Annotated in this window: 58 protein-coding genes, 1 tRNA gene, 1 pseudogene and 2 riboswitches (2 of these 62 cut by a window edge); of the genes and pseudogenes, 33 read left to right on the top strand and 27 right to left on the bottom strand. The window is 69.0% G+C overall.

Annotated elements, in window-relative coordinates:
* Positions 1–865: the 5' portion of a universal stress protein gene (locus ACYVHG_RS14515; RefSeq protein WP_461168178.1), read on the bottom strand. It extends 29 nt beyond the left edge of the window; only the first 865 of its 894 coding nucleotides appear in the window; it begins with the start codon at positions 863–865; its stop codon lies off the left edge, out of view.
* Between the two features lie 292 nt (positions 866–1,157).
* On the opposite strand from ACYVHG_RS14515, the gene ppk2 reads away from it, so the two are divergent.
* The 15 genes from ppk2 to ACYVHG_RS14440 all read left to right on the top strand — a co-directional run bounded on the left by ppk2 (position 1,158) and on the right by ACYVHG_RS14440 (position 15,401).
* Positions 1,158–2,042: a polyphosphate kinase 2 gene (gene ppk2 / locus ACYVHG_RS14510; RefSeq protein ID WP_461168177.1), complete on the top strand. Its 885-nt coding sequence runs from the start codon at positions 1,158–1,160 to the stop codon at positions 2,040–2,042.
* 146 nt (positions 2,043–2,188) lie between these two features.
* Complete coding sequence (gene steA / locus ACYVHG_RS14505; protein ID WP_461168176.1) at positions 2,189–3,379, top strand: putative cytokinetic ring protein SteA; 1,191 nt, start codon at positions 2,189–2,191, stop codon at positions 3,377–3,379.
* The gene (locus ACYVHG_RS14500) at positions 3,380–4,291 is read left to right on the top strand and encodes a copper transporter (RefSeq protein WP_461168175.1); all 912 of its coding nucleotides are present in this window, start codon (positions 3,380–3,382) and stop codon (positions 4,289–4,291) included.
* 65 nt (positions 4,292–4,356) lie between these two features.
* Positions 4,357–6,090: a CTP synthase gene (locus ACYVHG_RS14495; protein ID WP_461168174.1), complete on the top strand. Its 1,734-nt coding sequence runs from the start codon at positions 4,357–4,359 to the stop codon at positions 6,088–6,090.
* Positions 6,083–6,730, top strand: a complete 648-nt coding sequence (locus ACYVHG_RS14490; RefSeq protein WP_461168173.1) for an NUDIX domain-containing protein — start codon at positions 6,083–6,085, stop codon at positions 6,728–6,730. Before ACYVHG_RS14495 ends, ACYVHG_RS14490 begins: the two co-directional genes overlap by 8 nt.
* Position 6,731: 1 nt before the next feature.
* The gene (gene xerD / locus ACYVHG_RS14485) at positions 6,732–7,676 is read left to right on the top strand and encodes a site-specific tyrosine recombinase XerD (RefSeq protein ID WP_461168172.1); all 945 of its coding nucleotides are present in this window, start codon (positions 6,732–6,734) and stop codon (positions 7,674–7,676) included.
* Positions 7,677–7,804: 128 nt separating this feature from the next.
* Entirely contained in the window at positions 7,805–8,692 is an 888-nt protein-coding gene (locus tag ACYVHG_RS14480; protein ID WP_461168194.1) for a ParA family protein, read from the top strand.
* Positions 8,689–9,579 (top strand): segregation and condensation protein A, encoded by an 891-nt coding sequence (locus ACYVHG_RS14475; RefSeq protein ID WP_461168171.1) that lies wholly within the window; start codon positions 8,689–8,691, stop codon positions 9,577–9,579. The genes ACYVHG_RS14480 and ACYVHG_RS14475 overlap by 4 nt, the downstream gene beginning before the upstream one ends.
* A 35-nt stretch (positions 9,580–9,614) precedes the next feature.
* Positions 9,615–10,235 (top strand): SMC-Scp complex subunit ScpB, encoded by a 621-nt coding sequence (gene scpB, locus ACYVHG_RS14470; protein WP_461168193.1) that lies wholly within the window; start codon positions 9,615–9,617, stop codon positions 10,233–10,235.
* 46 nt (positions 10,236–10,281) lie between these two features.
* On the top strand, positions 10,282–11,193 hold the full coding sequence (locus tag ACYVHG_RS14465; RefSeq protein ID WP_461168170.1) for a pseudouridine synthase: 912 nt from the start codon (positions 10,282–10,284) through the stop codon (positions 11,191–11,193).
* 14 nt (positions 11,194–11,207) lie between these two features.
* Complete coding sequence (gene cmk / locus ACYVHG_RS14460) at positions 11,208–11,888, top strand: (d)CMP kinase (protein ID WP_461168192.1); 681 nt, start codon at positions 11,208–11,210, stop codon at positions 11,886–11,888.
* Positions 11,885–13,336: a ribosome biogenesis GTPase Der gene (der, locus tag ACYVHG_RS14455; protein ID WP_461168169.1), complete on the top strand. Its 1,452-nt coding sequence runs from the start codon at positions 11,885–11,887 to the stop codon at positions 13,334–13,336. The genes cmk and der overlap by 4 nt, the downstream gene beginning before the upstream one ends.
* 13 nt (positions 13,337–13,349) lie before the next feature.
* Entirely contained in the window at positions 13,350–14,687 is a 1,338-nt protein-coding gene (locus ACYVHG_RS14450; RefSeq protein ID WP_461168168.1) for an MFS transporter, read from the top strand.
* A gap of 121 nt (positions 14,688–14,808) precedes the next feature.
* A complete protein-coding gene (locus ACYVHG_RS14445) occupies positions 14,809–15,246 on the top strand; it encodes a hypothetical protein (RefSeq protein ID WP_461168167.1) in 438 nt (145 codons plus the stop codon).
* Between the two features lie 81 nt (positions 15,247–15,327).
* A tRNA-Pro gene (locus ACYVHG_RS14440) sits at positions 15,328–15,401 on the top strand.
* A 114-nt stretch (positions 15,402–15,515) separates the two neighbouring features.
* Here ACYVHG_RS14440 and ACYVHG_RS14435 read toward each other — a convergent pair.
* The gene (locus tag ACYVHG_RS14435) at positions 15,516–15,782 is read right to left on the bottom strand and encodes a hypothetical protein (protein ID WP_461168166.1); all 267 of its coding nucleotides are present in this window, start codon (positions 15,780–15,782) and stop codon (positions 15,516–15,518) included.
* Between the two features lie 9 nt (positions 15,783–15,791).
* Between ACYVHG_RS14435 and ACYVHG_RS14430 the strand changes: the two genes are divergently transcribed.
* Positions 15,792–16,046, top strand: a complete 255-nt coding sequence (locus ACYVHG_RS14430; RefSeq protein ID WP_461168165.1) for a hypothetical protein — start codon at positions 15,792–15,794, stop codon at positions 16,044–16,046.
* Between the two features lie 87 nt (positions 16,047–16,133).
* Here ACYVHG_RS14430 and ACYVHG_RS14425 read toward each other — a convergent pair whose 3' ends face one another.
* The gene (locus ACYVHG_RS14425; RefSeq protein WP_461168164.1) at positions 16,134–16,604 is read right to left on the bottom strand and encodes an MmpS family transport accessory protein; all 471 of its coding nucleotides are present in this window, start codon (positions 16,602–16,604) and stop codon (positions 16,134–16,136) included.
* 200 nt (positions 16,605–16,804) lie between these two features.
* Between ACYVHG_RS14425 and ACYVHG_RS14420 the strand changes: the two genes are divergently transcribed.
* On the top strand, positions 16,805–17,236 hold the full coding sequence (locus tag ACYVHG_RS14420; protein WP_461168163.1) for a hypothetical protein: 432 nt from the start codon (positions 16,805–16,807) through the stop codon (positions 17,234–17,236).
* 311 nt (positions 17,237–17,547) lie between these two features.
* Here the strand turns inward: ACYVHG_RS14420 and ACYVHG_RS14415 are convergent, their stop codons facing one another.
* Positions 17,548–17,868 carry a hypothetical protein gene (locus tag ACYVHG_RS14415; protein ID WP_461168162.1) on the bottom strand — a complete coding sequence of 107 codons (321 nt, stop codon included), beginning with the start codon at positions 17,866–17,868 and terminating at the stop codon, positions 17,548–17,550.
* A gap of 19 nt (positions 17,869–17,887) precedes the next feature.
* On the opposite strand from ACYVHG_RS14415, the gene ACYVHG_RS14410 reads away from it, so the two are divergent.
* Complete coding sequence (locus tag ACYVHG_RS14410; RefSeq protein WP_461168161.1) at positions 17,888–18,307, top strand: hypothetical protein; 420 nt, start codon at positions 17,888–17,890, stop codon at positions 18,305–18,307.
* A gap of 40 nt (positions 18,308–18,347) precedes the next feature.
* Here ACYVHG_RS14410 and ACYVHG_RS14405 read toward each other — a convergent pair whose 3' ends face one another.
* A complete protein-coding gene (locus tag ACYVHG_RS14405; protein WP_461168160.1) occupies positions 18,348–19,271 on the bottom strand; it encodes a hypothetical protein in 924 nt (307 codons plus the stop codon).
* Positions 19,272–19,650: 379 nt separating this feature from the next.
* On the opposite strand from ACYVHG_RS14405, the gene ACYVHG_RS14400 reads away from it, so the two are divergent.
* Positions 19,651–20,091: a nitroreductase/quinone reductase family protein gene (locus ACYVHG_RS14400; RefSeq protein WP_461168159.1), complete on the top strand. Its 441-nt coding sequence runs from the start codon at positions 19,651–19,653 to the stop codon at positions 20,089–20,091.
* A 9-nt stretch (positions 20,092–20,100) separates the two neighbouring features.
* On the opposite strand, the gene ACYVHG_RS14395 is transcribed toward ACYVHG_RS14400, so the two are convergent.
* Positions 20,101–20,682 (bottom strand): maleylpyruvate isomerase N-terminal domain-containing protein, encoded by a 582-nt coding sequence (locus tag ACYVHG_RS14395; protein ID WP_461168158.1) that lies wholly within the window; start codon positions 20,680–20,682, stop codon positions 20,101–20,103.
* A gap of 110 nt (positions 20,683–20,792) precedes the next feature.
* Here ACYVHG_RS14395 and ACYVHG_RS14390 point away from each other — a divergent pair, with 110 nt between their 5' ends.
* From ACYVHG_RS14390 to ACYVHG_RS14345, 10 genes and pseudogenes are all read left to right on the top strand, one after another.
* A complete protein-coding gene (locus ACYVHG_RS14390; protein WP_461168157.1) occupies positions 20,793–22,280 on the top strand; it encodes a M28 family peptidase in 1,488 nt (495 codons plus the stop codon).
* A gap of 53 nt (positions 22,281–22,333) precedes the next feature.
* Positions 22,334–24,640: an accessory Sec system translocase SecA2 gene (gene secA2 / locus ACYVHG_RS14385; protein WP_461168156.1), complete on the top strand. Its 2,307-nt coding sequence runs from the start codon at positions 22,334–22,336 to the stop codon at positions 24,638–24,640.
* Between the two features lie 7 nt (positions 24,641–24,647).
* Positions 24,648–25,235, top strand: coding sequence for a CDP-alcohol phosphatidyltransferase family protein (locus ACYVHG_RS14380; RefSeq protein WP_461168155.1), 588 nt, complete (start codon positions 24,648–24,650; stop codon positions 25,233–25,235).
* Positions 25,236–25,357: 122 nt separating this feature from the next.
* Positions 25,358–25,762 carry a glycine cleavage system protein GcvH gene (gcvH, locus tag ACYVHG_RS14375; RefSeq protein ID WP_461168154.1) on the top strand — a complete coding sequence of 135 codons (405 nt, stop codon included), beginning with the start codon at positions 25,358–25,360 and terminating at the stop codon, positions 25,760–25,762.
* 153 nt (positions 25,763–25,915) lie between these two features.
* Positions 25,916–26,356 carry an oxoglutarate dehydrogenase inhibitor Odhl gene (odhI, locus tag ACYVHG_RS14370; protein WP_461168153.1) on the top strand — a complete coding sequence of 147 codons (441 nt, stop codon included), beginning with the start codon at positions 25,916–25,918 and terminating at the stop codon, positions 26,354–26,356.
* Positions 26,357–26,361: 5 nt separating this feature from the next.
* Positions 26,362–27,093, top strand: coding sequence for a transcriptional regulator FtsR (gene ftsR, locus ACYVHG_RS14365; protein ID WP_461168152.1), 732 nt, complete (start codon positions 26,362–26,364; stop codon positions 27,091–27,093).
* Positions 27,094–27,136: 43 nt separating this feature from the next.
* Positions 27,137–27,655, top strand: coding sequence for a bifunctional nuclease family protein (locus tag ACYVHG_RS14360; protein WP_461168151.1), 519 nt, complete (start codon positions 27,137–27,139; stop codon positions 27,653–27,655).
* Between the two features lie 244 nt (positions 27,656–27,899).
* Positions 27,900–28,463, top strand: a complete 564-nt coding sequence (locus tag ACYVHG_RS14355) for a MerR family transcriptional regulator (RefSeq protein ID WP_461168191.1) — start codon at positions 27,900–27,902, stop codon at positions 28,461–28,463.
* A 103-nt stretch (positions 28,464–28,566) separates the two neighbouring features.
* Positions 28,567–28,676, top strand: a riboswitch (glycine riboswitch).
* Between the two features lie 56 nt (positions 28,677–28,732).
* Positions 28,733–31,588 (top strand): aminomethyl-transferring glycine dehydrogenase, encoded by a 2,856-nt coding sequence (gene gcvP, locus ACYVHG_RS14350; protein WP_461168150.1) that lies wholly within the window; start codon positions 28,733–28,735, stop codon positions 31,586–31,588.
* A gap of 56 nt (positions 31,589–31,644) precedes the next feature.
* Positions 31,645–32,502 (top strand): annotated as a pseudogene (locus ACYVHG_RS14345) (DUF222 domain-containing protein); the annotation flags it as partial.
* A gap of 1,016 nt (positions 32,503–33,518) precedes the next feature.
* Here ACYVHG_RS14345 and ACYVHG_RS14340 read toward each other — a convergent pair.
* The 14 genes from ACYVHG_RS14340 to ACYVHG_RS14275 form a co-directional block, all read right to left on the bottom strand.
* Entirely contained in the window at positions 33,519–33,728 is a 210-nt protein-coding gene (locus ACYVHG_RS14340; protein ID WP_461168190.1) for a hypothetical protein, read from the bottom strand.
* Between the two features lie 91 nt (positions 33,729–33,819).
* Positions 33,820–34,923 (bottom strand): substrate-binding domain-containing protein, encoded by a 1,104-nt coding sequence (locus tag ACYVHG_RS14335; protein ID WP_461168149.1) that lies wholly within the window; start codon positions 34,921–34,923, stop codon positions 33,820–33,822.
* Between the two features lie 10 nt (positions 34,924–34,933).
* Positions 34,934–35,746 (bottom strand): spermidine synthase, encoded by an 813-nt coding sequence (locus ACYVHG_RS14330; RefSeq protein ID WP_461168148.1) that lies wholly within the window; start codon positions 35,744–35,746, stop codon positions 34,934–34,936.
* A gap of 11 nt (positions 35,747–35,757) precedes the next feature.
* Positions 35,758–37,962, bottom strand: coding sequence for a malate synthase G (locus ACYVHG_RS14325; RefSeq protein ID WP_461168147.1), 2,205 nt, complete (start codon positions 37,960–37,962; stop codon positions 35,758–35,760).
* 64 nt (positions 37,963–38,026) lie between these two features.
* Positions 38,027–39,031, bottom strand: a complete 1,005-nt coding sequence (locus tag ACYVHG_RS14320) for an ABC transporter substrate-binding protein (RefSeq protein WP_461168146.1) — start codon at positions 39,029–39,031, stop codon at positions 38,027–38,029.
* 10 nt (positions 39,032–39,041) lie between these two features.
* Positions 39,042–39,803, bottom strand: coding sequence for an ABC transporter ATP-binding protein (locus ACYVHG_RS14315; RefSeq protein WP_461168145.1), 762 nt, complete (start codon positions 39,801–39,803; stop codon positions 39,042–39,044).
* On the bottom strand, positions 39,803–40,843 hold the full coding sequence (locus ACYVHG_RS14310; protein ID WP_461168144.1) for a FecCD family ABC transporter permease: 1,041 nt from the start codon (positions 40,841–40,843) through the stop codon (positions 39,803–39,805). Before ACYVHG_RS14310 ends, ACYVHG_RS14315 begins: the two co-directional genes overlap by 1 nt.
* 36 nt (positions 40,844–40,879) lie before the next feature.
* Positions 40,880–41,015: riboswitch (cobalamin riboswitch) on the bottom strand.
* Positions 41,014–41,910 (bottom strand): 3-methyladenine DNA glycosylase, encoded by an 897-nt coding sequence (locus ACYVHG_RS14305; protein WP_461168143.1) that lies wholly within the window; start codon positions 41,908–41,910, stop codon positions 41,014–41,016. (Overlaps the previous riboswitch by 2 nt.)
* Positions 41,907–42,980, bottom strand: coding sequence for a hemolysin family protein (locus tag ACYVHG_RS14300; RefSeq protein WP_461168142.1), 1,074 nt, complete (start codon positions 42,978–42,980; stop codon positions 41,907–41,909). Before ACYVHG_RS14300 ends, ACYVHG_RS14305 begins: the two co-directional genes overlap by 4 nt.
* Positions 42,973–44,319, bottom strand: a complete 1,347-nt coding sequence (locus ACYVHG_RS14295) for a hemolysin family protein (protein ID WP_461168141.1) — start codon at positions 44,317–44,319, stop codon at positions 42,973–42,975. Before ACYVHG_RS14295 ends, ACYVHG_RS14300 begins: the two co-directional genes overlap by 8 nt.
* 121 nt (positions 44,320–44,440) lie before the next feature.
* Positions 44,441–45,880 carry a GMP reductase gene (gene guaB1, locus ACYVHG_RS14290; protein ID WP_461168140.1) on the bottom strand — a complete coding sequence of 480 codons (1,440 nt, stop codon included), beginning with the start codon at positions 45,878–45,880 and terminating at the stop codon, positions 44,441–44,443.
* Positions 45,881–45,919: 39 nt separating this feature from the next.
* Positions 45,920–46,861 carry a M56 family metallopeptidase gene (locus ACYVHG_RS14285; RefSeq protein ID WP_461168139.1) on the bottom strand — a complete coding sequence of 314 codons (942 nt, stop codon included), beginning with the start codon at positions 46,859–46,861 and terminating at the stop codon, positions 45,920–45,922.
* Positions 46,862–46,880: 19 nt separating this feature from the next.
* Positions 46,881–47,267, bottom strand: coding sequence for a BlaI/MecI/CopY family transcriptional regulator (locus ACYVHG_RS14280; protein WP_461168138.1), 387 nt, complete (start codon positions 47,265–47,267; stop codon positions 46,881–46,883).
* Between the two features lie 273 nt (positions 47,268–47,540).
* Positions 47,541–47,777 (bottom strand): PspC domain-containing protein, encoded by a 237-nt coding sequence (locus ACYVHG_RS14275; RefSeq protein ID WP_461168137.1) that lies wholly within the window; start codon positions 47,775–47,777, stop codon positions 47,541–47,543.
* 119 nt (positions 47,778–47,896) lie between these two features.
* On the opposite strand from ACYVHG_RS14275, the gene ACYVHG_RS14270 reads away from it, so the two are divergent.
* Complete coding sequence (locus tag ACYVHG_RS14270; RefSeq protein ID WP_461168136.1) at positions 47,897–48,322, top strand: PaaI family thioesterase; 426 nt, start codon at positions 47,897–47,899, stop codon at positions 48,320–48,322.
* A gap of 27 nt (positions 48,323–48,349) precedes the next feature.
* Here the strand turns inward: ACYVHG_RS14270 and ACYVHG_RS14265 are convergent, their stop codons facing one another.
* Both ACYVHG_RS14265 and ACYVHG_RS14260 read right to left on the bottom strand, forming a co-directional pair.
* Entirely contained in the window at positions 48,350–49,792 is a 1,443-nt protein-coding gene (locus ACYVHG_RS14265) for an NAD(P)/FAD-dependent oxidoreductase (RefSeq protein ID WP_461168135.1), read from the bottom strand.
* 70 nt (positions 49,793–49,862) lie between these two features.
* The gene (locus ACYVHG_RS14260) at positions 49,863–50,432 is read right to left on the bottom strand and encodes a CGNR zinc finger domain-containing protein (RefSeq protein ID WP_461168134.1); all 570 of its coding nucleotides are present in this window, start codon (positions 50,430–50,432) and stop codon (positions 49,863–49,865) included.
* A gap of 79 nt (positions 50,433–50,511) precedes the next feature.
* Here ACYVHG_RS14260 and ACYVHG_RS14255 point away from each other — a divergent pair, with 79 nt between their 5' ends.
* Positions 50,512–51,501, top strand: coding sequence for an EamA family transporter (locus ACYVHG_RS14255; protein ID WP_461168189.1), 990 nt, complete (start codon positions 50,512–50,514; stop codon positions 51,499–51,501).
* Here ACYVHG_RS14255 and ACYVHG_RS14250 read toward each other — a convergent pair.
* Entirely contained in the window at positions 51,416–51,931 is a 516-nt protein-coding gene (locus tag ACYVHG_RS14250; RefSeq protein WP_461168133.1) for a GNAT family N-acetyltransferase, read from the bottom strand. The two genes, ACYVHG_RS14255 and ACYVHG_RS14250, sit on opposite strands and share 86 nt — an antisense overlap.
* Positions 51,932–52,024: 93 nt before the next feature.
* On the opposite strand from ACYVHG_RS14250, the gene ACYVHG_RS14245 reads away from it, so the two are divergent.
* Complete coding sequence (locus ACYVHG_RS14245; RefSeq protein WP_461168132.1) at positions 52,025–52,897, top strand: hypothetical protein; 873 nt, start codon at positions 52,025–52,027, stop codon at positions 52,895–52,897.
* A 14-nt stretch (positions 52,898–52,911) separates the two neighbouring features.
* On the opposite strand, the gene ACYVHG_RS14240 is transcribed toward ACYVHG_RS14245, so the two are convergent.
* From ACYVHG_RS14240 to modA, 3 genes are read right to left on the bottom strand one after another with little or no spacing between them, the layout of a single operon-like run.
* Positions 52,912–53,880, bottom strand: a complete 969-nt coding sequence (locus ACYVHG_RS14240) for an ABC transporter ATP-binding protein (protein WP_461168188.1) — start codon at positions 53,878–53,880, stop codon at positions 52,912–52,914.
* Positions 53,877–54,650: an ABC transporter permease gene (locus tag ACYVHG_RS14235; RefSeq protein WP_461168131.1), complete on the bottom strand. Its 774-nt coding sequence runs from the start codon at positions 54,648–54,650 to the stop codon at positions 53,877–53,879. The genes ACYVHG_RS14240 and ACYVHG_RS14235 overlap by 4 nt, the downstream gene beginning before the upstream one ends.
* Complete coding sequence (modA, locus tag ACYVHG_RS14230) at positions 54,647–55,441, bottom strand: molybdate ABC transporter substrate-binding protein (RefSeq protein WP_461168130.1); 795 nt, start codon at positions 55,439–55,441, stop codon at positions 54,647–54,649. The genes ACYVHG_RS14235 and modA overlap by 4 nt, the downstream gene beginning before the upstream one ends.
* Positions 55,442–55,491: 50 nt before the next feature.
* Between modA and ACYVHG_RS14225 the strand changes: the two genes are divergently transcribed.
* The gene (locus ACYVHG_RS14225) at positions 55,492–55,935 is read left to right on the top strand and encodes an acyl-CoA thioesterase (RefSeq protein ID WP_461168129.1); all 444 of its coding nucleotides are present in this window, start codon (positions 55,492–55,494) and stop codon (positions 55,933–55,935) included.
* On the opposite strand, the gene ACYVHG_RS14220 is transcribed toward ACYVHG_RS14225, so the two are convergent.
* Positions 55,932–56,189, bottom strand: the end of a protein-coding gene (locus ACYVHG_RS14220) for a DUF1990 family protein (RefSeq protein WP_461168128.1). The gene runs 270 nt beyond the window's last position; only the last 258 of its 528 coding nucleotides appear in the window; its start codon lies beyond the right edge, outside the window; the stop codon is at positions 55,932–55,934. The genes ACYVHG_RS14225 and ACYVHG_RS14220 overlap by 4 nt on opposite strands.

Here is a 56,189-nt window from a genome sequence, read left to right as displayed (position 1 = left end):
AGTGATCGGGCCGGTTCACCAGCACCGGACACGGTGCGTGGTAGATCAGGTGCCGGCTCACCGAGCCCAGGAATCCACCCGCGATCTCGCCGCGCCCGCGGCTGCCCACGACCACGACCCGGGCGTCCGAGCACTGGTGCACCAATGCCTCCGACGGGCCGTTCGTGGACAGGACGGTGGTGACGGTGACTTCGGGGAACTCCTCGCGCAGGACGTCGATGCTGCGCGCCACCACCGCCTCGTGCGAGGGATCCGCACCGGCGTGCACCGCGACCAGCTCCGCCCGGTAGCGCCCGGCGAGCTCGAAGGCGGTCCGGAGGGCTCCGGCACTCAGCTCGGAACCGTCGACCCCGACGACGACGGGGCCGCGTGTCCGACCGGAGCCGGCCTCGCCACGCACCACGGCGACCGGGCTGTGTGCATGACCGACCACCTCCATCGCCGTCGAACCGACCAGCACCCGCGACAGCAGACGTGCACCGGTGCTGCCGACCACCGTCATTACGGCGGTCCGGGACAGGAAGCACAGTAGGCGGGACGGGCGGCTCCACCCGAAGACGCGTTCCACCCGGAGCTTCGGGAACGCCGCGGAAACCGCGGCGGCGGCCTCGTCGAGACCGGTGACCGAGCGCTGGTGCAGATCCTCGAAGAAGGCCTCGGAGAACCCAGGATTCAGACCGGTCGCGGGGGCGGCGTCGTCATCGGCGCCGGTGGCCAGAACCAGCGGCAGGCGGCGCGCCTGGGCTTCACGCGCCGCCCACAGAGCGGCACGGACCGAGCGCTCGGAACCGTCGACACCCACCAGCACGTGCGGATCACGGACAGGTGGGGGGAGCACTCCGTCCAAGGACCGGACCTGGAACACGCTTGAAGCACCTCCTTCGCACCGGAACCGGTGCCACCACGATGACGGCGCGGCACCGATCCGGATCATTCGAGTCTAATTCCGGTGCATCGGCCACCTCCATTCGATCGTCCTGAATTCCAAGGACTGTTCTCCGGACATGATCGGGACGAAAGTCCGGGGGAAGGTTCCCCTGAGAATTGCTGAAAGCCTGGTGAGAGGCTGTTTTTCCGATCCGGAACGGGCATTGTTCCGGGATTGTGTGAAAACGCGGTGGTCATCGTGGATCGAGAATTGACTTAGCGTAGTACAGGTGAACGCACAAAGAGTTTCGGTGACCGAGGACTACGCCGGCGAATTGGACGAACTGTCCAGCTTGACCGGCGCCGACAAGGGTGACGACGGGGCCTGGCGGCAAGGCTATCCTTATGATCGCAAGCTCAGTCGCAAGGAGTACGAGGAGACCAAGCGGCTCCTGCAGATCGAATTGATCAAACTCCAATTGTGGGTCAAGGAATCCGGCGCGAAGGTGTGCATCGTCTTCGAGGGACGCGATGCCGCAGGAAAGGGTGGAGCGATCAAACGTTTCACCGAACACCTCAATCCGCGTGGCGCTCGGGTGGTCGCCCTGGAGAAGCCGACCGACATCGAACAGACCCAGTGGTACTTCCAGCGGTACGTCAGTCATCTTCCGTCCGGCGGGGAGATCGTGCTCATGGACCGGTCCTGGTACAACCGGGCCGGCGTGGAACGGGTGATGGGGTACTGCACCCCGCGGCAGTACACCGAGTTCCTGCGCGAGGCGCCCCAGTTCGAGCGGATGCTCACGGGTTCGGGCGTGCACCTGATCAAGCTGTGGTTCTCGGTCGGCCGGGACGAGCAGCTGGCGCGGTTCCAGAACCGCCGGACCGATCCGGTGCGCCGCTGGAAGCTCTCGCCCACCGACCTCGCCTCGTTGGACAAGTGGGACGCCTACACCGAGGCGAAGGAGGCGATGTTCTTCTACACCGACACCGCCGATGCTCCGTGGACGGTGATCAAGTCGAACGACAAGAAGCGCGCCCGCCTGGAGTCGATCCGGCACGTGCTCGCGCAGTTCGACTACCCGGCCAAGAGTCTCGAGGTGGTCGGTACGCCGGATCCGTCGATCGTGGGCCCGGCCTCGGTGATGCTGGAGGCCGACGGGTCCGACGAGTGACCCGCGGGAAGCCGGTGCGAGGCGCTGCGCGGTCGGGGATCGTTTGGGGACCACTGACGATTCCTGCGCTGCGAGTTGCACAGAGTTTCTTCTGTTATCGGCGCGCCTAACGTGATTCGTGTGACTGGCGGGGCAGGATGTGCGGCATGAAGCTCACTGGCCTGCTGTCCCGCAACACGTCGAACCTGCCCGGCGTCACCGGCACCGCCCGGGTCGACAAGGACACCACGCGACTGCTCGGCCGCATCGGCCGCGGCGACATCGTGGTGTGCGACGAGCTCGACCTCGACCGGACCACCGCCGACCTGATGGTCGAGGCGGGGGTCGCGGCGGTGGTCAACGCCTCGCCGTTCATCTCCGGCCGCTACCCGAACCTGGGTCCCGAGGTGCTCACCGCCGCCGGGATCGAACTGGTCGACGACGCCGGCGTCGAGGTCTTCTCCCGCATCAAGGACGGTGCCAAGGTGCGCGTGCACCAGGGCGTCGTCTACGCCGGTGAGCGCGAACTCGCCGAGGGGGAGGAGCTCACCGACAGCGCCGTCACCTCGCGGATGCTGGCCGCCCGCTCCGGTGTGGTCGATCACCTGGAGGCCTTCGCCGGTAACACCGTCGAGTTCATCCGGGTCGAGTCGCCGCTGCTGATCGACGGCGTCGGCATCCCCGATGTCGAGGTCAACCTCAACGAGCGGCACGTGCTGGTGGTCTCCGACGGACCCGACCACGCCGAGGACCTCAAGCGGCTCAAGCCCTTCATCAAGGAGTACGCACCGGTTCTGGTCGGTGTGAACCGCGGCGCCGACGCCCTGGTCAAGGCCGGCTACCGGCCCGATCTGATCGTCGGCGATCCCGAGATGATCACCACCAACACCCTGCGCTCGGGTGCGCAGGTGGTGCTCCCCGCCGCACCGGACGGCCACGCGCCCGGCCTGGAGCGGATCCAGGACCTCGGCATCGGAGCGATGACCTTCCCGGCCACCGGCTCCGCCGCCGACCTCGCACTGATCATCGCCGACCATCACGGTGCCTCGCTGATCGTCTCCGTCGGGCACTCCGCCTCACTGGAGGAGTTCTTCGACGCCGGACGCCGCGAGTCGAACCCGTCGACCTTCCTCACCCGGCTCAAGGTCGGCACCAAGCTGGTCGACGGTAAGGCCGTGGCGACCCTGTACCGCAGCCGTGGACACGGCGGTGCGATCGCGCTGTTCATCCTCGCCGCGCTGGTGGTGGTCGTGGTCGCCGTCCTGGTCTCCAACCAGGGACACGACCTGCTGCAATGGGCCATCGACCAGTGGAACCGCTTCGCGCTCTGGGTCCAGGGCCAGTTCCGGGCACTGTAGGTGGCACGCCGCCTGCGCTCGCCCGGCGCCCGGCGTCCCGCGCTGTTCTGGGCCGCGGTGCTCCTGGCCTTCGCAGTGGGCATCGCCCTCGGGGGTGGTGTGCTGGCGCGGTTCACCACCGACGCCGACATCAAGGAGCTGCGCGATCAGGTGGAGCAGCTGGAAGAGTCGAACCGGGCACTGACCGACCGGTCCCGGGCGGCTGAGGCCTTCGCCGAGGAGGCCGCACCGCAGGCCCTGGCCCGTGGTCTCGCCGGGATACCCGTGCTGATGGTGCTCGCACCCGACGCCGACCGCGAGGACGCCACCCGGATCCAGCAGCGGATCACCCAGGCCGGCGGCACCGTCGCCGGCGGCCTGACCCTCACCGATGCCTGGTATGCGCAGGACCAGTCCGAACGGCTGCGCGGCGTCGTCGACAACGCCGCACCCGCAGGGGTGCGGATCGACCCGTCGATCGTGGACCCGCGCGCACGCGCGGGTGAGCTGCTCGGCACCGTCCTACTCGCCAAGCGCGAGGTCGCGCCACCGTCGAACGGCCGTACCGACGCCCTCGCCGCCCTCAAACAAGCCGGATTCGTCACCTTCGACGGCCCGACGGTACCCGGCGCGCGTGCGGTGGTCGTGGTGACCGGCGGCTCCGTGTCCGGTGACCGCGCCGGCCAGGGGCAGGCCATCGGGCGGCTCGCGGCCGGGCTGTCGCGCCACGGTGACGGCGCCGTCCTCGCCGGGCGCAGCGGATCCGCCCAGGGAGCGGGCTCGATCGTGGTGGTGCGCCAGGACCGCGAACTCGCGCCGAGGCTGGCCACCGTGGACGACGTGGACACCACCGTGGGGCGGGTATCGACCGCGATGGCGCTCATCCAGGCGACGCGCGGCGACATCCGGGCATACGGAACGGGCGTCCGCTAACGGCAGGTGATAGGCTGAAGTCCCGTACAAGAAGCAGGTTTGTCCGCTCGAATACGGGAGTCTCGTTGCCCTCTCCTCGCGTCGGCGCGCGTGTCGCCACGAAGCACATTTTCGTCTCCGGGGGCGTTGCGTCCTCGCTGGGTAAAGGCCTGACCGCCTCCAGTCTGGGACAACTTCTCACCGCGCGCGGGCTGCGCGTGACGATGCAGAAGCTCGATCCGTACCTCAACGTGGATCCGGGCACCATGAACCCGTTCCAGCACGGTGAGGTCTTCGTCACCGAGGACGGGGCGGAGACCGACCTCGACGTCGGCCATTACGAGCGCTTCCTGGACCGCGACCTCTCCGGTATCGCGAACGTCACCACCGGCCAGGTGTACTCCGCCGTCATCGCCAAGGAACGTCGTGGTGAGTATCTCGGGGACACCGTCCAGGTGATCCCGCACATCACCGACGAGATCAAGTCCCGCATCCTCGCGATGCAGGCCCCCGACTCCGAAGGCATCGTCCCCGACGTGGTGATCACCGAGATCGGTGGCACCGTCGGCGACATCGAATCGCAGCCCTTCCTCGAGGCCGCACGGCAGGTGCGCCACGACGTCGGACGCGACAACGTCTTCTTCCTGCACGTCTCGCTGGTCCCGTACCTGGCCGCGTCGGGTGAGCTCAAGACCAAGCCGACCCAGCATTCGGTGGCCGCGCTGCGCAGCATCGGTATCACCCCGGACGCGTTGATCCTGCGCTGTGACCGCGAAGTCCCGCAGGGCCAGCGCAACAAGATCGCGCTGATGTGCGACGTCGACATCGACGGTGTCATCTCCTGCCCGGACGCCTCCTCGATCTACGACGTGCCCAAGGTCCTGCACCGCAACCAGCTCGACGCGTACGTGGTGCGCAAGCTGGGCCTGCCCTTCCGGGACGTGGACTGGACCGTGTGGGGCGACCTGCTGCAGCGGGTGCACGAGCCGCGGGAATCGGTGAACATCGCGCTGGTCGGCAAGTACATCGACCTGCCGGATGCCTACCTCTCGGTGACCGAGGCTCTGCGCGCCGGCGGCTTCGGGAACTGGGCGAAGGTCAACATCTCCTGGGTCGCCTCCGACGACTGTGAGAGCGAGGCCGGTGCAGCCGCCGCCCTGCAGGACATGGACGGCATCCTGATCCCGGGTGGATTCGGCATCCGCGGTATCGAGGGCAAACTCGGCGCCATCCGCTACGCCCGCAAGCGCGGTGTGCCGCTGCTGGGTCTGTGCCTGGGACTGCAGTGCATCGTGATCGAGGCCGCCCGCTCGGCCGGCCTCGACGGTGCCAGTTCCGCCGAGTTCGACGCCGAGACCGAGTTCCCGGTGATCTCCACCATGGCCGATCAGGAGCAGGCCGTGGCCGGCGAGGCCGACCTCGGCGGCACCATGCGGCTCGGCGCCTACCCGGCCTCGCTCGAACGCGGCTCCATCGTGGCCACCGCCTACGGTGCCACTGAGGTCTCCGAGCGGCACCGTCACCGCTTCGAGGTCAACAACGGCTACCGGGACAAGATCGCCGAATCCGGCCTGAAGTTCTCCGGCACCTCTCCGGACGGGCACCTCGTCGAGTTCGTCGAATACCCCAAGGAGGTGCACCCGTTCCTGGTGGGCACCCAGGCGCACCCGGAACTGAAGTCGCGTCCCACCCGCCCGCATCCGCTGTTCGCCGCCTTCGTCGGCGCGGCCCTGAAGTACCGGGCCGAGCTGGAACTGCCGGTGGGCGTCAGGACCGCCGCGCACGAGGTACCGTCGGAGGATGACCACGCAGATGACTGAGCAGCTTCACCGCTTCGAAGCGCTCACCAGCGAGGACGTGTACGAAGGGCCGATCTTCGCGGTGCGCCGCGATGAGGTCTCGATGCCCGGCGGTGGCAGCGCCCTGCGCGACGTCGTCGAACACGACGGGGCGGTCGCGATCGTCGCGATGAACGACGACGGCGCGATCGCGATGGTCAACCAGTACCGGCACCCGATGGGGCGGCGGCTGCTGGAGATCCCGGCCGGCCTGCTCGACCACTCCGGCGAGGAGGAGCCGGTCTGCGCCGCACAGCGCGAACTGGCGGAGGAGACGGGCCTGGGGGCGCGGGACTGGCACGTGCTGGTCGACCTCGCACCGTCGCCCGGCTTCACCGACGAGATGGTGCGTGTCTTCCTCGCCACCGACCTGCGCTACTGCGAGATGGCCGAGCAGGAGGACGAGGAACTCGACATGACCGTCGAGTGGGTGCCGATGCCGGACGCGGTCCGGATGGTGCTCTGCGGGGAGATCGTGAACTCCACCTCGGTCAGCGCGATCCTCGCCGCCACCATGGTCACCGACGACGACACACCGCTGCGCTGTTCCGACGCGCCCTGGCCGGGGCGCCCCACCGCGCTCGCGGCCCGCAAGGGCCGGCCCGTGGAGGGCGAGAAGTAGCGTGTCCACCGGTGCGGTGCTCGACGATCAGCTGCGCGCCTACATCGATCACCTCACGGTGGAACGCGGTGCCGCCGCCAACACCCTCAGCAGCTACCGGCGTGATCTGGCGCGGTACCGGCAGTACCTGGCCGGTCTCTCCGTCGGCGACCTCGCCGATGTCTCGCAGGACCAGGTCAGCGGATTCCTGGTGGCGCTGCGCGAGGGCGATGACGAACACCTTCCGTTGGCCCCCAGCTCCGCGGCCCGATCCCTGATCGCGGTCCGCGGCCTGCACCGCTTCGCCGCCGCCGAGGGGATCACCTCCGGTGACGTGGCCCGCGAGGTACGCCCACCGGCGGCGGCCAAACGCCTGCCCAAGGCACTGCCGGTCGAGCAGGTGATCGCGCTGCTGGAGGCCGCCGGGGGAGACTCCGACGCCGATACCCCGTCGAAACTGCGCGACCGCGCGATGCTGGAGCTGCTGTACTCGTGCGGTGCCCGGATCTCCGAGGTCACCTCGCTCGACGTGGACGACATCGACGCGGCATCCCGATCGGTGGTGCTACTGGGCAAGGGCGGCAAGCAGCGAGTGGTGCCGATCGGGCGGCCCGCGCTGGCCGCGATCGAGGCCTACCTGGTGCGAGGCCGGCCGGCACTGGTGAAGAAGTCGAACCCGGCACTGTTCCTGAACGTGCGTGGCGGTCGGCTGTCGCGGCAGTCGGCGTGGCAGGTGCTCTCCGCCGCGGCGGAGCGGGCCGGGATCGACACCGGAACCACCCACGTCTCGCCGCACACGCTGCGTCACAGCTTCGCCACGCACCTGCTCGAAGGCGGAGCGGACGTCCGAGTGGTGCAGGAACTGCTCGGCCACGCCTCGGTGACCACCACCCAGGTGTACACGCTGGTCACGGTGCAGGCCCTGCGAGAGGTGTACTCCCAGGCCCATCCGCGGGCGCTGGGCTGAGCCGTAGAATCGGCTGGCGCGCGCGGCGGTGCATCCGCCGATGCCCGCCGCGCATTAGGGTGTTGAGGAACGGTGAAGGAGGTGGGCCAGTGGCGGCAGCGCCGGACGCGGAGAACCCCGGCCTGGACCTGGGCGAGCTGCAGCACCACCACGCGCCGCCCCGGGCAGCGCAGCAGGAGCAGGGCCTCGACGCCACGGGACGCCCCCGCGTCGAGTTCCCGGAACCGTCACCCAAGGCGACGCACGGCCCCGCCCGCGTGATCGCGGTGTGCAACCAGAAGGGCGGCGTGGGCAAGACCACGACCACCATCAACCTGGGTGCGTCCCTCGCGGCGTACGGCCGGCGGGTACTGCTGGTGGACCTCGACCCGCAGGGCGCGCTGTCGGCCGGACTCGGGGTCGCGCACCACGAACTGGAACTGACGGTGCACAACCTGCTGATGGAGTCGCGGATCTCCACCGATGACGTGCTGCTGCGCACCCGGGTGGACGGCCTGGACCTGCTGCCCTCGAACATCGATCTGTCCGCGGCCGAGATCCAGCTGGTCAACGAGGTCGGCCGGGAGCAGACCCTGGGCCGGGCGCTGTACCCGGTGCTGGACCGCTACGACTACATCCTCATCGACTGCCAGCCCAGCCTCGGGCTGCTCACGGTCAACGCGCTGGCCTGTGCCGACCAAGTGCTGATCCCGATGGAGTGCGAGTACTTCTCGCTGCGTGGGCTGGCGCTGCTCACCGACACCGTCGACAAGGTCAAGGATCGATTGAATCCGCGCCTGAACCTGGCGGGCATCGTGGTGACCATGTTCGACTCGCGGACCCTGCACTCGCGCGATGTGATGGCGCGAGTGGTGGAGGTCTTCGGTGATGCGGTGTACCACTCGGTGATCTCCCGGACGGTCCGGTTCCCGGAGACCTCGGTGGCGGGGGAGCCGATCACCTCGTGGGCGCCCAAATCCACCGGTGCCGGGGCTTACCGCGCGCTCGCGCGCGAGGTGATCGCGCAGGAGAAGTGACCCCCGCCGATACCGAGCCGATCGAGGCGACCGAGGTCGCAGCGCCGACCGAGTCGACCGAGGAGACCGGGGCCGCGGATCAGGCGTCCGGGTTCACCGTGAAGCTCGCGAACTTCGAGGGGCCGTTCGACCTGCTGCTGCAACTGATCGGCGGCCACCGTCTGGACGTCACCGAGGTCGCGCTGCACGTGGTGACCGACGAGTTCATCTCCTACACCAAGGCGCTCGGCGCGCAGGCCGGCCTGGACCAGACCACCGAGTTCCTGGTGGTCGCGGCGACCCTACTCGACCTCAAAGCCGCACGCCTGCTGCCCGCCGGTGAGGTGGAGGACGCCGAGGACCTCGCCCTGCTCGAAGCGCGGGACCTGTTGTTCGCGCGGCTGCTCCAGTACCGCGCGTACAAGCGGGTCGCCGAACTCATGGCACAACTGGAGGCCAAGGCGAACCGCAGGTACCCCCGGTCGGTGGCTCTCGAGCAGCGGTTCGAGGAACTCGTACCGCCGGTGCAGTTGGGCGTCACCCCGGAGCAGTTCGCCCTGGTCGCAGCAGCCGCATTCACCCCCAAACCGGAGCCGACAGTGGGCCTCGGGCACCTGCACGTACCGAAGGTCTCCGTACCCGAGCAGGCCAGACTGATAGCCGAACGGCTGCGCAGCCGACCCGGCCACTGGGCCGGGTTCGCCGAGATCGTCGCCGACTGCGACTCCGGTATCGCGGTGATCGCCCGGTTCCTGGCGCTGCTGGAGCTCTACCGCGAACGGGCCGTCCTGTTCGACCAACCGGAGGCCCTCGAGGAACTCAAAGTGCGCTGGTCGGGGGAGAACGAGAACGACTCGCCCGGCGGCACCGTCGACGAGTACGACCAGACACCGGAGGAGCAATCGTGAGTGAGGAGACCGAGGACTTCGCCCTCGCCGAGGGCATGGAGCCGGATGAACTGCGCTCGGCGCTCGAAGCGCTGCTGCTGGTGGTCGACGCACCCGCCACCGGCGAACAACTCGGCGCCGCACTGGAGGAACCCGAGGAGCGGATCACCGCGGACCTGCGGGCGTGGGCCGCGGAGCTCACCGAACGACGTTCCGGGATGCAACTGCGCGAGTCCGCTGAGGGCTGGCGGCTCTACAGTCGTGCCGAATACGCGCCCTACGTCGAGCGGCTGCTCCTCGACGGGGTGCGGTCCAAGCTGACCCGCGCCGCTCTGGAGACCCTCGCGGTGATCGCCTACAAGCAGCCGGTGAGCCGGTCCAAGGTGAGTGCGGTGCGCGGCGTCAACGTCGACGGGGTGATGCGCACGCTCGCCGCCCGCGGCCTGATCGCCGAGGCCGGCACCGATCCGACGTCGGGAGCGGCCGCGTACTCGACGACCGACCTGTTCCTGGAACGACTGGGCCTGACCTCCCTCGACGAGCTCCCCGCGCTGGCGCCGTTGCTCCCCGAGGTCGACGTGATCGAGGATCTCAGCGCCAACCTCGACGACGAGCCCCGATTCGCCAAGCTCGGCCGCAAGAGCGCCGATGTGATCGGCTTCGACCCCGACGCCTGAGCGTCGAGTACCGAAATCGCGGGTCGCCTGCGATGATGGTCAGATCATGAACAGACCCGCTCGCCGTGATGGCACACCGGACCGCACACGAAACGACAAACCGAAGCAGGGCAGCAAGCCGCCGCAGAAGCAGGCCGGCCGTCAAGGCGCCGTTCCGCGCCTGTCCAACGCCAAACCCGCTCGCTCCCAACACGCCACACCCGCCAGCGATCCTGCGACCCCGGGTGAACAGATCCGCCTGCAGAAGGTGCTCGCGCAGGCCGGTGTCGCCTCCCGGCGCGTGGCCGAGGAGATGATCGCCGACGGCCGAGTCGAGGTCGACGGCGAGATCGTCACCGAACAGGGCCGCCGAGTCGACCCGAACACCGCCGTCGTCCGCGTCGACGGTGTGCGCGTGATGGTCAACGAGAATCTGGTCCACCTGGCTCTGAACAAGCCCCGCGGCTGGCAGTCGACGATGAGCGACGACATGGGCCGGCCGTGCGTGGGCGACATCGTCGCCGAGCGGGTCGCGGCCGGACAGCGCCTGTTCCACGTGGGACGACTCGACGCCGACACCGAGGGGCTGCTGCTGGTCACCAACGACGGTGACCTCGCGCACCGGCTCATGCACCCCTCGTACGAGGTGCCCAAGACCTACCTCGCCTGGGTGCAGGGAGAGGTGCCGCGCAGCCTGGGCAACAAGCTGCGCAGCGGCGTCGAACTCGAAGACGGCCCGGTCAAGGCGGACCGGTTCTCCGTGCTGGAGGCGTCCGAGGGGCGCTCGATGGTGCGGGTGGTACTGCACGAGGGGCGCAAGCACATCGTCCGGCGGCTGCTGGCCGAGGTCGGCCACCCCGTTGAGCGACTAGTGCGCACGCACGTCGGTGCGGTCACGCTCGGTGACCAGCGGCCCGGTTCGCTGCGCGTGCTCGGCCGCGACGAAGTGACCGCTCTCTACAAGGCGGTGGGACTGTGACCCTGGTGATCGCCATGGACGGACCGTCCGGCACCGGGAAGTCGACGGTGGCTCGGCGGATCGCGGAGAACCTCGGCGCCCGCTACCTGGACACCGGCGCGATGTACCGCGCCGCCACCGTGTGGGTACTGGACCACGAGACCGATCTGACCGATCCGGCCGCGATCGCCGCGGCCACGGCGGACCTGCCGCTGGCCATGGGCTGCGACCCGCTGGCCGAACAGGTCGAACTGGACGGGATCTCGATCACCCGCCGGATCCGGGAGGACGACGTCACCGCCGCGGTGTCGGCGGTGTCCGCGGTTCCGGAGCTGCGCCGGCAGCTGGTCGACTACCAGCGTGCGGTCGCCGCCGACGACGACTCCCCGATCGTGGTCGAGGGCCGCGACATCGGCACCGTCGTCTTCCCCGACGCACCGGTGAAGATCTACCTGACCGCCTCGGCGCAGGCTCGCGCACAGCGCCGGCACGCGCAGAACACCGAGCTGGGTCTGCCCAGCGACTACGACGAGGTGCTGGCATCGGTGCAGCGCCGCGACGGCTTGGACTCGACGCGGAAGGTCTCGCCTCTGCGGCCGGCCGACGACGCGATCGAGGTGGACTCGTCGGAGATGGACCTGGAGGAGACCGTCGCCGCGGTGGCGGATCTGGCTGAGCGTGCACTCAGCAGTGACAGCAAGGAGGTCACGCGATGAGTGACAACGAATTCGATCATGCCGATTCCGCTCCCGGAGACGGCGTCTGGGAGGACGAGGGCGATTTCGCCGCCTACCAGGACGCTGACGGCGACTTCGCCGATCTGGAGGCCGAGGCCGCCGCGGCGGTCGCGAAGCTGCCCACGGTCGCGATCGTGGGCCGACCGAATGTCGGAAAGTCGACGCTGGTCAACCGGATCCTGGGGCGCCGCGAGGCGGTCGTCGAGGACATCCCCGGAGTGACGCGCGACCGGATCAGCTACGAGGCCAACTGGGCCGGCCGGCGGTTCCTGGTGCAGGACACCGGCGGGTGGGAGCCCGACGCCAAGGGCATGCAGCAGTCGGTGGCCGCGCAGGCCGAGGTCGCGATGCGTACCGCCGACGCGATCGTGGTGGTGGTCGACGCCACCGTCGGCGCCACCGCGACCGACGAGGCCGTGGCCCGGGTGCTGCGGCGCTCGAAGGCCCCCGTCATCCTGGCTGCGAACAAGGTGGACGATCAACGCACCGAGGCGGAGGCGGCGTCGCTGTGGAGCCTGGGACTGGGGGAGCCGCACACCATCTCCGCAGCGCACGGCCGCGGTACGGGTGACCTGCTCGACGTGATCCTGGAGAAGCTGCCCGAGACTCCCCGTGAGGGGACGGGTGGCACCGGGCCGCGGCGGATCGCGCTGATCGGCAAGCCGAACGTGGGAAAGAGCTCCCTGCTCAACAAGCTCACCGGCGAGAACCGTTCGGTGGTCGACAACGTCGCCGGGACCACCGTCGACCCGGTGGACTCGCTGGTCGAGCTCGGCGGCAAGACGTGGAAGTTCATCGATACCGCGGGCCTGCGCAAGAAGGTCAACCAGGCCAGCGGTCACGAGTTCTACGCCTCGCTGCGCACCAAGGGCGCGATCGAGGCCGCCGAGGTCGCGATCGTGCTGATCGACGCCTCGCAGCCGATCACCGAGCAGGACCTGCGGGTGCTGTCGATGGTGATCGAATCCGGGCGTGCCCTGGTGATCGCCTACAACAAGTGGGACCTGGTCGACGAGGACCGCCGGTACCTGCTGGAGAAGGAGATCGACCGGGAACTGGTGCAGATCCCGTGGGCGCAGCGGGTGAACATCTCCGCGCAGACCGGGCGGGCGCTGCAGAAGCTGGTGCCCGCGATCGAGACGTCGCTGGAGTCCTGGGACAAGCGGATCCCCACCGGACGGCTCAACAACTGGCTGCGTGACGTGATGGCCGCGACTCCGCCGCCGCTGCGGGGTGGGAAGCTGCCCCGGGTGCTGTTCGCCACCCAGGCCGCCACCCGTCCGCCGACGTTCGTGCTGTTCAGTACCGGTTTCCTGGAGGCCGGTTATCGACGGTTCCTCGAGCGCAAGCTGCGTGAGGAGTTCGGCTTCGAGGGTTCGCCGGTACGGGTGAACGTGCGGGTCCGCGAGAAGCGCCCCCGGAAGTAACCGGAAACCCGCCATGAGCCAGGCTCCGGTCTCAGGGGTCCCAGACCCGGCCCCGACCGCTGCCGTCCCCCGGCGGCAGGTGGTCGCGTGGTGCACCTGGGATTGGGGCAGCGCGGCGTTCAACGCGGTGATGACCACCTTCGTCTTCACCGTGTACCTCACCGGAGCGGTCGGCGACGACCTGCCCGGGTCGATCACCGTGACCAACTGGCTCTCCTGGGCGATGGCCGCGTCGGGACTCGTGGTGGCTCTGCTCGCTCCGGTGCTGGGGGCGCGGTCGGATGCGGCGGGGCGCAGGCGGTTCTCCCTGGCGGTGTGGAGCGCTGTGGTCACCCTGTGCACCGCGGGCTCCTTCTTCGTCCGTGACGAGTACCAGTACCTGTGGCTGGGGCTGCTGCTGCTCGCGGTGGGCACCGTCGCCTTCGAACTGGCGAACGTGCCGTACTACGCGATGCTGCGGCAGGTGTCGACCCCCGCCACCATCGGCCGGGTCTCCGGGATCGGGTGGGCGTGCGGCTACCTCGGCGGCATCGTGCTGCTCCTGATCTGCAACTTCGGCTTCATCGCTGGTGACGGTCCCACGCGCGGGTTCCTGAACGTGCCCACCGAGGACGGCTTGAACATCCGGTTGGTGGCGCTGCTGGCCGCGGGCTGGTTCGCGGTCTGTGCCCTGCCGGTGCTGCTGCTGGTCCCGGAACTGCCCGCCGACCCGTCGGCCGCGCCTCGACGCGGGATCGCCGGCGCCTACCGGGACCTGTTCGCCACGATCCGTGGGATCTGGCGCGAGGACCGGAACCTGGTGTGGTTCCTGCTCGCCTCGGCGGTGTTCCGGGACGGCCTGGCGGCCACATTCACCTTCGGGGCGGTCCTGGCGCACAGCGTGTACGGGATGAGTGCCTCGACGGTGCTGCTGTTCGGGGTGGCGGCGAACGTGGTGGCCGCGACCGGGGCCGTGATCGCCGGACGGTTCGACGACCGCGTGGGGCCGAAGCCGGTGATCACCGCGTCACTGGCCGGCATGGTGATCGCGGCCTGTGTCCTGCTCGTGGTGCGCGGCGAGACGATGTTCTGGATCTTCGGACTGATGCTCACCGTGTTCGTCGGTCCGGCGCAGGCCTCGGCCCGCAGCATGCTCGCCCGGATGGCGCTGCCCGGCCGGGAGGGCCAGATGTTCGGCCTGTACCAGACCTCCGGTCGTGCGGCCTCTTTCCTGGGGCCGTCCTTGTTCGGGTTGTTCGTATGGATCTTCGGTACCGACCGGGCCGGAATCGCCGGGATCATCGTGGTCCTGCTGCTGGGGCTGTTGCTGCTCACCCGGGTCCGTGCGACCGCGGATCGCGCCCTGGGGTGATGGTCTCCTCCGGCTGGTTCCGTTGCGGTGGTGGCGGTGCCGCCGGGTCTTAGCGCGACCTTGACGCCGCCGGATCTTCCCCGCGCGCTGCGGTCCGCGTAGACCAGTAGGCGTGACTCTGATGGACGTCCTGCCCTCCCTCGCTCGCGCCGGCATCGCCCGCACCTTCGATCCTGCTCTGTGGCCCGAAGGCACCGTCATGGCCGGGGACGAACTGCTCATCGGTGGTGAGCCCGCCGCTCGGACGGGGCCCGTCCGAGCATCGTCGTCGAGTCCGGTGGCGGTGGTGTGGGTGACGCGGATGGTGCGGTCGGGCCCCGTCGTGCTGTGTGATGTCGAGGGCGCGCTGCCCACGCACGCGACCCTGGCCGATGCCGCATGGCCCGGTGCCAGTCTCGCGGGCGCGCGGATGCGTCAGCTCCTGGTCCGCGGCGCACACGGTGTCCGGCTCGCGGCCCGCGTGGAGGTGCCGGCGGACGTTCCCGTGGATGCTCTGCTGGCGCTCGCACTGCGGTGGCCACGTGCCGCGGCCACCGGGGCGGGGCGGGGCTGCGCCTGACTCTCGCGCCGCGCGCCTGCTGGCGATTTCTCCTCGGCGTGACGGATGGGGTAATCTCTCACAGCACCGCGAGAGCGGCCACGGGCTGTGGCGCAGCTTGGTAGCGCACTTGACTGGGGGTCAAGTGGTCGCAGGTTCAAATCCTGTCAGCCCGACAAAGAAAAGCCAGGTCAGAGGGTAAAACCTCCGGCCTGGCTTTCTTCGTTTGACGCTCATCGTGTCAGCATCGTGTCAGTGGTCCGCGATCGTGTCTCGATCGTGTCGAGCGGCTACCCGAATAGGGCCTCGCCAGCGCGACGTAGATCGTCCTCCTGGGCGCGGGCATAGTGCGCCAGCGCCACGGCTTCACTGTGGCCGTGCCACGCCGCCGAGACGTGCAGCGGGACGTTGCGCGCGAGCATGGCCGACTCGGACGACGCCCGTAGCCCCTTGAGCGTGATCCGCCGCTGCCCGGTCGCAGCCTGGAGCCGGTCGAACTCCGCCGAGTACCAGTCGGGGGAGATCGGCTCGCCGTCCTCGCGAACACGCGCGATCACACTGCCCTCGTGGCGGCGGGCGACCCGCGCCCCGCCGAGGTGCCGCGCATCGTCGCCACGACGTGGGAAGCGATCGACGGGCTCGCCCGGCTGCTCTACCGCGAGTTGTCGATCGGGCAGGCCGACGTGGACGCCGCCCTGGGCCTGCCGGACGCTGAGCGCGACCCCGACGCCCGCGAGCACGCGCTCGCCGCGATCCGGGCCGGAGCGGTACCGGGCACGTTCTCGGTCACCTCGCCCGGCTTGACGAACTGGAAGCTCTGAGGCTGCGGCCTCGGGTGTTGCCGATACGCGACGCGGCCCCGCCGTTCTGCTCGTGGCAGTGGCGGGGCCGCGCATAGCGAGAGATTGCTACTTCTTGTCGACGCTGCCGCTGCACGAGGCGGATGCACCGACTCCGCTGGCGGTGTTCTCGATGACGACCTTGCCGTCGGCGAGAACCTGGCAGGTGATCTTGCCGTCGTCGTTCATCCCGTTCGTCGCGGACAGCGAGACGGTCTTGACGAAGCCAGTAACCTCGGTCTGCTTCTCCCACGGGAGCTTCACGCCGTTGTCCTGGGTCATGTTGTCGTTCACCGTGTAGGTGATGAGCGCCCCGGTGGCGTCGCCAGTCACCTTGTAGGTGACCTTCACGACCGTCTTCGACTCTTTGTCCACGGAGTCGACGGCGGTACCCACCACGGCCATGCAGCCGCCAAACAGGGCGACGATGAGGATGAAGATGCCGAGGAGCACCCACGGCCACTTCTTGCGCTTCTTCGGAGGCTGCTGCGGCGGGTACGGGGGCTGGCCGGGGTAGGGCTGCTGCGGCTGGTCGGTCATGGTGTCCTCGTGTTCTCGGGATAGTGACGAGGGGCACAGCGCCCCCCGCGCGTGAGCGGAAATGTACCTGACAGGTTGGACAGATTGGACGAACGGGTCGAAAAGACAACCGTGGTTGCCGAGTTTGGCGATAACGTCTGACTAATTGCGGTTGCTCCGAACGTGCTCGCCCGGCGCGGGGGAGTCCATATCCTCGGATCATGGCTGACACCTGGACTACCCGAGATCTGCCCGTCCTCCGCGCCGTGGTGGAGCTCTACGAGACCGGAGCCGGATCACAGCCATTCAGAATCGCGGAAGCGACCGGGTTCGATGAGGCGACGGTCAGTCGGGCACTGCGGGCGCTCTACCGTGAGCCGTATTTCGAGGAGCCCGCGAGGGACCACGGCGGCGAGATCCTGTTCGTGGGAGCACCGACCGGCGATGCTCTCAGAGTGGCGGGGCAGTGGCCTACGCCTGAGAACCAGCTCGACCGGCTGATTGCTGCATTCGAGGCAGTGGCAGCGGACGACACGCAACCCGAGGAGGAGCGGAGCAGGGCACGACAGCTCGGGCTGTCCCTCAAGGGTGCGCTCTACTCGGTCGCCATCGGAGCGCTTGGCGGCGCAGGCGGGAACATGCTCGCGCCCTAGACGAGTGAGCGTCCTCATCGTGTCAGCCATCGTGTCAAGACACCCCCAAACTGGTCAGATTCAGCGATACAGCGTGAACGTTCGAAACGCTCTGACCTGGACTTATTCAGACTGGCCGGACGTGGTTAGTCGCTGGTTGGGTCACTGGGGGTCAAGTGGTCGCAGGTTCAAATCCTGTCAGCCCGACAACAAAAAGCCAGGTCAGAGGGTAAAACCTCCGACCTGGCTTTCTTCGTTGGTGGGTCAGTGGGCCAACAGTGGGCCATAAGGATCGGCACGCAGTGGACGGTGGCCCAACAGCGGGCCACAGCTCACCCGAACAGCGACGCGCCTGCCCGCCGCAGATCGTCCTCCTGGGCGCGCGCGTAGTGAGCCAACGCCACCGCCTCGGAGTGGCCGTGCCACGCGGCCGAGACATGCAGCGGGACACCGCGCGCGAGCAGGGCCGATTCCGACGACGCGCGCAGGCCCTTGAGCGTGATCCGCCGCTGACCGGTCGCGGCCCGCAGACGTTCGAACTCAGCCGAGTACCAGTCCGGTGTGATCGGCTCGCCGTCCTCACGCACAGCGACCAGGCTGCGCTCGTCCCACGGCACACCGATGGCCAGGGCAAGCTCCGTCGCGCCTGACATCCGAAATGTCGAGGATCCGGTGGGCGAGGGGCTGTTGACGTTCGACCGGTCGACGGGGCGTCTGGCCTACGCGGGCGGCAACCGCGCGGCCACCGCGCGGAACGACACCGTGGAGGCACGGCTGAACGAGGTTCTCGATGCTCTCGCCGACGCGGAGGTCGACAAGGACAACAAGAATGACGGGGGCCTCATGTCGACCAAGATCAAGCAGGCCGTCGGCGGCAAGAAGGACATCACCGATAAGGCGCTGGCCCTCGCGACCGAGCGGGGACTGGCAGCCCTGCGACCCACCACGGGACGGTCCCGGCTCTATGTGATCACCGCGAAGGGCAGGGACGCGTTGAACGCGACGAACGACGGCGATCCGGTGACACTTCCCATCCCTGCTGCACAGTCCCGGCGAGCTGCCCCGTACCCCGGGCCGCGTGCGCAGAAGTAGTCCCACTGCCGCGAGATCGAAGGGGCGTAGCGTCGATAGCTCACGTCTCAGGCTCAGGAGGGGCGTTGTGCGCCTGCCGGTTACGAAAGCTATTGGGGTCAGTTACCAGTGTCTCTTGAAGTTCAGAGGTGTGCCGTATTCCGTCCGCGATCCGCTCATACTCGGCTTGATGACGCTCCCAATCGCGGTCTAGATGTTCGAGGTCGTCACCGGTGATCAACTGCGCAACCTGCTGCAAGCTTTGGAGCCAATAGGCCGGTATCGCGAACTCGCTAATTGATGCGTTCTTGAAGGTGAAGGCCACGAACAGTGCCTGGATAGTGATGAAGCGGGCTGTGTCGCGGAACTCCTGCTCGTCGGGCTGAGGGTAGAGACTCATTTCGTACCCGCCGTCGCGGTCGAACAAGAACCGCAATGTGGAGCTGGCGAGCGGGTGCGCCCACCTGCTGAGGTGCTGGTAGCACTCCCAGTGCGGTGATCGCCCACCTGGCTCACCGTCGCCCATCATCATCTCGTCGGCGAACTCCTTCGACAGCTTGTCTTTCACCCACTCATTGGAATGAATCCACCGCTCGGCAACGTCGGTCTTCTTCGCCAGCGTTCGCGCGAGACCGGCGGCCTCATACGCTCCTCGGACAGTTGCGTTCGCCTCGACGTAGAAGCCCATCGCGCACAGGTTCGCGGCGGCTTGGATGGACTGATACGCGCGCGTCAGACACGCGAGCGCCGTGATGTTGTTTGGGAACCAATGGTCAGGATCAGGGTCAGAAGCGGCGTTCAGCCCCTCCTCGATCAGCCCCATGAGGGCGTGGAGCTTTCCGAACTCTTCCCGGACCCACTGGCGCGACACCTCGTAGTTCGTCGTCGCATGAAACAGCCGGTCCTCGTCACTTCGAGCTGGCCCGGGGAATGGCCCCGGCCGCTGCCCGTTACGCGCCGCACGTCGTCGCTCCGCTCGATTCATCGATCTTCCTCTCGCTGGTTCGGATGACCCTACGCGCGAGGTCCGACAGTCTGTCTCCGTAGCTGTGTGACCGTCTCGGCGGCACCGGCCCAAACCCCGACAGTGGGCCAACAGTGGGCCAAGACGCGCAGAAACAGGCCCATACGGCGCTATACGCTCTGGACACTGAACCGCTCTGACCAGCACGTACTAGACTGAGCGCTACGCGGTTCCACATCCAGCGAGCTTCTGGGGGTCAAGTGGTCGCAGGTTCAAATCCTGTCAGCCCGACAACGATGTCCCAAGACACGATGTGTCTTGGGACATCGTCGTTTCCGGCGCGCACGGTGAGAACCGGCTAGACCCGTCGTCATCCTGCGGATCGGGGCATGATGGTGGCATGACTACTTCGGACAAGGTCGCTGAACTCGGTGCACGAGCGCTCGAAGGAGGACACCGCGCGCTGCTCGCGCTCACCGGAGGACGGTTCCCACGCCGCCTCCTGGGCATGCAGACCCTGGAACTGCACACCATCGGCCGCAAGTCCGGTCAGCGACGATCCACGATGCTGACCGCGCCGATCTACTCCGCGGAGCGCCTGGTGCTGGTCGCGTCCAAGGGCGGGCACTCCACCGACCCCGACTGGTTCCGCAACCTCGCCGCGAACCCGGACGTGGAGATCACCGTCGACGAGGTGACCACGCCGTGGACCACTCGGGTCGCCGGCGATGCCGAGAAGGCACAGCTCTGGCCGCAGATCGTCAAGGTGTACAAGGGATACGAGGGCTACCAGAAGCGCACCGAGCGCAACATCCCGGTCGTCATCTGCACTCCGCGCTGACGCCCGCGGCTACCTCCGCGTGGTGCCCGGGAAACCGGGATCCCGGCCGATGAAGGCCATCAGCGAGGTCACCTCGTCGGTACCGTCGGGCACCGGGATCGGGGCACCGAACTGGCCGGATTCCTGGAGCATCGGACCCATCGCCACCAGGCCGCCGTGCAACTCCGCCGCGAACCCCGCATCCAGATCGGGCGTGAGCCCGTTCGAGCGCGCCAGGTCGAAGGTGTGCATGAACACATCCGCGGTATAGAAGCGGTCGATCAGCTCCGCGAGCGGCATCTCACCGACCATCTGCATGGTCACCACCCGAGTGGAGTCCGGACCGTCGAGAAGCGCCTGAACCGCCTCGCTGAGCTGCCCGAAAGCCGCGGCGGGAGCGGCCGCATCGGACGGTGCACCCGGTAGATCCACCCCTGCGGCCCGAAGGAACCCGGGAAGCCACTGCACCAGGTGCCCGACCACGTCGCGGGCCTTCCACTCGGGGACCGGAGTCTGCGCATCCCAGTCGGTGATGGTGTTCGCGATGTCGGCGAAACCACCTGCGACGGTGCGGTGACGGAGCGCGGGGGAAAGGCCGGCGAGTTCGGTCATGAAGCCACTGTCGCACGGGTGCGCCGCCGGTGGAGCCCGAAGCGGAGATCGGACGTGGTCTCCTCGTGGATCCGCGCGCACGCCGGCGCAACCTGGTATCTAATGGGCGAATGTCAGTCAGGCGAAAGAACTCAACCAGTGTCCGGGTCGCCGCCCTCATCGCGGCGATGAGTCTCACCGCAGCGGGTTGCGGCACCTCGGGGGAACAGGGTGCCGGTCCGGCGAGTACATCGGCAGCGGGTTCATCGTCGAAGGCCCCGAGCAGCAGTGCGGCACGGCCGGCTCCTGCGGGCGTCGCCGACGACCCGGCGGCCACCGCCAAGGCCCGGGAACTCGCGGACGCGGTGACCCTCGACGGGGCCGTCAAGCACCTGGAGACCTTCCAGGACATCGCCAACCGCAACGGCGGCAACCGTGCGCTCGGCTCGCCCGGGTACGAGCAGAGCGTCGAGTACGCCGAGCAGGTGCTGCGCGAGGCCGGCTTCAATCCGATGCGGCAGGAGTTCTCCACCGCGGTCTGGTCGGCGTCGAAGGTCGAGGTCGCGGCCGCCGGCGCGCCCGTCCAGGCCGCCGCGCTGTCGTTCTCCGGAGCGACCAACGGCACCGTCACCGCCAAGGCCGTCGTGACCGGCAACCTCGGCTGCACCGCCGGTGATCTGGAGAAGGTCACCGAGGGCTCGATCGCGGTGGTCCAGCGTGGTCAGTGCGCGTTCGGCGAGAAGTACCGGGCCGCCGCAGCGAAGGGTGCGAAGGCGCTGGTCATCACCAACAACGCCGACGGTGACTGGAAGGGCGGAACCCTCGGCCTCGAGGACGGTGCCTCGATCGCCGTCGTCGGCGTCGCCCGCAACGCACCCATCACCGATGGTCAGGACCTCACGCTCACCGTCGACGCCAAGACCGAGAAGGCCAAGACCTGGAACGTGATCGCCGAGACCGCCAAGGGCGATGCCGACAAGGTGCAGGTGGTGGGTGCGCACCTGGACGGCGTCACCGAGGGCCCCGGAATCAACGACAACGGGACCGGTTCGGCCGCACTGCTGGAGACCGCGGCCAAGCTCGGCGCGAACGCCGACGTCAAGAACAAGGTCCGGTTCGCGCTGTGGGGCGCCGAGGAGGAGGGACTGGTCGGTTCCGAGCACTACGTCTCCTCGCTCGGCCCGGAGCAGGCGGCGAAGATCTCGCGCTACCTCAACTTCGACATGCTCGGTTCGCCCAACGGTGGCTACTTCACCTTCGACGGTGACGGTTCCTCCAAACTCGCCGGCGGCGCCGGCCCGGCCGGGTCCGGTGTGATCGAGCAGGTCTTCCGCAACTACTTCGCGTGGCGCAACGTGCCGGTGGAGGCGTCGGCCTTCGACGGCCGCTCGGACTACGGCCCGTTCAAGGAGGCCGGCATCGCCTCGGGCGGTATGGACACCGGCGCCGACGGCAAGAAGACGCCCGAGCAGCAGCGACAGTGGGGCGGCACCGCCGGGGAGATCTTCGACCCGAATTACCACAGCCCACTCGACACCATCGACAACATCAACCGCGACATGTACCGGGTGTCGATCGGATCGGTCGCGTGGTCCACGGCGTACTTCGCGGCGCTGTGACGCACCGGTAGGCTCGTCAGCGCCAAAGGTGCAGTGTCGAACGCGGAGGTCACGTGGGCAGGTTCAGCAACAAGATGTGGAAGGTGCTCGGCGCGCAGAGCACACGGAACCAGTCCCGGTCCGTGGCGCTGATCGAGCAGTCCTCCGCGTTCGACGAGTGGGCGCAGTCGCTCAGCGACGCCGAATTCCCGGATGCCGCCCTGGCGCTGGACGTCTACGCCGTCAAGTCGCAGGACCGTGCGAAGTTCATCGCGATCGCCCGCGAGGGCGCCCAGCGGGCTCTGGGCCTGCGCCCGTTCGACGTGCAGCTCCAGGGTGCGGATCGGCTTCTCGAGGGTGACGTGATCGAGATGGCGACCGGCGAGGGCAAGACCCTCGCCGGGGCGATCGCAGCGGCGGGAATGGCTCTGGGCGGCCGCAGCGTGCACGTGATCTCGCCCAACGACTACCTGGCCCGGCGCGATGCCGAGTGGATGAAGCCCTTCTTCGATCTGCTCGACGTCACCGTCGGGTACGTGGCCGAATCGTCGACCCGGGAGGAGCGGCGCGCCGCCTACGCCCGGGACGTGGTGTACGGCTCGGTCAACGAGATCGGTTTCGACGTGCTGCGCGATCAACTCGCCACCCGCGCCGAGGACCTGCTCTCACCCGAGCCCGACGTGGCGATCGTGGACGAGGCCGATTCGGTCCTGGTCGACGAGGCCCTGATCCCGCTGGTGCTGGCCGGTTCGGTCCGCGGTGACGTCCCGCAGGCCGCGATCATGGAGGTCGTGGCGAAGCTGCGGCAGGACAAGCACTTCGAGATCGACGCCGACGGCAAATCGGCCTTCCTCACCGACGACGGTGCCAAGCTGGTCGAGCAGGAACTGGGTGGGATCGACCTGTACTCCGACCTGCACGTGGCCTCGACGTTGCCGCAGGTGAACATCGCGCTGCACGCGTATGCGCTGGTGGAGCGGGACGTGCACTACATCGTGCGCGACGGTCAGGTGAAACTGATCAACTCCTCCCGCGGCCGCGTCGCCGAACTGCAGCGCTGGCCGGACGGGTTGCAGGCAGCGGTCGAGGCCAAGGAGGGCCTGTCGCAGACCGACTCCGGTGAGGTGATCGACACCATCACGGTGCAGGCGCTGCTGCAGCGCTACGCCCTGGTGTGCGGAATGACCGGTACCGCCATCGCCGCCGGTGAGCAGCTGCGTCAGTTCTACGACCTCGGTGTCTCGCAGATCCCGCCGAACACGCCCACCATCCGGATCGATCAGCCGATGCGGGTCTTCGACAACAAGGGCAACAAGGTGGCCGCGATCGTCGAGTACGTGCGGGAGGTGCACGAGACCGGCCAGCCGGTGCTGATCGGCACCCACGACGTTGCCGAGTCGGAGGAACTCGCGCACATGCTCAAGATCTCCGGGGTTATCGCGACCGTCCTCAACGCCAAGAACGACGCCGACGAGGCCCGGATCATCGCGGACGCCGGAACCCGGGGCGCGGTCACCGTCTCGACCCAGATGGCCGGACGCGGCACCGACATCAAGCTCGGCGGGCACGCCGCTGGCGATGACAGCGCCGAGCACGACGAGGTCGCCGAGCTCGGCGGTCTCGCCGTGGTCGGCACCGGTCTGCACGACACCGAACGGCTGGACCAGCAGCTGCGTGGCCGCGCCGGCCGCCAGGGCGACCCGGGCACCTCGGTGATCTTCGCCTCCGTGGAGGACCCGATCGTCGACCGGCACCTGCCGCTCAAGCGCTCGCCCGGCGGCGCCGACCCCGAGACCGGCGAGTTTCCGCGCGGTAAGGCCGCCGACATGCTGGACTCGGCGCAGCGGGTGGCCGAGGGGGGCATGCTGGAGACCCACGCGAACACCTGGCGCTACAACCAATTGGTCAACCAGCAGCGCGATCTGGTGATGGCCCGCAGGCACACCCTGCTCACCACGGACCGGCCGCTGTCCGACTTCGGCGAATTCGAGCCGGAGCGGCTGGCGGAGCTGCGGAAGTCGGGGATCTCCGACGAGGTGCTCGAACAGGCCGCGCGTGAGGCCTTCCTGTTCCACCTGGATCGGGCCTGGGCCGAGCACCTGGCCTTCGTCTCCGAGGTGCAGACCACGATCCACCTGCGTGCCCTGGGCAGGCAGTCGCCGCTCGACGAGTTCCACCGCCTGGTGATCGAGGAGTTCCGCAAGCTCCCCGACGAGGCGGTCCGCCGTGCCCGGGAGACCCTGCGTGAGGCCGAGATCACCGGGACGGGCATCGATCTCGACGGTGCCGCCCTCGGCCGGAACACTCTCACCTGGACCTACATGGTGCACGACAATCCGTTCGCCACGAAGGGCATGGCGAACATGTTCGGGATGATCTGAGCCGGGTGTGAACGACAGCCGGGAAGCCGGAGCGAGCCCGCTGAACGTCCCGAACGCGCTCAGCGTGCTGCGGCTGCTGGGGGTGCCGCTCTTCCTGTGGCTGCTGTTGGTTCAGCACAGCGACGGCTGGGCGCTGGTGGTGCTCATGGTGTCCGGCTTCACCGATTGGCTCGACGGCAAGCTGGCCCGCCTGCTCGATCAGCAGACCCGGATCGGGGAGCTGCTCGATCCCGCCGCCGACCGGCTGTACATGATCGTCGTCCCGATCGCCTTCGGAGTCCGGGAGATCCTGCCGTGGTGGGTGATCGCCGTGGTGATCGGCCGGGAGGTGGTGCTCGCCGGAACCGTGCCGCTGCTGCGCAGTCGCGGGCTGACCGCGCTGCCGACGCTGTACCTGGGTAAGGCGGCCACGATGGCGCTGATGTACGCCCTGCCGATGTTGCTGGCCGGCACGTTCGACAACTGGTTCGGCGCGGCGATGCATCCGCTGGGCTGGGCGTTCCTGATCTGGGGCCTGGGCATGTACTGGTGGACCCTGTGCCTGTACTGGTGGCAGACGGTGCTCGTGGTACGCCGGCTGCCCAGAGTTCGGTAGCGGGTCCGGTAGCGGGTCCGGTAGGGGATCCGATAGCCGGGGGCGTGTTGCTCGAACTCGATGCGGCCCACTAAGTTGTAACCGCTGCGCAGTCCGCGCCGCCCTCGCGAAAGGAATTCACGTTGAGTGCCAGTTTCCCCGGCGAACTCCTGTACACGCCTGATCACGAGTGGCTGTTGAAGAAGAGCGACACCGTGGTGCGCGTCGGTATCACCGATTACGCACAGGATCAGCTCGGCGACGTGGTGTTCGTGCAGCTCCCGGAGGACGACGCCGAGGTCACCTCGGGGGACTCGTTCGCGGAGGTGGAATCCACCAAGAGCGTCTCCGACATCTACGCGCCGCTGTCCGGCAAGGTCGTCGCGATCAACGGCGAGCTGGACTCCAGCCCGGACCTGATCAACTCGGATCCGTACGGCGAGGGCTGGATCGTGGAGATCGAGGCCGCCTCCCCGGAGGATCTCGAGGCCGCGTTGGGCGAACTGCTCGACGCGGACGCCTACAAGGCCCTCACGGCCGAGGCCTGAGCGGACCGCCCGGTCCGCACCGAAGACGCATTTCTTAGAGTGGCTGTAGAGCCACTGAATCCGGACGCCTCCCCGGCGCCGGGCGCGGTACCGTGGTGGTACGTCCATCAGGTGCCGTCGAAAAACCTGTGCAGTAACTGACGAAGGAGCGATGTGAGCGAGAACGACCAGGGCAACGACTCGGCCCCCGTTGAGACCACTTCGGTTTTCCGCGCCGACATCATCCGCGAGATGGACGCCTCCGGCGGCCCGGAGAGCGATTCGCCGGTCACCGGGCTCGAGAACCTCCCGGCCGGTGCGGCTCTGCTCGTGGTCAAGCGCGGCCCGAACGCGGGATCGCGTTTCCTGCTCGACCAGGACACCACCTCGGCCGGCCGGCACCCGGACAGCGACATCTTCCTCGACGATGTGACTGTCTCGCGGCGCCACGCGGAGTTCCGCTCGGTCGACGGCGGTTTCACCGTCGTCGACGTGGGCAGCCTCAACGGCACCTACGTCAACCGCGAGCCGGTCGACGCTTCGCCGCTGACCAACGGCGATGAGGTGCAGATCGGTAAGTTCCGCCTGGTGTTCTTCGTCCCCGCCGCGGGCTGAAGCCCGTGACGGCGCCACGTCAGGAATCCGCCCCGAGCGCGATGTCGATCGGGGCGGTCCTCGAACGTCTCCGTGACGAGTTTCCGGACGTGACCATCTCCAAGATCCGATTTCTCGAGTCGGAGGGTCTGGTCACGCCCGATCGATCCCCGTCGGGTTATCGGCGGTTCTCGGTGAAGGACTGCGAGCGGCTCAAGTACGTGCTCACCGCGCAGCGTGACTACTACCTGCCGCTGAAGATCATCAAGGAGCAGCTGGACGCGCACGATCGCGGTGAGCAGGTCGACGGTCCGGCTCCGCGTGCGCCCCGCGCGCTCGCGGCGGTCTCGTCCAAGACGGCCCCCGCGACCGACTTCTCGGCGCGGCGCCAGACCCGGATCAGTCGGGCCGACCTGCTCGCCCGCTCGGGCGCCGATGAGGCCTTCCTGCGCGAGTTGGAGCGCTCGGCGCTGCTCGGGTCCGGTAAGGCCGGCTTCTTCGACGAGGACGCCGTCTCGTTGGTGCAGGCGGCGAAGGCGTTGGCGGAGTTCGGCCTGGAGGCGCGGCACCTGCGGGCGTTCAAGACGTCCGCAGACCGGGAGGCCGGGCTGATCGCCCAGATCGCCAACCCGGTGGCTCGCGGTGGCGATGCCGGGGCGGCCGAGCGCGCCGCCGAATTGGTGCGTGAGCTGGCCGCGCTGTCGGTCACGTTCCACACGCAGTTGGTGAAGGCGGCGGTCAAGGACGCCGTCCGCTGATCTGTGCATCGCTGTCCGGGCGTGCGCCGGTAAGCTGAACGACATGATCGAGATGACCGTCGCGGGCATCCGCATGGACCCGCCGCAGAACGATCCGGTGCTGCTCCTGCGCGAGGTCTCCGGCCCCCGGTATCTGCCCATCTGGATCGGTCAGGGCGAGGCCACCGCGATCGCGATCAAGTTGCAGGGCGTCGAGCCGCGCCGCCCGCTGACTCACGATCTGATCGTGGACCTGTTGCAGACGATGGGGCGGCAGGTGACCGAGGTGCGCATCACGGGTCTGCAGGAGGGCACGTTCTTCGCCGATCTGGTCCTCGACGGTGACGAGACCGTCTCCGCGCGGCCGTCGGATTCGGTGGCCATGGCGGTGCGGCTGGAGGTTCCGATCTACGCTGAGGATGAGGTTCTCGCCGAGGCCGGACTGATCCTGCCCGATGAGGAGATCGATTCGCAGGCAGACGATTCCGAGTCGGAGGCCCCCGCCGAGGAGGAGGTCGAGGCGTTCAAGGAGTTTCTGGACTCGATCTCCGCGGACGACTTCAAAGGTCCGGGGGAGTCCTGACCGCACAGGTCACGATTGGGTCTCGACCTAAAGTTCAACTTGAGGTTATGGGTGTGTCGCGTTGATTCGGGGCCTCTCGCCCCCTAGCGTTCACGCCGAACACCGCGAATGGCGCCGACGGAATTACACCGGCGGGGTCTTGGCGGGAGGCGTACTCTACTAAGTGCGCACGGGACCTACAAGGGAGACGGCAGTGACCGATCAGGCTGGCACCGGGCAGAACGCTCCGCACGCGGATTCGTCCGTGGGCACCCAGGCGGCGCTCGACGACATCGCTCCGGGCCTGTTCCCGAACGACACCATCCCGGACGAACTGCTCGGCTACCGCGGCCCCAGCGCGTGCCAGATCGCGGGCATCACCTACCGCCAGCTCGACTACTGGGCCCGCACCTCACTGGTGGTGCCGTCCATCCGCAGTGCCGGCGGTTCCGGCACGCAGCGCCTGTACTCCTTCAAGGACGTCCTGGTGCTCAAGATCGTCAAGCGACTGCTGGACACCGGCATCTCCCTGCAGAACATCCGGGTCGCCGTCGACCACCTCCGTTCGCGCGGCGTCGAGGACCTCGCCAAGATCACCCTGTTCTCCGACGGCACCACCGTCTACGAGTGCACCAGCGCCGAGGAGGTCGTCGACCTGCTCCAGCACGGTCAGGGCGTCTTCGGTATCGCCGTCTCCGGCGCCATGCGCGAGCTCACCGGCACGATCGCCGATTTCCCGGGCGAGCGGGCCGACGGTGCTGCCGCCGAGACCGCCCCGGAGGACGAGCTCGCTTCGCGCCGGCGCAATCGCGCCCGCGCCACCGGGTAGACGGCCGTACCGGCTCGTTTCGAGTCGTTGGTTCGCGCCCGTGCCACTGCCGAGGTCACCGTACGAGCGTCCTACTGCGGTGGGATAGAATCGCTGCGCGTCGCGACACCGCGTGGGAGAGCCCGGCGGACCGTACCTCGGCACGGGTCCGCAGGCGCCGAAGGAGCAACACCTCTCCGTCAATCTCTCAGGCACCAGGACCATGCGGGTTGGGCGCCTCTGGAGCCGCCGGCGACTGAGGGAGAGGGCACCCGGCCCGGAGGTCCCCAGTGTCCGAAACGTCTCCCGCGAGCAACTTCCCCGCCCGCCACATCGGCCCCGATGCAACCGAACTTCAGCAGATCCTGCAGGTCATCGGCGTTGACAGCCTCGATGAGTTGGCCAGCGCTGCGGTCCCGTCGGCCATCCTCGACCCGGCCGACGACAACGGTCTGGGTGCGCTTCCGGCCCCCGTCGACGAGCACGAGGCACTGGCGGAACTGCGAGCGCTCGCCGAGCGCAACACCGTCGACCGGTCCATGATCGGTCTGGGCTACTACGACACGCTGACACCGCCGGTCCTGCTGCGCAACATCGTCGAGAACCCCGCCTGGTACACCGCGTACACCCCGTACCAGCCCGAGATCAGCCAGGGCCGACTCGAAGCGCTGCTCAACTTCCAGACCATGGTCTCCGACCTCACCGGCATGGAGATCGCCAACAGTTCCATGCTCGACGAGGCCACTGCCGCCGCCGAGGCGATGACGCTGCTGCGTCGCGCAGGCAAGTCCAAGAGCCCGCGGCTGATCGTCGATCGCGACGTCTTCCCGCAGACCCTGGCGCTGATCGAGACCCGGGCCGAGCCGCTGGGCATCGAGGTGGAGGTCGCGGACCTGACCGCACCGGACGGCGGACTGCCCGAGGGCGAGTTCTTCGGTGTCGTTCTGCAGACCCCCGGCGCGTCCGGGCGGATCGCCGACGTCAAGGCCGTCATCGACGCCGCTCACGAGCGCGGTGCGCTGGTCGCTGTCGGCGCGGACCTGCTGGCCATGACCCTCCTCACGCCGCCCGGTGAGCAGGGCGCAGATGCCTGCTTCGGCACCACCCAGCGCTTCGGCGTGCCGCTCGGCTTCGGCGGCCCGCATGCGGGCTACCTCGCGGTGCACTCCAAGCACGCGCGGCAGATCCCCGGCCGATTGGTGGGCGTCTCCGTGGACGCCGACGGCAATCTCGCCTACCGGCTGGCGCTGCAGACCCGTGAGCAGCACATCCGTCGAGAGAAGGCGACCAGCAACATCTGCACCGCGCAGGTGCTGCTGGCGGTGCTGGCCGCCATGTACGCCAGCTACCACGGTCCGGAGGGTCTGACCGCGATCGCGCGGCGCGTGCACGGCCGCGCGAAGCTCTTCGCCGATGCGCTGGGTGACGCCGTCGTCCACCACACGTACTTCGACACGGTCCTGGTCGCCGTACCCGGCCGCGCCGACGACGTGCTGGCCGCCGCGAAGATCGCGGGGTACAACCTGTGGCGAGTGGACGACGATCACGTCTCGGTCGCCTTCGACGAGACGAGCACCGTCGAGGACGTCGCGAACCTCACTGCCGCGTTCGGCATCACCCGCAGCGGCGGCTCGTACGACGACGGCGCACCGTCGGACATCGAGAACCGGACCTCCGAGTTCCTCACGCACCCGGCCTTCCACGCCTACCGTACCGAGACCGCGATGCTGCGCTACCTGCGCAAGCTGTCCGACAAGGACATCGCACTGGACCGTTCGATGATCCCGCTGGGCTCGTGCACCATGAAGCTCAACGCGACCGCCGAGATGGAGGCCATCACCTGGCCGGAGTTCTCCCGGCTGCACCCGTTCGCACCCGCCGCGGATTCGGACGGCATCCGCGCGCTGATCTCGCAGCTCGAGCAGTGGCTGGTGGCGATCACCGGCTACGACAACGTCTCGCTGCAGCCCAACGCGGGCTCGCAGGGGGAGTACGCGGGGCTGCTCGCGATCCGCAACTATCACCTGTCGCGGGGCGACGAGCACCGCACCGTCTGCCTGATCCCCTCGTCCGCGCACGGGACGAATGCGGCGTCCGCGGTGATGGCCGGCCTGAAGGTGGTCGTCGTGGCCTCTCGTGAGTCCGGCGACGTGGACACCGCGGACCTGAAGGAGAAGATCGCCAAGCACGCTGATGAGCTGGCCGCGATCATGATCACCTACCCGTCCACGCACGGCGTGTACGAGCACGAGGTGCGCGAGATCTGCGCCGCTGTGCACGAGGCGGGCGGGCAGGTGTACGTCGACGGCGCCAACATGAACGCCCTCGTGGGTCTGGCCCGGCCCGGCAAGTTCGGCGGCGACGTCTCGCATCTGAATCTGCACAAGACTTTCTGCATTCCGCACGGCGGCGGCGGACCTGGCGTGGGCCCGGTCGGCGTGCGCAGCCATCTGGCGCCGTTCCTGCCCGGACATCCGCTCGAACCCTCTCTGGGCAGCGGTCCGACGATCTCCGCCGCACCCTTCGGCAGCGCCTCGATCCTCCCGATCACCTGGGCGTACATCCGCATGATGGGCGCCGCGGGCCTGCGGAGGGCGACGCTGACCGCGATCGCCTCGGCCAACTACATCGCAGCACGCCTCGATGACTCGTTCCCGGTGCTCTACACCGGCGAGAACGGCCGAGTTGCGCACGAGTGCATCCTGGATGTGCGCGGTATCTCCAAGGAGACCGGTGTCTCGATCGACGACGTGGCCAAGCGCCTCGCGGACTACGGCTTCCATGCGCCGACCATGAGCTTCCCGGTGGCCGGCACGCTGATGGTCGAGCCCACGGAGAGCGAGTCCCTCGGCGAGATCGACGAGTTCTGCGAGGCGATGATCGCGATCCGCGGCGAGATCGCCCGGGTGGCCTCGGGGGAGTGGCCGGTGGACGACAACCCGCTGCGCGGAGCGCCGCATACCGCCGAATGCCTGGTGGGCGAGTGGTCGCATCCTTACTCGCGGGAGATCGCGGTGTACCCGCAGGGGTTGCCGTCCGGTGGCGCTCGCGCGAAGGTGTGGCCTTCGGTGCGACGGATCGACGGTGTCTACGGTGACCGGAACCTGGTTTGCTCGTGCCCGCCGATCGAGGCCTTCGCGGAATAGCGTCGAACGTCCGACGCTACGATCCGATCGGTTTCGAATACGGCCGATACTCGAACATGCCTGCCAATTTGTTCGAAAGAGTGTATCATTGCAGTATGTCGGTCCCCGTCGCATTGCGTGAGTTACCAGGAGGAATGATCTCTCCGGCGCTTGTCTCTGCGAACGGGCGGGAGCGGGAAATCGCGGAGGCATTGTTCGAACAACGGCGTTCCGAGAATCTCGCCTACTGTCGGACCCTCACCTGCGTGTACGCACTACACCGTGCCATGTACGCCGATGGCGAAGCCGATTACCTCAGTCGCCCCGCTGACTTCGGTGAGATCGTGGCGGCTCGGCGTCGGCTCGCGGCGGCGGAAGTGGCTCTCGGAGCCCAGGTGGCCACATTGCTGCGGGTCGGTCCGGCGGCGGCATTGCACGCCATCGAGGTCGCCGTCGGTTTCGTCGAACGGATTCCGAAGGTGTTCGCTTTGGTCGGCGAGGGTGTCCTCTCGCCGAAGGCCGGGGAAGTGGCGCTCACGCGGTCACGGGTTCTCGACCACGAGCAGGTCCGCGAATTCGACGATCGCCTGCAGGAGAGGCTGACCCGCGACTACGAAGTCCTGTCGATCCCGGCGCTGCGCGAGGAGGCCGATCTGTTGGTTGCAGGGATCGATGCGGAGGCCGCCGAGAGGCGTCGCAAGCTCGCGGAACAGGACCGCCGAGTCACTTTCCGTCCCGAGGACGACGGGATGGCTGCGGCATTCGCGCTCTTACCGGCCCACGATGCTCGTGAGTTGTCCGCCAGGATCGACCACATCGCCGAAACGGCCTGCGCCGACGATCCGCGCACCCTGATGCAACGTCGCGCTGACGGATTCATGCAACTGACCCGCGGCTACGGCACGCTCGGGTGCCAGTGCTCAGCGGCGGACTGCAGGTACCGGGATGCCCGGCACGCGGGGGAGCCGGAAGCGGATGGTGTGGTGGCACGCTTCGTCACCTTGATCAACGTCGTCATCAACGAGCGTGATCTGGTCCCATCGAGCCGCGATCCGCAGCACGATGAGCCGGCGGACGGTGCCTTCGTCGACGCGGCCGTCCGACAGCGCCCGGAATCGGGCTACCTGGTCGGACACGGACCGATCACCGGCCGGCACGCCCGCGAACTCGCCGACCGCGCCGATGCCCGGATCCGCCCCTTCGGAGAACGCGTCGACGGGGCGCAGCAGCCCGCGCCCGCCACGCCACCAGCCGATCGAATCGATGAACCCGCGCACGATCGGATCTGTCCGCCGCCGGTATCGCAATGGTCTGCAATCGATTTCAAGCGAGCATGGTCCACGATCATCCTGAACTTCGACCACCCCCGAGGTCGCGGCGGTGGAGTCGATGCCGGTGCCGACGACGGTGACCCCGCCCCAGACCCAGACCCAGGCCCGAGGCCAGGTGCAGGCTCAGAGGCCGACTCCGGACCAACAACTGGCCCCGGATCGGGTCCGGCCGCGCGACAACCCGGGGATCCACCATCGGGCGAACGGCGTGCGCAGGACCGACCAGCTGACGTTCCCCCCGCTGACTCGCCGCTGCTGAACGGTTCGGGACACACCGAACGCCGGGGTGATTCCAGCGCGCCGACTGCCGAACCCTGCCGACGGGCACTGGTGCGTGCCCGAGGCGCCACCGGCTACCGGCCTTCGGCAGACCTCGATCGCTACGTCCGGCTGGTGTTCCCGCGCTGTGTCTTCCCGTTCTGCACCCGGCCGGCGTCCCGTGCCCAATTGGACCATCGCCGTGAGTACGACCACCGATCACCGGAACTCGGCGGCCGTACCACCGCCGACGAGATCCAGCCGCTGTGCATCGCGCATCACCAGCTCAAGACTGCCGGCGAGTGGATCGACGCCCGGATGCCCGACGGCCGGATTCTCTGGACCGCACCCGATGGCCGCTCCTATCTCGTGGACCCGAGCAGCATCGTCCTTCGCCTGTTCCCGGACCTCGCGCGCGTGAGCTGGACCGTGCCCGAACAGCGGCAGAGTGTCCCGACCCCCGGCGGCCGTACTCGCCTGCAACGCGAACACGCCCGCCGGGACCACCTCCGTCGGCGAAATACCGCCGTGATGCAGGATGCGCTCAACCGACGGAACACGCCCCGCAGCATCGTCGAAGACGATCTCGCGACCAGGCTCGGCAGCCCGATCCCGCTCGACCGCCGATACGACGGCCCGCCGCCGTTCTGACGTGCGGAGCGGTCAGCGAGTCTTGATCGCGTTCGCGATACCGATCACCGCACCGTTCGACGCCGGAGCCAGCGGCTCGACGGGGCCGAACGCCACGGACGGTGTCTTCGCCGGTGCAGGTTGACCCGCAGCCCGGAAACCGGCCTCCGCAAGGGGTTTGGCGTTCTGGCCATCGGTGATGAAAGCGACGAAGTCAGCCGCGGCCCGCTCGTGCGCCTCGGACTTCTCCTTGCCGCCTACGACGGCCGCAGGGTACGTCGCAGCCGCTGTCGGCCCGGACGGGTACACGGCGACGGGCGCCGAATCTCCCCGGCCACGGGTGAAGCCGTACAACTGCTGCTCGGTCACCGGCACCGCCCGCACCCCATCGCCCGGCGCGCTGAGCGCATCCAATGCTGCGATCGCCGTGGTGGACTTCGGTGCCGACGACGCCAACCGCTCCAGAGCGCCGGTCACTACCGGGCTCTTCGCCGCCTCGTCGGTCAGGGCCGCACCCGCGGTCCGTCCGACCGCCGCCGCTACCGACTGCGCCGCCAGGAAGGTCCCGTCCGAATCCGCCTCGGTGGGCAGAGCCACCTTCAGCTCGGCCTGCTTCGCCGGCAGATCCAACCATCGCAGTCCGTCGAAACTCTTGCGGGCCGAGCCGCGCACCGCGAGCACCACCGGTGACGAGGCGATCGAGGTGGGAGAGCCGGAGACCACCGACGGCTTCGCCGCCGCCAACCGCGCCGTCCACACCGTGCTCTCCGGAATCCACAACGACGGTGCATCTCCGAGTTTGCTGTCCCACGTGCCCGAAAGCGCAGCCAGCGCCACCGGCGAATCGACACCACGGATCTCGATCTTCGGACAGTAGTCCGCCGACACCGCCGCCGAGCCGTTGAAGTTCTCCGAAACCCGGCGCAAGGACTCCACCAGGGCAGGCGCCGCCGCGACGTGCACCTGCAGATCGCCCTTGACGCAGGTCGCGGCAGCGTCGCGGCCCTCCTGTGCGGACCGTTCCGACAGCCACACCATTCCCGCGATCACCGCGGCCACCACGACCAGCGCGGCGACCGCGGCGATCAGCCAGCGCGCGATACCGCGGGAACGAGTTTCAGAACGGTGTGATCCCATCGAGAGCAACCTACCCGAAGACACCGCGCGGCGGCGCCGGGGACTCGGTTGCGTTCGCGCTGGTGAACGGCTTCGCACCGGCGACGAACCTGGTCACCTCGGAATCGGTGAGTAAAGACCCCGGAAACGGGTCCCCGGCGAGTCGCCGCGCCAGACCCTCCGGCACCGAACCCGCCACCAGTACCAGATTCCCGAACCGGCGGCCCTTGAGCACCGCAGGCTCCGCCGCGACCGCCACGTCCCCGAACACCGACCGCGCCGTCGCGGCCACCGACCGGGCGAAGCCGAGCGGGGGACCGTCGGCCACGTTCACCGCGACCGTGGCGTCCGCCCCCAGCAGCGGGATCAGCGAGCCGAAGAACTCGGCGGTGGTCAACGCGGCCGGAGTACGCGCCCCGGCGAACACGTCCAGCACCAGAAGGTCGACGGTGCCGTGCATCCCGGCCGGCAGCACCGAGGCGGTCTGCGCCGCATCCGCGCAGCGGATCTTGATCTGTTCGCGCTTGGGCAACGGCGCCGCCGCCCGCACCGCGTCGATCAGGACGCGGTCGATCTCCAGCACCTGTTGTCGAGAACCCGGGCGGGTGGCCGCGATGTACCGGGGCAGGGTGAATCCGCCGCCGCCCAGGTGCACAGCAGTCACCGGATCACCGGCGGGCCGGCACAGGTCGGCCAGATGCCCGATCCGGCGGACGTACTCGAAGACCAGGTTCGTCGGATCGCCGGTGTCGATGTAGCTCTGCGGCGTCCCGTCGACCAGCACCGTGAACGCGCCGGGCCGGTCACGATCGGCTTCGATCACGACCGGCCCGGACGGGTCCACGGACCTGCTGCTCAGCTGTTCGCGGCCTTGAACTCGCGGCGGCGTGCGTGCAGGATCGGCTCGGTGTAGCCGTTCGGCTGCTCACCACCGAGCAGGATCAGGTCCTTCGCCGCCTGGAACGCGATGTTCGAATCGAAATCGGGTGCCAGCGGGCGGTAATCCGGGTCACCGGCGTTCTGCTGATCGACCACCGGCGCCATCCGCTGCAGCGAGGCCACCACCTCGTCCTCGGTCACCACACCGTGGCGCAGCCAGTTCGCCAGCAGCTGGCTGGAGATCCGCAGGGTGGCCCGGTCCTCCATGAGCGCGACATCGTGGATGTCCGGCACCTTCGAGCAACCCACGCCGGCATCGATCCACCGCACCACGTAGCCGAGGATCGACTGGCAGTTGTTGTCGAGCTCCTCCCGCTTCTCCTCCTCGCTGAAATCGGTGCTCGGGGCGAGCGGGATGGTGAGGATGTCGTCGACCGACGCGGGATCACGCTTGGCGATCTCGTTCTGCACCTCGAACACGTCCACCAGGTGGTAGTGCAGCGCGTGCAGCGTTGCCGCGGTCGGCGAGGGCACCCACGCGGTGGTCGCGCCGGCCTTGGGCTGCGCGATCTTCTGTTCCAGCATCGCCGCCATCAGATCGGGCATGGCCCACATGCCCTTACCGATCTGCGCCTTGTGCTGCAGGCCCGCGTGCAGGCCGACGTCGACGTTCGAGTCCTCGTAGGCCTTGATCCAGGTCTGCGACTTCATCTCACCCTTGCGGACCACCGCCCCCGCGAGCATCGAGGTGTGGATCTCGTCGCCGGTCCGGTCCAGGAAACCGGTGTTGATGAACACCACCCGGTCTGCGGCGGCGGCGATCGCGGCCTTGAGGTTGGCGGTGGTGCGCCGCTCCTCGTCCATGATGCCGACCTTCAGCGTCAGTGCGGGCAGGCCCAGCAGCTGCTCCACCCGGGCGAAGATCTCCGCGGCGAAGGCCACCTCCTCAGGGCCGTGCATCTTCGGCTTGACGATGTAGATCGAGCCGGTGCGCGAGTTCTTGATGTCACCGCTGAGACCGTGGATCGCGATCAGCGAGGTGACGATCGCGTCCAGGATGCCCTCGCCGATCTCCGCACCGTCGAGCAGGATCGCATCGGTGGTCATCAGGTGACCGACGTTGCGCACGAACAGCAGCGAACGGCCGTGCAGCACCAGCTCGGAACCGTCGACCGCGGTGTAGGTGCGGTCCGGGTTCAGCGTGCGAGTGAACGACTTGCCGCCCTTGCTGACCTCCTCGGCGAGGTCGCCCTTGTTCAGGCCCAGCCAGTTCCGGTAACCGAGCACCTTGTCGTCGGCGTCGACGGCCGCCACCGAATCCTCGAAGTCCATGATCGTGGACACTGCGGACTCGACCAGCACGTCCTTGACCCCCGCCCGGTCGGTGGAACCGATCGGCGACGACGGATCGATCTGGATCTCCAGGTGCAGGCCGTTGTGCCGCAGCAGCACACCCTGCAGGGAATCGGCCGTGCGGCCACCGGCGTAGCCGACGAACGCCGACGGATCGGCCAGGCCCACGGTGGAGTCCTCGCTGGACCCGGACGCGCCGGCCACGACGGCCAGCAGCGTGGCACCGTCGAGCCGGTACTCGATCACGTCGGCGTGCGAGCCGGACTCCAACGGCACGGCCTTGTCCAGGAAGTCCTTGGCGAAAGCGATCACCTTGTCACCGCGAACCGGGTTGTACCCCGGCTTGCCGTCGACGGTCTTCTCCGCACCGTCGGTCTCGGCGATCGCGTCGGTGCCGTACAGCGCGTCGTAGAGCGAACCCCACCGCGCGTTGGCGGCGTTGAGCGCGAACCGCGCATTGAGGATCGGCACCACCAGCTGCGGTCCGGCGGTGGAGGTGATCTCGGTGTCGACCCCCGAGGTGGTGATCTCGCCGTCCTCCACCTCGGGCACCAGGTAACCGATGTCGGTGAGGAACTGCTTGTACGCGGGGAAGTCGACCGGTCCCGGGTTCGCGGTGTGGAACTGGTCGATCTTCTCCTGCAGCTCATCGCGCTTGACGAGCAGAGCCTTGTTCTTCGGGACGAGGTCGCCGATCAACTCCGCCGCGCCCGCCCAGAAGGCGGCCTGGTCTACGCCCGTACCCGGAAGGGCCTCATTGTTGATGAAGTCGTAGAGGACCGTCGCGACATCGAGTCCGGCGACGGACGTGCGGGCGGTATCGGCCATGGCTGTGTCAACCCTTCGTCGTCAAGCAGTACGTCGATCAGATTACTCTGCCCTCAGCTGGGCCTCAGTACCCCTTCGAGCGGAGGTACTTAGCCAAGGTCTCGATGCTGCCGGGGGTTCGTGGCCCCTCGACCAGAGCGGCGTACGGCAGCACCACGAAATTGCCCTCCCGCACCGCGGTGGTACCGGCCATCAACGGCTGCGAGCGCAGCTGGGCGATCTTCGCATCCGGGGTGTTCTCCGGCCCCACGCCGTAGTCGACGATCAGGATCACCTGCGGATCACGTTGCGCCGCCGCCTCCCAGGACGCCGCGACCCACGAGTCGTTCAGATCCGCGAAGACGTTCGTCGCGCCCGCGTTCTCGATGATCGCCTGCGGGGTACCGGTCCGACCCGAGGTGAACGGATCCGGGGTCGCGCTGTCGAACAGCAGTACCCGCGCCTGACGAGCCGGATCCGACGGTGCCCCACCGCGCACCTTCGCGATCCGGTCCTTGGTGTCGGCGATCAGCTTCTCCGCGCGGTCCGGGACACCGAACAGCGTGCCGATATCGGCGAGGTCCTTGAGCAGTGCGTCGAGCGGGGGCACCGTACCGCGCTTGGTGCTGCCGGGCTGGCGGCACGCCTCGGTGAGCTGGTACGGCACCGCACCGATGGAACGGACCCAGTCCGGTGTCACACCGGTGGTCTCCCGGAAACCGTAGTTCCAGCCGGCGAACACGAAGTCCGGGCGCGCGGCCGCGATCACCTCCCGGGTGAATCCGGTCCCCAGGTTCGGCACGGCGTCGAAGTCGGCCTTCCACGGCGAGGTCTGGTAGTCGACGTGCTTACCGTCGTAGGTGGTGTAGCCGACCATCCGGCCGGCCAGGCCCAGGGAGAACATGATCTCCGCGATCCCGGTGTCGTTGACCACCACACGTTGCGGCGGCCCCGGGACCGTCAACGGATCTCCGCAGTTGGTGACGCTCGCCGGTGCACCCGACGACGACGCAGGAGCGGCGTCCTGCACGGTCGCGCCGCAGCCGGCGGTGAGCGCGGCGGCGAGCAGCAGCGGGGGAAGTCGTTTCATCTGGCGTTCCTTACCGGTCGTCGAAGATCACCTGGGGCACTCCCAGGCGGGGATGGGCGATCACGTGGGCGTCGATGTCGAAGTAGCGGCGGATCACCTCGGGGGTGAGCACGTCGGACGGGGTTCCCGAACAGGCGAGCGTTCCGTCCGAGAGCACGTACAGCCGGTCGCAGTACTGCGCCGCGAGGTTCAGATCGTGCAGCACCGCGATCACGGTGATCCGCAGGTCACGGGCCGCCGCGAGCACCGCGAACTGGTGCCGTACGTCGAGGTGGTTGGTGGGCTCGTCGAGCACCAGGACCTTCGGCTCCTGCGCGAATGCGCGCGCGATGAGCACCCGCTGGGCCTCACCGCCGGACAGTGTCCCGAAGCCGCGTTCGGCGAGGTCGGTGGCGCCCGCAGCGGCGAGGGCGGCATCCACGGCCCGGCGGTGCGCCACCAGCGGAACTCCCTTGCGGCGGTGCGGCAACCGCCCGGTTTCCACGATCTCCCGGGCGGTGAAGCCGATGTCGAAGGGTGCGTGTTGCATCACCGCCGCCACCTGCCGGGCGTTCTCGACCAGGCTGACCGCGGTCACGTCCCGATCGCCGACGGTGACCGTACCCTCAGCCGGGCGCAGCGCCCGGTACACGCAGCGCAGCAGGGTCGACTTCCCGCTGCCGTTCGGCCCGACCACACCGATGAACTCACCGGTCCCGGCGGTCAGGTCGACGCCGGTGACGATTCGGGCACCGTCGATCTCGACCGCGACCCCGCTGTACTCGACGCGCATCAGCCACCTCCGAGCGTGCGGCGGCGCATCAGCACGACGAACAACGGCACACCCACGGCGGCGGTGATCGCACCCAAGGGGAGTTCCTGCGGCGGCACGACGGTGCGCGCGGCGATGTCCGCGAGCACCAGGAACACCGCCCCCAGTGCCGGTGCGACCACCAGCACCCGCCGGTGGTCGGCGCCCACCAGGAGTCGAGCGACGTGCGGCACCACCAGTCCGACGAACCCGATCGCCCCGCACACCGAGACGATCACTCCGGTCATCGCCGCGGTCAGCACGAACAGCAGCGACCGGTACCGCGATGCGGCGATGCCCACCGAGATCGCGACCTCGTCGCCGAGCGCGAGCGCATTGAGGCGGCGGGCACTCTGCCGCAGTACCACCAGTCCGATCGTGACGGTGATCGCCAGCAGCGCCGTGGTCCGCCACGTGGAGGGGGAGAGGCTGCCGAACAGCCAGAACATCACGGCGCGAGCGGCGTCACCGCGCGGTGCCACGAACACCAGCACAGTGGTGATCGCGGAGAATCCGTACGCCAGTGCGGTGCCGGTGAGCACCAGCCGCATCGGTGCCAGTCCGCCGCCCCGGTAGGCGATCAGGTACACCAGCGCCGTCGCGCCGAGGGCGCCGAGGAAGGCGGCGGTCGGGAGGGCGTACAGGCCCAGGGTTCCGAAGACGCCGAACAGGGCGACCGTGGTCGCGCCCACCGAGGCGCCGGAGGAGATGCCGAGCACGTACGGATCGGCGAGGGCGTTGCGGACCATGGCCTGCACGGTGACACCGATCGCGCTCAGACCTGCGCCCACGATCGCGGCACTGAGCACGCGCGGGATGCGGGAATCGGCGACGATCCGGTAGGCGGTGGCGTCCTCGGGTGCGATCACACCGCCGCTGAGGAACGCCCAGACGAACCGCGTGGTATCGCCCCAGGCGATGTCGACTGTGCCCATCAGGACACCCAGCCACATGGCGCCGGTCAGCGAGATCAGCAGGAACAGAAGTAGAACGGCCACACGGCGCGACGAGACGACTCGCACTCCGCGACTCCCCTCGGGTCGGTGAGCACCGCCCGAAGCCGGACGGTCACGAGGGCAGGTATCGGGCTCCGTGCCTTCGGCACGTCACCGTTGCGGGGCAGCCCCGGATTCACACCGGGTTCCCTCTTGCGCCGTGCACTCGCGCACACGGACCATCGCTGCGAGGAAGTCTAGGACAGGGGTTGCGCGGCGCTCGCCCCGGGCCAGGAACGGACGATTCGGGCGAGCCGGTCGCGGATCGGTGCCGCACGCCGTGCCAGCTCGGATTGACGGGCCACGTACTCGCGCCGGCCCTCCGGCGTCTCGATCGGCACCGCCTCGAAGCCGTACTCGGCCAAGTCGTAGGGGCTGGCCCGCATGTCGAGTTCGCGGGCATCGCGCGCCAGCTCGAAAGCATCGGCCACCAGCTCCGACGGTACTGCCGGAGCCAGTTTGAAGGCCCACTTGTACAGGTCCATACCGGCGTGCAGGCAACCCGGCTGCTCCGAGTCGACCTGCCCCTCGCGGGTCAGGCGCACGAGGTTGCGCGGCGCGGCGTCCGGGGTGAAGAACCGGAAGGCGTCGAAGTGCGTACAGCGCAGCGACCCGGCGCGCACCACCTCGTCGGTAGCGGCCGCATCGAGCCGAAGCGGTGCCGAATGCCTCGCCTGCGCCGGCCGGCGGTACACCATCGCCCACTCGTGCAGCCCGAAGCAGCCGAAGACCGGCGCCCGCGAGGCGGTCGCGGTGAGTAGCCGGTACACGTAGGCGGCGGTGCCGGCGCGCTTGTCCAGCACCTGCGGATCCAGGTGGACCCGGGTGCCGTCCACCAGGTATCCGCGGACTCCGGTGAAGGCCGCCGCGGCCAGGGGGCCGTCGAGCACAGCCCCGTCGAGCGGGGGTTCACCGAGCCCGGGGTGCCAGCGCAGCAGGTGTGCCGGCCGCAGGCCGTAATAGGTGAACAGGAAGTCCCACACCGGATGCACCTCGCCGCGCGCCGACCTGCGCAGGTGCTCCGCGACGAACGGTTCCAGCCGCTCGCGGTGCGACTGCGCGCGGGCGGTCCACTGCGGATCGGAGAGGGTCACACCCGGTGCGTCCCATCGCGCACCGTGCCCACGAACTCCTCCACCACGTCCTCGAGGGCGACGATGCCGATGGTCCGGCCGTGGTCGTCGGCCACGGAGGCCAGGTGACCGCCCATGCGCCGCAGGTGCGCGGTGGCCTGATCCAGGGAGAGGGCCCCGTCGACCACCGGCAGCGGGCGGATCCGGCCGGCGCCGATCACCGTGTCCGGCCCGACCGAGGCGTCCATGATGTCCGGGAGCACGTCCTTGACGTGCAGGTAGCCGGTGAAGGCGCCGTCGCGCCCACGCACCGGGTACCGCGAGTACCCGGTCTCGGCGACCGCGGCCTCGATGTCGCCGAGGGTCGGCCCCCACATGCCGGTGGGACTCTGTGCGGCCTGCAGGCCGCGGATCTTCGCGAGCGGGATCGCGACGTCGGCGACCGCACGCGCGGAGGTCTGCAGCGCCCTGGTCAGGCGCACCCGCTCCTCGGCGTCGATCAGCCCCTCGTCGTGCGACTCGGCGATCAACACGCTCAGCTCGCCCGCGGAGACGGTGCCCTCCAATTCGTCCTTCGGCTCCACCCCGCCGGCTCGCAGCACCAGCATCGCCATCCAGTTGTAGACCGCGATCAGGGGACGCATCAGGCGCACGAAGGCCACGTGCGGAGGCACCAGCAGCATCGCCGCGGCCTCCGGACCGGCGAGTGCGATGTTCTTCGGAACCATCTCGCCGAGCAGGATGTGCAGCACCACCACCAGCCCCAGGGAGACGGTGAAGGAGATCGGGTGCAGCAGCGCCGACGGCATGTTCGCCCAGACCATTGGCTTCTCCAACAGGTGCGCGATGGCCGGTTCGCCGACCTTGCCGAGCAGGATCGAGCAGATCGTGATCCCCAGCTGGCAGCCGGCCAGCATCAGCGACAGGTTCTCCGAGGCCTTGATCACCGCCTTCGCGCTGGAGCGCCCCTGCTCGACCAGGGCTTCGAGGCGGTCCCGCCGGGCCGCGATGAGCGCGAACTCCGCCGCGACGAAGAAGGCGTTCGCCGCGAGCAGCAGAACGGTGAGCCCGACACCGAGCAGATCATTCATCGGTGACCTCCACCAGGTCGACCCGGCGGCCGTCCATCCGCGCCACCCGTGCCGACCACGACGGTGCGGGGGAGGTCTCGTCGTCGTGGGCCGATGGGTGGTTCGGCAGTGCCGTGCGATCGCCGACCTCGGGGATCCTGCCCAGGAGGAACATCACCAGGCCGCCGAGCGTGTCGTAGTCGCCCTCGGGGGCGCGGTAGCCGGTGTCGCGTTCGAGTTCGTCGACGCGCAGCAGGCCGGAGCAGAGGTAGCCGGTCTCGGTGCGCTGTACGTCCACCGGCTCATTGGCGTCGTGCTCGTCGCGTACGTCGCCGACGATCTCCTCGATCAGATCCTCGACGGTGACGATGCCCGCGGTGCCGCCGTACTCGTCGACCACGAGCGCCATCTGCAGCCCGTTCGCCCGCAGTTGTTCCATCAGCGCGTCACCGTCGAGCGTCGCCGGGACCACCGGCGGCGCAGTGGCGATCGCGGCCACCGGGACCGTTGCTCGACGCTCGGCGGGAACGGTCAGAGCCCGCTTGACGTGCACCAGCCCGACGGTGTCGTCGAGGTCGCCGCGCACCACCGGGAAACGTGAGTGCCCCGATTCGATCGCCAGTGCCACCAGATCGGCGACGGTGGCGTCGGCGTCGAGTGAGTCGATCCGCTGCCGCGGGGTCATCAGTTCCTCCGCGGTCAGCTCACCGAACTCCAGCGACCGGCCCACCAGCTCCGCGGTCACCTCGTCGATCGCGCCGTGCGCCGCCGAGTTCCGGACCAGCGCACTGAGCTCCTGCGCCGAGCGGGCCGAGCTTAATTCCTCCGCGGGTTCGATCCCCAGGCGGCGGACCAGGGTGTTCGCCGATCGATTCAGGAACGAGATGGCGAATCGGAAGGTCGTGGAGAACAGTGACTGCGCGCCCGCGGTCATCCGCGCGGTGGCCAGCGGGCGGGCGATCGCCAGGTTCTTCGGCGCCAGTTCACCGAGCACCATCGACAGGGAGGTCGCGATCACCAGCGCGAGGATCAGGGTCAGTGCACTGGACCAGAGTTCCGGCATTCCGGTCCATTCCAGCGGCGGGCGGAGGAACTTCGACAGCACCGGTTCGGCGAGATAGCCGGTGACCAGGGTGGTGATGGTGATACCCAGCTGCGCGCCGGACAACTGGAACGACAGGGTCCGGTGCGCGCTCTGCACCTGCTTCGAGCGCCGGTCGCCGCGGTCCCGCACCTCGGCGTCCACGGTCGACTTCTCCAGCGCCGTCAGCGAGAACTCGGCCGCCACGAACAGGGCGGTACCGAGGGTCAGCGCGACGAAGCCGACGATCGCGCCGACGGTGATCACGGCGCTAACCATCGGACCTCGCAGTGCACGCGGGGGCTCGTCGGCGGCGTTTGCCCGGTCTTCGGACCGTCATGTTCCTTCCCAGGATCGCGAGGAAATACCTGTGCATCCTACCGGCGGACCGGCGGTGTGCTCACCAACCGCCGGGCAGCGGACGGCCCTCGGCGAATCCGGCCGCGCTCTGCACCCCGACGGTGGCCCGGTCGTGGAACTGCGGCACCGAGCGGGCGCCGGCGTAGGTGAACGAGCTGCGCACGCCCGAGGTGATCCGGTCCAGCAGGTCCTCCACGCTGGGGGCGTCGGGGTCGACCCGGATCCGCGAGCTGGAGATGCCCTCCTCGAACAGCGACTTGCGGGCGCGGTCGAAGGCGCCCTCGCCGGCGGTACGGGCGGCCACGGCACGCTTGGAAGCCATCCCGAAGCTCTCCTTGTAGGCCGAGCCGTCACTGGCGTATTTCATGTCCCCGGGTGACTCGTAGGTGCCGGCGAACCACGATCCGACCATCACGTTCGAGGCCCCGGCGGCCAGTGCCAGCGCCACATCCCGCGGATGCCGGACACCACCGTCGGCCCACACGTGCGCGCCGAGCTCGCGGGCCGCGGAGGCACAGTCCAGGACGGCGCTGAACTGCGGCCGGCCCACACCCGTCATCATCCGGGTGGTGCACATCGCACCGGGTCCGACACCGACCTTGACGATGGTCGCGCCGGCGTTGACCAGGTCACGGGCTCCGGCCGCGGCGACCACGTTGCCCGCCGCGATCGGCAGGCCCAGGTCGAGGGCGGCGACCGCTTCGAGCGCGTCGAACATCTTCGCCTGATGACCGTGCGCGGTGTCCACGACCAGGACGTCGGCCCCGGCGTCGGCGAGGGCGCGGGCCTTGGCGGCCACGTCACCGTTGATACCCACGGCCGCTGCGATCCGCAGCTTGCCGGCGGCGTCGACGGCCGGGGTGTAGATCCCGGCGCGGACGGTGCCGGTGCGGGTCAGGACCCCGTGCAGCCGGCCGTCGCCGTCCACCAGTACCGCGAGATCGCTGTGATCCCGCTCGAGCAGATCGAAGACGGCTTCGGGGGCGGTGCCGCGCTCGGCGCTGACGAACGATCCGTTCATCACCTCGCGCAGCCGCGCGAAGCGGTCCACGCCTTCGCAGGCGGCGGCGGTGACCAGGCCGAGCGGACGCTGCTCGGTGTCGATGACGACGACGGCGCCGTGCGCACGTTTGGGGAGCAGCGCGACCGCATCGCTCACCGAGTCCTCCGGGCTGAGGGTGACCGGTGTATCGGCGACCAGATCGCGGCTCTTGACGTACGCGATGGTCTCGGCCGCGGCGGGGAGCGGGAGGTCCTGCGGCAGCACCACCATGCCGCCGCGCCGGGCCACCGTCTCCGCCATCCGGCGTCCGGCGACCGCGGTCATATTGGCCACGATCAGCGGAATGGTGGTCCCGGTGCCGTCGGCCGAGGACAGGTCCACATCGAACCGCGAGGTCACGTCCGACCGGTTCGGGACGAGGAAGACGTCGTCGTAGGTCAGGTCGTACTGCGGGCGGCTATCGGGAAGGAACTGCACGTGTGGCCATGCTACGTCAGTGCGTGACCTCGGGGTCCGTCAGTGCGTGAAAAGGCGGTACAGCTCTGTGAGCCACGGGACCGCGACCGCCACCGTCGGAACCACCAGGATGAGTCCGGCCGCGAGGTACACACCGGCCCGGAACATCGCGCTCGCCGGTTGCAGCGACAGGCGCTCCACGCGCAGCAGGATGCCTGCGCCACCCACCGCGAGGGCACCGTGCGGCGCGCTGCTCCGCGAGCAGGTGACCAGCGCGTTGGCCAGGGGAACCGGTCCGGTCGCGGCCACGGCCTCGTCGTCGGCGAGCAACTCCACCAGTAGTTTCACCGAGTCCAGCGCGGCCGACGAGCGCGCCAGGCGGGGGAAGGCGTGATGAACGGCGGTGAAGGCCTCCAGGACCAGATCGTGCCGCGAACGCAGGTGCGCCCGCTCGTGCGCGAGCACGGCCAGCAGTTCGGTGCGGGTGAGCTGTTCGATCGTGGCCACACTGAGCACCACACGGTGTCGCAGGCCGGGGAGGCAGTAGGCGAGGGGCTCGTCGACCTCGAGGATGCGCAGGTCGTCGGCGCTGACCGGATGTGAACCGTCGACCGCCTGGGACAGCAGATCGACCATGTGGCGATGCCGGGCGCGACGCCGCCGGGTGCGCACGGCCAGCCGAACGGTCGAGGTGATCAGCCGGGCACCGATCACCAGGGTCAGCGCGAAGGCGATGACGGAGATCGTCCACGGCACCACGCCGAGGCGTTCGAGTTCTTCGAGCGGATGCGTGGTGGGCCGGCCGTCCGGACCGGGGACCAGGAGCCGGCTGGCGATCGCCAGGCCCGCGCTGAAGGCGGCGAGGACCGCGGCCAGCGCGATCGCCTGCCACAACACCAGCGCAGCGCGGGGTGCGCGGAGCGGCCAGGACGCCCTGGAGAGCCAGGTGGGTACCGGCCCCGCCAACAGCAGGGCCAGTAGTCCGAAGGCGACTGCGGCCATGGGTCGAGCCTACTGGCCGTCAGGAACGACTCGGACGGTCGCCGTCGCCGGCTTCGAGCTTGTTCAGTGCGCGTCGCAGGGCCTGTGCCTCGTCGGCGCCCACCCGGTCGACGAAGTGCACCAGGGCGGCCTCGCGGGAGCTCTCGGCCTGCGCGAGAGCGTCGAACATGAGGTCCGCGACGAGTTGTTCGCGGCCGAAGGCCGCCGTGTACCGGTGTGCGCGGTCGGTGCGGATCTGGCGGACCAGACTCTTCTTCGCGAGGCGCTGCAGGACCGTCATCACTGTGGTGTAGGCGAGTTCGCGGTCCGAGGAGAGCGACTCGTGCACCTGTCGCACGGTCTGCGGTTCCGTGGACGCCCAGAGGTGGTCCATGACCGCGCGCTCGAGATCTCCCAATGCCGCCATTCCAGCGATTCTACTCGGAACCGACCGGATGGCTACGACGACGCGTCGTAAAAAAGATCACACAAAATTAGGGCTTGCTTAGTTAGGGGAGGCTGGCCTAGAGTGGTTCTTGTCGCCGAGAGCGACGGATGAACCACATCGGACCGTGACGCGAACTGAGGGCTGCAGTGATCCGCCGGTCTGTGCCACGGCGGGTCCGGGGGATGGCTGAGCCCCCGGACCCGCCGATTCTCCTTCTTCAGCCCTGTTCTCATCTCGGTCGTGCTCGCGGTGTCAGTCCCGCGGCATGATCAGCCACAGCAGCAGGTACAGCAGGAACTGCGGCCCCGGGAGCAGGCAGGACACCACGAACAGCACGCGCACCAGCGTGGCGTCCAGCCCGAAGTAGCGGGCGATGCCCGAACAGACGCCGCCGATCCAGTTGTTGTGCATGTCGCGGGCGAACCGCTTCGGCGGGCGCTGCTGCGGGTACGTGGGGTCGGAGGCGGGGAACAGGTTGTTGTCGGTCATGACTCCACAGTGCCGCACCACCGCGCGTCCGGCATCGGGGAAGACCCGGAATCGGGTCCTGAGATCGCACAGGGGCGGTCCTCCGGCCGGGCCGACGACGCGCCGCCTAGGGTGAGGCCATGACACACGCGACTCCCGGGCAGCAGCAGGTGATCGACGCGATCACCGCACAGGGCACGGCCGGCTTCGACCGCATCCTCGGTCTCGAGTACACCGAGGTCACCGCGGACGGTGTCCGGGCGCGGCTGGAACTGCGGCCGGACCTGCATCAGCCCTTCGGTATCACGCACGGCGGTGTCTACTGTGCGGTGATCGAATCGGTGGCCAGTGTCTCGGGCGTGGTGTGGCTCGGCGGCAGTGGCCACGTGGTCGGCGTGAACAACAACACCGACTTCCTGCGCGCGGTCTCCACCGGCGTCCTGACGATCCGGTCCAGCCCGATCCACCGCGGCCGCCGTCAGCAGTTGTGGCTGGTGGAGATCGACGCCGAGGACGGTAAGGCGGTGGCGCGCGGGCAGGTCCGGCTGCAGAACATCGAGGCCTGATACCCGCGCGGCGCGCTCAATCGCCGGTCAGACCGCCTTCTCGGACTTCTCCTGCGGCGTCCCGAGTGCGGGCTTGGCGACCCGAGGTTCGCCGCGGTGCGCCGACTTCGGAGAGCTGGTGTGCACGGGCGGGATGGCCCGCTTCGCACCGGTCTGCAAGGCGTCGAGCGCAGTACGCGCGTACACCTGCTGCTCGGTCACCACCATCTGACCGCGCTTGTTGGTCAGGAAGGTGATCGCCCACGAGGTGAGCGTGATGAGTCGGTTCTGGTAGCCGACGATGTACCACAGGTGCAGTGCCAGCCAGCCCACCCAGGCCAGGAAACCGCCGAACTCGAGCTTGCCCACCTTCGCCACGGCGCTGGCCCGCGACACCGTGGCCATGGAACCCTTGTCGAAGTACTTGAACGGCTTGCGCTCGGACGGGCTCTGCCCGTCCAGGCCCGCCTTGATCGCCTTCGCCGCGTAGGTCGCACCCTGGATCGCCCCCTGGGCCATCCCGGGCACGCCTTCGACCAGCATCATGTCGCCGACCACGAAGACGTTCGGGTTGCCGGGAATGGTGAGGTCGGGCAGCACCTTGACCCGGCCTGCCCGGTCGGTCTCCGCACCGGACTGCTCGGCCAGGATCGCACCCAGCTTGCTCGCGGCGACACCGGCGGACCACACCTTGCACTGCGCCTCGATGCGACGCTCGGTGCCGTCCTTCTCCTTGACCACCAGGCCGTCGGCGTCGATGTCGACCACCATGGCGTTGAGCTGGATCTCCACGCCCATCTTCTCCAGCCGCTTCGCGGCCATGGTGCCCAGCTTCTCGCCCATCGGCGGCAGCACCGCAGGGGCGGCGTCGAGCAGGATGACCCGCGCCTCGGTGGGGTCGATATTGCGGAAGGCGCCCTTGAGCGTGTTGTCGGACATCTCCGAGATCTGGCCGGCCAGCTCCACGCCCGTGGGGCCGGCGCCGATCACCACGAAGGTCAGCAGCCGCTGGCGCTCCTCGTGATCGTTGGAGAGCTCCGCCTGCTCGAACGCGCCCAGGATGCGTCCGCGCAGCTCCAGAGCGTCGTCGATGGTCTTCATGCCGGGTGCGAACTCCGCGAACTGGTCGTTCCCGAAGTACGACTGATCGGCGCCCGCCGCCACGATCAGCGAGTCGAACGGGGTCACCGTCTCACGCTCGAGCAGGTGGCTGGTGACGGTGCGGTTCTCCAGGTCGATGTCGGTGACCTCACCGAGCAGCACCTCGGCGTTCTTCTGCTTGCGCAGGATCATCCGGGTGGCGGGGGCGATCTCGCCCTCGGAGAGGATGCCGGTGGCGACCTGGTACAGCAGCGGTTGGAACAGGTGATGCGTGGTCTTCGCGATCATGGTCACGTCGACGTTCTCCCGCTTGAGGGCGCGGGTGCCGAACAGGCCACCGAATCCCGAACCGATGATGACCACCTTGTGGCGGTGCGATCCGTCGCTCATTACTCTCGTCGCTCCTGCGTTCGCGTCGATGCCGGAACCCGGCGTGTCCGGTTCCACCGTAGTCGCCTGTTCAGCTCTCGTCTCGGCGCCCACCCGAAGTCGTGGCCCGGCGCTCGCGATAGGCAGCCACGTGGGTGCGATTGCCGCAGTTCCCCTCGGTGCAGAACCGTCGTGAACGGTTCTTCGACAGATCGATCAGCACCCGGTCGCAGTCCTCGGCGGCGCATCGTTTGAGCCGGTCGACGTTGCCGCTGCGCACCAGGTCCACCAGCGCCATCGCGGCCTCGGCCCGCATCCGCACCGGAATCGGCGCGTCGTCGGCGGTGAAGTGCAGATGCCAGTCCCAGCTCCCGTGCCGAGTCAGGCGCGGCTGCTGCGGCGAAGCCGCGAGCATCTCGTTCACGAGTGCGGCCACCCGGTCCGGGTGGCCGGCGGCCCACACCGCGGCCAGGCCGGTGCGCAACTCGTGGACCTGTCCGAGGTCGGCGGAGTCGGCGCTGCTCCAGCCGGTGAACTCGTGCCGGCGCAGGTACTCCTTCAGCGCGGCGACGGTGCCCAGGCGTTCCTGCCCGTCGTAATCACTGTTGACCAGGTCGGCGGCCATCACCAGAGACGGCTCCGTGTCATGGGCGAATTGCATTTGACTCCTTACGGCCGGCGCCGTTATCGTCACTAGTGTAAGTCATTTGACTCCTTACAACTCTCGGTCGGAGGTGACGATGGGGCGGGGTATCGCAATCGCATTGGTGTCGGGACTCGCATTCGCGATGTCCGGACCGTTCGGCAAACCCCTCCTCGCCGCCGGATGGAACCCCGCCGGAATGGTGCTGGTGCGGGTATGGATCGCCGCGCTGGTCACCCTGATCCCCATGCTGATCGCCGGGCGGCACCGGCTCGCCACACTCCGCCGAGCTCCACTGACGGTGCTCGCGTACGGCGTGCTCGCGGTGCTCGCGGTGCAATTGGCGTACTTCAACGCGATCGCACACATGTCCGTCACCGTCGCGCTACTGATCGAATTCTCCGCGCCCCTGGTGGTGGTGCTGTACCTGTGGGTGCGCTGGGGCCGGCGCCCCTCGGGGACCACGGCACTCGGCGCCGCGGTCGCCGTCGCCGGGCTGATCGCCGTGGTCGGCGCGGCCTCCGGCGGTGCGGTGGTCACCCCCGTCGGCCTGGCCTGGGCGGTGTTGTCCCTGTTCGGCCTCGCCGCGTACTTCCTGCTCGCCGAGGACGGCACCCGCGCAGAGGACGCCGCGACCGGCAAGGGCACCGTCGACCAGTTCGCGCTGGCCGTCGGCGGCATGGTCGTCGGTGCGGTACTGCTGACCCTCACCGCGCTCACCGGACTCACCCCGGTGCGGGTCTCCACCCAGCCGGTGATCCTCGGAGAACTCGGAACGGTCCCGTGGTGGATTCCCGCGGTGGTGGTCGGCGCGATCGCGACCGGGCTGGCGTACGTGGCGGGCATCGTCGCGATCAACATGGTCGGTCCCACCCTGGCCTCGTTCCTCGGCTTCTCCGAGGTGATCGCCGCGGCCGCCGTCGCCTGGCTGATGCTGGGAGAGGCACTGACCGCGGTGCAGATCGCCGGTGCGGTGGCCATCGTGGCCGGGGTGATCGCGGTCAAGCGGGGCGAACGCGCGCCCGCTCGGATCGCGCCAGCCAATCCGCACGATGGATCTCGTACTCCACCCGTGCGTACGGCGTGAGATCGGCGTCGGTGTCGCCGAGCTCGATCTCGTCGGCGAGCGATTCCCAGTCCAGCATCGCGATGTCGAGCTGCCGCATCCCGAGGCCGGCCAGAACCCGGCGCGAACCCAGATTCGACCACGCCGTGGAGGCGTAGACCCGGCCGGTGACGCCCCGCTCGAAGGCGTGGCCCACCAAAGCCTCGGCGGCCTCGCTGCAGAACCCCCGCCGACGGTGCGCCGCCACCACCGAGTAGCTCAACTCCAGACCGCGGGCGCGGCTGTGCGCGGAGGCGCGCAGCGCGATCCGCCCGAGCGTCCGGCGGCTGTGCCGATCGATGATGTGGAATCGTCCGGCGGCGGCGGTGTGCGGGGCCGCGTCGACCGCACCGGCCACCGGGGAGAGATGCAGACGTGCCGTCTCGATGTGCGCACGCAGACCACCCCTCACGGGGAACCAGGGTAGACGCCGGCGCCGCGCCCGCGCCGGAATTCGCGCGGGTGTCGCCACGGCGGTACCGCGGGCACTGCCATAATGTGCGGCGTGACGTACCGAATCGCTCTTGCCACTTCCGCCGCGCAGCCGGACCTGGATGGTCGCGGCCAGGAGATCATCGCGGCGCTGCGCGCAGCCGGCCACGAGGCCGAGGCCGCCGTCTGGACCGACTCCGCCGTCGACTGGGAGCAGTTCGACGCCGTGGTGATCGCCGGCGCCTGGGACTACGCCCAGCGCTACGACGATTTCCTGGGCTGGGCCTGGCGCGCCGCCGCCCAGAGCCTGGTGCTCAACCCCGAGCCGCTGGTGCGCTGGTACGCCGACAAGCGCTACCTGCGCGACTACGAATCCGAGGGACTGCCGATCGTCCCGACCCAGTTCATCACCGTCCACGACGCCACCCTCGACCACGACTACCTGGGTGTGGCGCACGTGGTGCGCCCGAGCATCAGCGGCACGCTGGCCGAGGCGGTCCGGTTCGGCCCGGAGGACTCCGACGCCAGCCGGGCCAAGCTCGAGGAGATCAAGGCCGCGGGCACCTCGGTGATGGTCTCCCCGGATCTCGGCGAGTCCAGCGGCGTCAGCCTGGTCTACATCGGTGGTGAGTTCAGCCACGCCTTCGGCCGCGACCTCGCGGCCGAGCTGGGCGCCGACGCCACCGAGGGACGCCCGGCCGAGACGCCCACCGATGTGGAGCCCACCGAGGCCGAGCGTCAGCTGGCCGAGGCCGCCCTGGCGCCGATCGACCCGAAGAACCCGCCGCTGTACGTGCGGGTGGACCTGGTCCGCCGCGCCGACGGTGATCCGCAGCTGCTGGAAGTGCAGGTGGTCCAGCCCGATCTGCACCTGGAACGGCTCGACGGCGGCGCCGAGAAGTTCGCGCAGGCGGTACTCGCGCGGGTGGCGGCCGAGAAGGCCTGACCGCCGGCGGATCGCTAACCGGCGCGAGCAGCCGGTGCCCGGGATGCTCGCGCGTAGTGCGGCTGCAGCCGCACCGCAGCACCCGGCCGCAGATCCGCGTGTCGCGGCGCGGGCACCTGCGCCACCAGGGCCGTTCCGTCCACGGTGACCGCTTGCACCCGGCAGTGGCCACCGGTCACGGTGACCTCCCGGACGGTAGCCGGTAGACCATCTCCGTCCGGTCCGGACACCTCGAGCGCATCCGGGCCGAAGACCCATGCGCCGTCGCCGTCCGGCAGCAGGTTCATGCCCGCCAGCCGTGCCGCGAACGCCGTCGCCGGACGTAGGAGCAACTCGGTCGCATCGCGCTCGTCCACCACACGGCCACCCTCCAGTACCGCCGCGCGGTCGGCCAGGGCGACCACATCGGCGGCGTCGTGGGTGATCACCACACAGGTCAGATCGCGGATCAGATCCCGCAGCAGGGTCCGGACCTGTGAACGTGCAGCGACGTCCAAGGCCGAGAGCGGCTCGTCGAGCAGGAGCACCTGCGGTCGCGCGGCGAGCGCCCGGGCCAGCGCGACGCGCTGCGCCTGACCTCCGCTCAGCTCGGTCGGCCGCCGATCCCGCAGTTGCTCGGCGCCCACCGCATCGAGCCAGTGGTCGGCGGCGGCCGCGGCGTCCCGGCGGGAAGCGCCGGCACTGCGCGGCGCGAAGGCGACGTTGGCGCGCACACTCAGATGCGGGAAGAGGCGGGTGTTCTGCCCCAGCAGCGCCACGCTCCGGCGATGCGCGGGCACCCGCACGCCCTCGCCGAAGACGGTCCGCCCGGCCACCGTCACCGAGCCCGATGCCGGAAGGATCAGACCGGCGACGGCGTCGGCCACCGTCGACTTGCCGGTCCCGTTGGGACCGAGCAGGGCCAGTGTGCGGCCGGTGGGCACTGTGAAGGTCGCATCCACGTGACGTTCGGGCACGCGCACGTCGACCTCCAGCCCGTTCATCGCCGCCACGACCGCACCCCGTACACCGCCGAGACGATGACCGCCGCCACCACCAGCAGCACCAGCGACAACGCCACCGCGGCCTGCGGGTCGGTCTCGTTGCGCAGGTAGATCTCCAGCGGGAGGGTGCGGGTGGTCCCGGCCAGGGAGCCGGCGAAGGTGAGCGTGGCACCGAACTCTCCGAGCGCGCGAGCGAAGGTCAGCACCACTCCCGAAGCGATCGACGGCAGCACCAGCGGCACCGTGATCCGCCACAGGGTGACCGACGGTGACGCCCCGAGAGTGGCGGCGGTGCGCTCGAAATCGGTGCCCAGGGTGCGCAGCGCACCCTCCACGGCCAGCACCAGGAAGGGGAGTGCGACGAAGGCCTGCGCCAGAACCACCGCGACCGTCGTGAACGCGACCTGCTCGCCGATCCCCGCGTACTGGCCCAGCAGTCCGCGCCGCCCGAAGGCGTAGAGCAGCGCGATCCCGCCCACCACCGGGGGGAGCACCAGCGGCAGCAGAACTACCGGGCGGAGCACCCCGGCCAGCCGGGAGCGGCTGCGCGCGAGAACGGTGCCCAGCGGTACCCCCACGACGATGCACACCACCGTCGCTGCCAGTGAGGTCTGCAGTGACAGCGCCAGGGCGGTCCGCGAGTCGTCGGAGGTGACCAGGGCGACGAACCGTGACCAGTCGACCTTGGCGATGACGGCGGCCAGCGGTACCAGCACGAACGCGACACCCAACCCGGCCGGGACCAGCAGCCACCGGGGGAACGCGGTCACGGCGCCCCGAAGCCGGCGTCCGCCAGGGCCGCCCGGCCCTGCGGACCGCGCACGAAGTCGATGAACGCGCTCGCGCCGCGCGCATTCCTGGCCGCCGTGACCGGTGCGATCGGATACACGTTGACCGCGCCGTCGGCCTGCGGGAAGTCGACCGAACCCACTGCGCCCCTCGCGCCCCGGACATCGGTGCGGTACACCAGGCCGGCGTCGGCCTGCCCGTGCCGGACTTTGGCGAGCACCCCGGAGACCGAGTCCTCCTCGCTGACCGGCTTCAGCCGCACGTCCGCCGCCGTGGTGACCTTCACCGTCGCGGCGCCGCACGGAACCGGAGCCGCGCACACCACCACCGAGGTGCCCGGCCGGGTGAGATCCGTCAGCGAGGTGATGCCCTTCGGGTTTCCCGGCGCGGTCGCGATGGTCAGCACGTTCGTCGCGAACGGGTCGGAGCTCCGCACCACGCCCTGGGACCGGGCGCGGTCCATGGTGGGGGTGTCGGCGGAGGCGAAGACATCGGCCGGGGCGCCCTGCGCGAGCTGGGTGAGCAGACCCGACGAACCGCCGAACGAGAACTTCACCTCGGCGGCGGGGTTCCGGTCGCGGAACTCGGCGGCCAGCCGCTCGAACGTGGCCTGGAGACTGGCGGCGGCGTACACGACCACGGTGCCCGAGACCGCACCGGACGCGCCGGATGAGGTCTCCCCGGACCGGTCCCCGGTCGAGGTCGAGCACGCGGCGACGACGGTGACGGCGACGGCGAGGATCGCCGCGTTGAGGGGGCGAGTGACACGCATTACATCTCCCGTGGTCTGGGGCACCGGTCGTCGTGGACGACAATATCCATATGTCTATTTCCGAGGTGAAGATCGCTCTGCGTTGGTCCGATCAGGATGCGCTGGGCCACGTCAACAACGTGACGATGATGCGCCTCCTGGAGGAGGCCCGCATCCGCTTCCTGGTGGGCCGGGAGGAACTCGGCGCCGGCGCTGAGCAGCCGGTGATGTTCGTCGCGCACCAGGAGATCGATTACGCCACCCCGCTGGTCTACTCGGACGAGCCGGCAACGATCGCAGTGTGGATCACCCGGATCGGGAACACCGGTTTCGACATCGGCTATCAGGTCAAGGGCGCGGACGGGGTGGTCGCGGCGATCGCCGAGACCTCGATGGTGGTGGTCGACGGTGCCGGCTCGGGCCGGCCGGTCCCGATCCCGGAGAAGCTGCGCGCCCTCCTGGAGGAACTGCACGGTGAACCGGTGCCGTTCCGCCGTCGCCGGGTGAGCGTCTAATCCGCGATCGCCGCGACGTAGCGGCGCGCCACCAGCCGCTGGATCACCCGTGAGAGCGGGTGACCCAGGCGGGTGAACCAGCGGCCCGGCCGGGCGAATCCGACCACCTGCGCGACCACCGCACCGTCGGGATCGTCCGGCCCGCCGCGCAGTTCCACCCCGAACCACTCCTCGCCGCTCTCCGGGTGGCCGGGCAGCGAGCCGTAGGCGAAACCGGCGCGAGCCGGCTCGTCGACCACGTACACCACCCGGCA

It is taken from the genome of Tsukamurella serpentis, assembly GCF_054780975.1.
The sequence above is the reverse complement of the archived record's forward strand: the minus strand, read 5'-3'. Positions and strand labels throughout refer to the sequence as shown.

Bases quoted from the DNA above. Each gene is read 5' to 3' on its own strand.
- steA (WP_461168176.1), top strand. From the start codon at position 2,189: ATGAAGCTCACTGGCCTGCTGTCCCGCAACACGTCGAACCTGCCCGGC.
- ACYVHG_RS14490 (WP_461168173.1), top strand. From the start codon at position 6,083: ATGACTGAGCAGCTTCACCGCTTCGAAGCGCTCACCAGCGAGGACGTG.
- scpB (WP_461168193.1), top strand. From the start codon at position 9,615: ATGGAGCCGGATGAACTGCGCTCGGCGCTCGAAGCGCTGCTGCTGGTG.
- ACYVHG_RS14465 (WP_461168170.1), top strand. From the start codon at position 10,282: ATGAACAGACCCGCTCGCCGTGATGGCACACCGGACCGCACACGAAAC.
- cmk (WP_461168192.1), top strand. From the start codon at position 11,208: ATGGACGGACCGTCCGGCACCGGGAAGTCGACGGTGGCTCGGCGGATC.
- der (WP_461168169.1), top strand. From the start codon at position 11,885: ATGAGTGACAACGAATTCGATCATGCCGATTCCGCTCCCGGAGACGGC.
- ACYVHG_RS14450 (WP_461168168.1), top strand. From the start codon at position 13,350: ATGAGCCAGGCTCCGGTCTCAGGGGTCCCAGACCCGGCCCCGACCGCT.
- ACYVHG_RS14445 (WP_461168167.1), top strand. From the start codon at position 14,809: ATGGACGTCCTGCCCTCCCTCGCTCGCGCCGGCATCGCCCGCACCTTC.
- ACYVHG_RS14425 (WP_461168164.1), bottom strand. From the start codon at position 16,604: ATGACCGACCAGCCGCAGCAGCCCTACCCCGGCCAGCCCCCGTACCCG.
- ACYVHG_RS14420 (WP_461168163.1), top strand. From the start codon at position 16,805: ATGGCTGACACCTGGACTACCCGAGATCTGCCCGTCCTCCGCGCCGTG.
- ACYVHG_RS14415 (WP_461168162.1), bottom strand. From the start codon at position 17,868: ATGTCAGGCGCGACGGAGCTTGCCCTGGCCATCGGTGTGCCGTGGGAC.
- ACYVHG_RS14405 (WP_461168160.1), bottom strand. From the start codon at position 19,271: ATGAATCGAGCGGAGCGACGACGTGCGGCGCGTAACGGGCAGCGGCCG.
- ACYVHG_RS14400 (WP_461168159.1), top strand. From the start codon at position 19,651: ATGACTACTTCGGACAAGGTCGCTGAACTCGGTGCACGAGCGCTCGAA.
- ACYVHG_RS14395 (WP_461168158.1), bottom strand. From the start codon at position 20,682: ATGACCGAACTCGCCGGCCTTTCCCCCGCGCTCCGTCACCGCACCGTC.
- ACYVHG_RS14390 (WP_461168157.1), top strand. From the start codon at position 20,793: ATGTCAGTCAGGCGAAAGAACTCAACCAGTGTCCGGGTCGCCGCCCTC.
- ACYVHG_RS14360 (WP_461168151.1), top strand. From the start codon at position 27,137: ATGATCGAGATGACCGTCGCGGGCATCCGCATGGACCCGCCGCAGAAC.
- ACYVHG_RS14340 (WP_461168190.1), bottom strand. From the start codon at position 33,728: ATGCTGCGGGGCGTGTTCCGTCGGTTGAGCGCATCCTGCATCACGGCG.
- ACYVHG_RS14335 (WP_461168149.1), bottom strand. From the start codon at position 34,923: ATGGGATCACACCGTTCTGAAACTCGTTCCCGCGGTATCGCGCGCTGG.
- ACYVHG_RS14325 (WP_461168147.1), bottom strand. From the start codon at position 37,962: ATGGCCGATACCGCCCGCACGTCCGTCGCCGGACTCGATGTCGCGACG.
- ACYVHG_RS14320 (WP_461168146.1), bottom strand. From the start codon at position 39,031: ATGAAACGACTTCCCCCGCTGCTGCTCGCCGCCGCGCTCACCGCCGGC.
- ACYVHG_RS14315 (WP_461168145.1), bottom strand. From the start codon at position 39,803: ATGCGCGTCGAGTACAGCGGGGTCGCGGTCGAGATCGACGGTGCCCGA.
- ACYVHG_RS14300 (WP_461168142.1), bottom strand. From the start codon at position 42,980: ATGAATGATCTGCTCGGTGTCGGGCTCACCGTTCTGCTGCTCGCGGCG.
- ACYVHG_RS14295 (WP_461168141.1), bottom strand. From the start codon at position 44,319: ATGGTTAGCGCCGTGATCACCGTCGGCGCGATCGTCGGCTTCGTCGCG.
- ACYVHG_RS14285 (WP_461168139.1), bottom strand. From the start codon at position 46,861: ATGGCCGCAGTCGCCTTCGGACTACTGGCCCTGCTGTTGGCGGGGCCG.
- ACYVHG_RS14280 (WP_461168138.1), bottom strand. From the start codon at position 47,267: ATGGCGGCATTGGGAGATCTCGAGCGCGCGGTCATGGACCACCTCTGG.
- ACYVHG_RS14275 (WP_461168137.1), bottom strand. From the start codon at position 47,777: ATGACCGACAACAACCTGTTCCCCGCCTCCGACCCCACGTACCCGCAG.
- ACYVHG_RS14270 (WP_461168136.1), top strand. From the start codon at position 47,897: ATGACACACGCGACTCCCGGGCAGCAGCAGGTGATCGACGCGATCACC.
- ACYVHG_RS14265 (WP_461168135.1), bottom strand. From the start codon at position 49,792: ATGAGCGACGGATCGCACCGCCACAAGGTGGTCATCATCGGTTCGGGA.
- ACYVHG_RS14260 (WP_461168134.1), bottom strand. From the start codon at position 50,432: ATGCAATTCGCCCATGACACGGAGCCGTCTCTGGTGATGGCCGCCGAC.
- ACYVHG_RS14255 (WP_461168189.1), top strand. From the start codon at position 50,512: ATGGGGCGGGGTATCGCAATCGCATTGGTGTCGGGACTCGCATTCGCG.
- ACYVHG_RS14240 (WP_461168188.1), bottom strand. From the start codon at position 53,880: ATGAACGGGCTGGAGGTCGACGTGCGCGTGCCCGAACGTCACGTGGAT.
- modA (WP_461168130.1), bottom strand. From the start codon at position 55,441: ATGCGTGTCACTCGCCCCCTCAACGCGGCGATCCTCGCCGTCGCCGTC.
- ACYVHG_RS14225 (WP_461168129.1), top strand. From the start codon at position 55,492: ATGTCTATTTCCGAGGTGAAGATCGCTCTGCGTTGGTCCGATCAGGAT.